Origin of the sequence: Natronobacterium haloterrestre (genome assembly GCF_900112205.1) — an archaeon.
GTDB lineage: Archaea > Halobacteriota > Halobacteria > Halobacteriales > Natrialbaceae > Natronobacterium > Natronobacterium haloterrestre.
Genome location: NZ_FOKW01000012.1, coordinates 1 through 57,056, shown reverse-complemented (window position 1 = coordinate 57,056; position 57,056 = coordinate 1). Strand labels below are relative to the sequence as shown.

Below are 57,056 nucleotides of genomic sequence, written 5' to 3'. Positions count from 1 at the left end.
GCCGTCCTCGGCGTGGCGGAGCAGCCGTCGGCCGACCTCCCTGGAGACGCCGACGGCGGGGATCGGCCCGGGGCGGTTGTCGTAGCCGATCTCGCCGGTCGCAGGCAGACAGCCCTCGACGTGGTTGCGGAAGACGAACCCGACAGCGCCGGCGTCGACCGCGCTGGCGTACTTCTCCATCCGATGGAGTCGCCGTTCGTGATCGTCGGGTGTCTCGCTCGAGGCCATCGCGACGTTCCCCTCGAGGTCGGCGTCCGCGAAGTCCTCGAGGCGGCCGTAGCCGACGTCGACCAGTTCAGCCTCGACGGTGCCGCTCGGGGTGCCGGGGAGGCCGATCACCTGATAGTCGGCGTCGTACGTCTCCGCGTGGGAGCGGGCGGTCTCGAGGGCAGCGTTCCCGCGCCACCAGCCGTCGATCTCGAACTCCTCGAGGGCGACGTTTCGCAGGCCGACCGCCTCGAAGGCCGCTTTCACGCGTTCCGCGCCCCGTCGTTCGCCTTCCTGGCCGGCCATCCGGTTCCCGATGTCGACCAGATCCTCGAGTACGTCCCAGTGGAAGGAACTCGTGTGTGCGTCGCCGACGACGCTGTCGGGTAGGTTCGTCATGGAGTGTGGGGGATCGGGAATCCCAAAGAAGGTACGGGATGCGGAAGTCGGGATCGCTCGATGTCACGACCGCGGTCGCCGACTCGAGGCCGCCAGGCGGAGATGTGCCGCTCAACTTACTTGGTCGGTCGGCTCCTCGAGACGGTCACCGCGACATGAACGAAAGTGCTGCCGGACTCAAACGCTGGACCCAGCGGTTCGTGGTCGCCAGCACGGCCGCGTTCGCGGCCACCCTGCTCTCGATCCCCGCCGGGGCCGACGGGCGAACGGTCGTCCTGCTCGGGCTGTTCGGCTTCGTCTGTCCGATGATCTTCGGGATGGGCTATCTCCTCCTGCCGCCTTACGCCGGACGGACGCTGTCCGAGCCACGGCTCGCCGGGGTCCACTTCGTCCTCGCGTACCTCGGTGTCGCCTTCCTCGTCGGCGGGTGGCTGCGTGACGGGATCGGGACCCTGTTTACGGCCGGGGCGGTGCTCTGGACGCTGGGCGTAGCCACTTTCGTCGGCTCGCTGGCCGCGACCGTCTGTCCCGTCCTCCTCGAGCGGCCCGGGGACGTGTTCAAACTGGGTGACCGCCCCCAGCGATCCACCAGGGTCGCGACGGCGGCGATCCCCGTCGCGCTGGGGTATCTCCTGATCGGGACGGTCGCACTGCTCGCGAGCACGCCGCTCGTCGAGCAGTCGGTCGCCTTCCCGCGCGTGAGCCACGTCTACGCGTTCGGGTTCGGCGCGGTGCTCGTGTTCGCCCTCGGTGCGCGCCTGCTGGTCGGCTTCTATCACGTCTCGCCGCCGCGGAGCCTCGCCTGGCCGACGCTCGCGGCCGGCGCGATCGCCCCGGCGTTTCTCGCTGCCGGGCTCGGCCGCCCGCGCTGGTTCCGCGTCGGCGCGCTCCTTGCCGGGATCGCGATGGTGTGTTACCTGCTCCTGGTGGCCGTCGTCGCCGTTCGAACCGACCGCTCCCGGACCGAACTCGCCGGAATCGGGCTGGGGGCGCTCGCGGGCGCGCTTGCCGTCGCAGTCGCCCTCCCGCTGGCGTTCGGTGCCGGCATCGAGGACGCCGTGGCGGTTCACCGGACCCTCGTACTAGCTGGCTTCTTCCCGCTGACGATCGCCGGCTACGCCTACCAGTTCTTCCCCGTCCCCGACGGCCGGTTCCCCGGCGCGAGCGAGCGGACGGTGGCGCTCTCGATCGCGCTCCTGGCGTCCGGAGTCACCGTCCAGGCGGCCGGCATCGCCTGCGGGACCGCCCAGACCCAGGTTCGATCCGTCGGCGTCGCGCTCTCGTTCGTCGGTGCTGTCGTCTACGGCGGCCTGCTCGCGGGACGGTTCGCGACGTGACCCCACTCCCAATCTGATTTGGAACTGTCCTCTTTGCCGAACAGTCACGAGTCCCTATATGGTCACGAACGACTGCGACCGGTCGCCCGACGAACCCCTCCTTCGAACCGAGCGCCGCGAGTCGGAGTCGATACTCCAGACCCTCGTGCGAGCGATCGCTGCCGCCGAGGGGGTCCCCGCCGCCGAACTCGAGGCGTTATACGAAAGCGTCGACGCCGGGGCCCTCGCGGAGTTGCTCGAGCACGCCGACCGTCGCGGGACCGAGGTGCGAGTCGGGTTCACGGTCGGGGAGTACGACGTCGTCGCGTCGCTCGAGGAGACGATGACGGTTCACGTCTACGACGGGCAGTGAGGTCGTTCGGGGAGAACTGCACTTTCACCTGATTTCCCGTAAAAACTTTGAAGCCGCTCGGAACGAACCGTTCAGAGCCCGTAGTCCGACAGCGAGTGCTGGTGTTTCCAGTAGCCGACGACGGCGTCGACGTCGAAGACCAGCTTCCCGTCGGTCAACTCGAGCGTGATCTCTTCGGTGCCGATCTCGGTGTCGTGGCGGTGCAACTCGAGCGGTTCCTCGAACGTTTCGACGGTTACCATCAGTTCGCCCGCGGCCTCGAGTTCCGCTTGTAACGTGTCGGCGTTCATGACTCCGTTCGAATGATTCACCAGCGCCGGCATAAACGACGAGCGCGGTTCCCAGCGGCTGGTTATCGGCGTCGGGACGCCGTCTCGAGGTCTCGTTCGGCTCGATTACCCTCGTATAGGCACCATTGGAGTGGAAAACTGGAGCTGGCTATCCGAAACGGACTCGGCGGCGCGATTTATGGGAGTCGACCGCGACCGTCGAGATATGTACGATCGGATCCTCGTTCCGACCGACGGGAGCGATTACGCCGAGCGGGCGGCGAGTCGCGCGTTCGACCTCGCGGAGACGGCCGACGGCACGGTGTACGCCATCAGCATCGCCGAAACCGGGCCGCTGGGCTCCGTTCGCCTCCCGGGGGACGACGCGAGCGCGGCCGACGTCCTGACCGACCGCGCGGCGACGTTCGTCGAGCGACTCGAGGAACGTGGGGCCGACCGCGGAATCGACGTCGAAGGGGAAGTCAGGACGGGCGTCCCGGTTCACGAGATCCTCGAGTATGCCGACGAGGTGGATGCGGAGGTCGTCGTCATGGGGACGCGGGGACGGGGTGGCGTCGGCCGACTGATGCTCGGGAGCGTCACGGACGGCGTTACCCGTCACGGCGATCTCGACGTGCTCGTGGTCGGGAAGCGGGACTGATACGGCTTGCTGTCCCGATCTACCGGTGCAACCGCCCCCGGGTCGCGGGTGCGCCGGAACTGACGGACAGTAAACCGCACGACTCCACACGGACGACGTGCGAGCGACGGCTCGGTTCACTCGCCTCACTCCTCACCCCTCACTCGCTCGAGCGGCGTTCCGCGCCCGCATCGGTCCTCGTTGCGATCGCCTTCGACCGGCGGCCAAGCCCCCAGCCGAACAGCGCGAGTCCGACGAAAACGGCGACCGCCTGAAGGGCGTGGGCCGCCGGGACGGCTTCCGGCGTGAACCCCCAGGCGTCGAGACCGAGGCTCAACAGAAGCGCAACCAGAAAGAGCCCCAGACCGGCGTCGGCCGCGCGCATGTTCGGCAGGGTTTCCGGCGTGGAGAAGAGCCGACCGACGACGTAGAACAGACAGGTGTAGGGTACCCAGCCGAGTCCGACGTATCGCACCGCCCGAGAGCTATCCCCGGCGAGAACGAGACGCGGGATCAACCCGAGGTAGACGATCCCGGTCACGAGCAGGCACCCGACCAGCAAAACCCACTGCCGTCGTTGCCCCGCGTCCATAGCTACGACGAGACTGGCGGAACTGTTCAATCTATCGATCGGTTCGACGCCGGCGCCGACCCGATCGACCGCAGTCAGCGGGATCACCGACGTATTTGTGTTCGGTCTTCGAACACGACGTATGGATCGTCCCACGATCGACGGCCCCCTCGCCAGACACCGATGAGAGGGTACTACCTCCGGTATCTACAGGTTCTCGTCCGGTTTCTCCCCGTCGCCATCGCCTTCCTCCGTGATCGTCGCCGGTTCCTGCTGTTCGGCCCATCGCGGCAGGTGACGACGGCGGTCCACCGCGAGCGTGCCCAGCGACTGACCGATATCATGCTGGATCTCGGCCCCGCGTTCATCAAGGTGGGGCAGGTGCTCTCGACGCGCCCCGACATCGTCCCCCCGACCTACGTCGAAGCGTTCGCTACCCTGCAGGACGAGGTTCCCGAAGACGCCGGCGGCGATCCGATGACCGTCGTCGAGGCGGAACTCGGCGACGATCCAGCCGTCGACTTGGAGACGCTCGAACCCGTCGCGGGCGGGTCGCTCGCGTTCGTCTACACGGCCGAGTTCGACTCCGAGAGCGGACGGGAACGGATCGCACTGAAGGTGCGACGCCCGGGGCTCGTCTCGCTCGTCGAACGGGACCTGCGCGTCATTCGGGGATTCGTCCCGATCCTGGCGGCGTTCGCCGACGAGCGCCAGCGCTACTCGATCCGGAATCTCGCCGACGACTTCGAGGAGATCATCCTCCAGGAGCTGGACTTCGCCCGCGAGGCCTCGATCATGGCCGAGATCGGCGAGAACTTCGCGGACGAGGACCGGGTCGTCGTCCCCGAGACGTACGACGACCGCTGCTCGAAGCGGCTGGTGGCCATGGAGTACGTCGAAGGCCGTAAGATCACCGACGACGACGCACTCGAGGCGGCGGGGATGGGCCGGACGGAGCTAGCGACGTTGATCGCCCGCACCTACCTCCGGATGGGGCTGGTCGACGGCGTGTTCCACGCGGATCCTCACCCCGGAAACCTCGCCGTGACCGAGGGTGGACGGCTCGTGATCTACGATTACGGGATGAGCCAGCGGCTCACGCGCCAGGAACAGGACGAGATCACCGACCTCTACCGGACGCTCGTCCGGCGGGACGTCGACGGCCTGTTGAACACGCTCATCGCCCTCGAGGTGCTGGACCCCGACGTCGACCGGGTCGCGGTCAGACAGGTGCTCGAACTGGTGATCGAGAACCTCGAGGGCCGGGGCGACGTCACCTGGCGGCTGATCGTCACGGAACTGCTGTCGATGCTCCATGACTTTCCGTTTCGGATCCCGCCGAACGTCATGTTGCTCATGCGGGTGGGGACAGTCGGCGAGGGAGTCTGTCGGAGCCTCGACCCCGAGTTCGACTTCATCGCGGTGACGCGATCGTTTCTCGTCGACTACGGGTTCATCGAGGGCGAGTTCGAGGCGCTGCTCGAGGACGTGAAGGCGGATTTCCGGCGTTCTGCACCGGTCGTGGCGGGGCTACCGGCTCGGGCTGACGCCGTCCTTGGCCAACTCGAGCGGGGCGAACTCCTCGTCCGGACCGAGCCGGTCGAAAGGCCGACCGGCGGCGATCCGGGCGTCGGGTACGCCGTCCTCGCGGCCGCGCTGTTCGTAACGGCTGGGCTGTTGGCGTTCCAGGAAGGGGCGTACGAACTCCTGAGTCTCGCGGGGGCGCTGCTGGCGCTTGCCCAATACGTTCGCGTCCGGTGGACGTCGGCGCTGTGACGTGCTCGAGTTAGTGTATGTCGAGTCGTATTAACAAAACATACTGGGATTTAATAATGAATCACTGCTCCATAATAGATGATGTGCAGAATGATATAACCGAGAAAAGTCATTCTATCGGAATTATTTTCGCCGTCACAAGAGAGCTGTCTGTAATAGAGATACTGCACTCTCGTCGGAGTTTTAACAACACATCCCGATCAGGTGGGTTTTCTCGTCACTGTATTCGATAGATGGATCGGCTGATCGTCGACGGTCGAGGTATTAGTCAGGGTATCGTTATACTTTCATAGACGATGTGTTTTCCAGTCCATACTGATATCTAAACCCTTCGGGCGTTTCTGTCGGATCGAAAGTAGCTCGGGAGGGTTCGAACTGGAAGGATCTAGCCCCCCGTCAACTTCACGTGACGTCGACCAGTAGGTGTGTCCACCCCGATGAGTGCCACGACGGTCGAAAACGGGGTTGACTCGATCGAGCAGTCGAACGGGTATTTGAGTATGTCGAATTACACCGGTACTGCTGTAATTCGAGTGCCGGGAACTACCCGCCTCGCCTCGAGTGCGGAGACCACGGTCAGACAGCGGGAGGCCGCAATCCCACGAGCAAGGCGAAGAGAACGGTACTCTCCCTCTTACAAGGGAATGCACGCCGAGAAGTGAGCAGCGGAGTGAGTACGAACGAAAAACCAGCAGGATTCGTTTGATTCTATCAAATCCTATATCGTGCTCGAGTCGTCTTTGGCGTGTTCGTGAGAAGGTAAGATCGGCAATATCAGTGCTTTAACGCCCAGATGTCGGTTATAGAGGTGTATTTCCACTACTTGCGGGTCCATCGTGTTCCTCCCTGGGTTTGGCTATCTCAAATCAATCATATGGCGATTTTGCCAGGCCTCTCGACCGCCGAATCCGGAGTTCTCTCGTTACGACCGCTGTTCACGTTACGATCGAGAACCTCGAGTGGACCGCCCGGATACCATCGGCGATTGGGGGCCGCTGCGTATCGACGACTGCGAACGCTCTCGAGAGTCGGGAGACACATTTTCGTCGTCCTCGAGGGCTGAGAGCCGACAACTCGATGGAAGTCGTATCGGTAACGATGGTCGGAGGGGCGTATTTGACTATTTTCAATCGGTGGGCAGATGAGGGCAGTATAAGATGCTACTCTGCGTGCGTTCGAATATGAAACCGGACACGTCGGACGCGGACGAACCCCGCCAGATCAAATCCGTTCACAAAGCGATCGACATCGTTCACGCGATCAAAGACAGGCGAGGCGCCACGTTACAGGAACTCACCGACGACCTGGAACTGACGAAATCGACGATATACACGTACCTGGCGACGCTTCGCCAGGAGGGGATCGTAACACAGGAGGACGACGGTGCCTACCAGATCGGGTACTGGGTCATTCCCATCTCGAACTACGCACGTAACAACACCGACCTCTATCGGATCGGGCGGGACGAAATCGACGAACTGGCCGACCAGACCCGTCACACCGCTCACCTGGTCACCGAATCGAACGGGGACCAGATCGTACTCTACGAAGCGATGGGGGAAGACGCGGTGACCAGCGACTACCACCTCAGGATGCGAGAAACTCCGCGCCAACTCTACACGAGCGCGGCCGGCAAGTCCATACTCGCGTTTCTTCCCGAGGAGCGTCGGGACGAGTTGATCGCGCGGACGGAGTTCGACGACGATTCCAACGCGATCTCCGATCGGGGAACGCTCCGCGAGCAACTGGCGGAGATCCGCGAACGGGGGTACGCGGTCAACGACGAAGAGGAGATCCGCGGGACCAGGTCCATCGGTGCACCGGTCCGTGGTCCGGGGGAAGCCGTCGCGGGTGCCGTCAGCGTCACCGCACCGAAAACTCGCCTGCAGAACGCACAGTTTACGGACGAGGTGCCGGAGCTGGTGATGGAAGCTGCAAACATCATCGAAGTGAAAATAGAGACAGAGTAAGACGCCGGGTTGGATAAACGGCTGTATATTTCAGCGATGCATTTACATACTTGTTGTCGAAACACCTAGCTGAATTCCCATGAGTAATCAATCCCCGAAGCACACGGACGACCTCCCGAAAGTACAGGCTACCGCCGAGTGGGACCCACTACAGGCGGTTCGGATGCATCTTCCGGGTACCGAAACGTTCGTCGGGATCATGGACCCCGAACCGAACCTTTTCCTCGACGACTTCTCGCTCGTCGAGGCCCAACAGGAACATCTCAGCCTCTCCCGGGACCTCGAGGAAGCGCTGCCCGTTGACGACCCGATCCACTACCTCCACGACGACCTCGCCAACGGCGGCGGGATGAGCGCGCTGCTCTCGTCGCGTGTCGACTTCGATCTCAGCGAACTCGAGGAGGAGGTCCGGGTGAATCGGCGGGACGAATTGTGGTCGCGACTGCACGAGCTCAACCCGCATACACAGATGCAGGCCGTCCTGAGCAATGCGAAGGTCATTCGCCATCGGGCCGACGCCGAGGAGGACGTCCCCGGGTCGAACCCCGACCGCTGGGACACGACGAGCGTCCAACTGGAACAGCCGCTTACGAACATGTACTTCCAGCGGGACCAGCAGTTCGTCACCAAGAACGGGGTCGTCCTCTGTTCGATGAAAGAGGACACGCGCAAGCCCGAGGTCGACATCGCTCGCGCATCCTGGAAGGCTCTCGACGGGAACCAGTTCGACGTCGATATCGTCGCGGACATGTCCCAGGTGCACGAACACGACGTCACCGAATACGTTCCGGAACGTGACGACATCCAGTCGACCGAAGTGCTCGTCGAAGGCGGCGACTTCTATCCCGCCGGCGAGTTCTCGCTCCTCGGGGTCTCGGCGAAGGTTCCGGAAGGCACTGCGTATCCGGAACATGACATCGCGGAGGACGATACCGAATACGTCCACCGGACCAGTTACGCGGCCGGCCATCGCCTCCTGATGGACGACGCGTTCGGGACGTCGGAAGTCGGACTCGTTCGCGCACCGTTCGAAGCCGCTCAGGAGAACAAGGACGACGACAACGGCGAAGTCGAGATGGACATCATGCACCTCGACACGTGGTTCAACTTCGTCGACGAGGACCTCGCCGTGGCCCACAAGGAGCTCGTGGACAACACGACTCTCGACGTGTATCGGCGAGTCGAGGACGAAGAGAAGCCGTACGTCCTGGATCGACCGGACGTGAACTTCGGCGATTACCTGCGTGAGAAGGGCTTCGAGATCGTCGACGTCTACGACTACGTCGATCCGGACCATCCGGACGTCGACACGGCACTGAAGGCGATCACGAACTTCCTGACGCTCGGCCCCCGTAAGATCCTCCCCGTCCGCTTCTCGGAGGACGACGACTGCGTCATGCGGCAGTTCGTGACGGGGCTGCAGGAGGACTACGACGTGACGGTCGTTCCCGACGGCGAAGGTCGGAAGATCATCAATCTCCGGGCAGGATACGGTGCGATTCACTGCATGACGACGCCGCTCCGTCGCGTTCCGGAGTAACGTCTCATCGAGCAACGTCAGAGGCACGGTCGCCGGTGTCCCCCTCGGCTGCGTTCGTCGTGATCCCTGCGCCGCTACTCGGTCGCCGTTCTTTGCGACCGCGGCGCAGCCGCTCGTTTTTGTTCTGCCCTACCGGGCTTCGGACGTCCAGTAGCCTTCGACGTCACGGGAAGCCAAAACGCCCCTGTGACGGCACAGTATCTGTACTCGGGCTACTCACACGTCCTGCGAACGTTCGTCACACCGACGCCTGAGAATCAGCATAAGAGTTTTCTGCTACCTGGAGAGAGTTCCAAGTACCCATGAGCTATACAGTCGTAGCTCTGGGTGGGAACGCCCTACTCAGAGGTGGCGAAGGATCGATCGAAGATCAGCGAGAGACGATTCGGGAGACTGTCCCACACTTCGTCGATCTTCACGAGCGCGGGCACGAACTCGTCTTCACTCACGGCAACGGTCCGCAGGTCGGACAGTTGCTCCTCCAGAACGAGGAGTCGGACTCCGTCGGGGAGAAGCCGCTCGACGTCCTCGGCGCTGAATCGCAGGCACAGATCGGCTACCTTCTCCAGCAGCAACTCCGCGAGGACCTCGGGGAAACCCCCGCGACCGTCATCACGCAGACGCTCGTCGACGGGGACGATCCGGCGTTCGACGATCCCACGAAGCGGATCGGTCCGTTCTACGACGAAGCCGAGGCCGAAGCGAAGGACTTCCCGGTCAAGGAGGACACGAACGGTAACGGCGAGGTCGGCTACCGGCGCGTCGTTCCGTCCCCCCAGCCGATCGAGATCGTCGAGTCGGACCGCATCCGAACGCTCGTGGAGACCGGCAAGCCAGTCATTAGCGTCGGCGGTGGCGGCGTTCCCGTCGTGGAAGACAACGGCGGGCTGACAGGGATCGAAGCCGTCATCGACAAGGACCGCGCCGCACAGGTACTTGCCACCGATATCGGTGCGGACGACTTCCTGGTGTTGACCGACGTCGAAGCCGTCTACCGGAACTTCGGGACCGACGACCAGGAACGACTCGACGAGCTCACCGCCGACGAGGCGGCCGAACTCCTCGAGGCCGGCGAGTTCGGTGAAGGGAGTATGGCACCGAAAGTCGAGGCGTGTATCGAGTTCGTCGAGAACGGCGGCGATCGGGCGGTTATTACGGCACCGGAAACCGCCACGGAGGCACTCGAGGGGGAAACCGGGACGACGGTCGTCCCGGCGGATCGATAACTAGCAGGTGGGAATAGCCAAAGAATTAAATACACAACCACAGGAAATACAAAACGATGCAGCACCTGATAGACATCAACGACATCGAGACCGAAGAGATCGAACAATTGTTCGAACTGACCGACGAGATGAAGGAGAACCCCGACGAGTTCTCCTCCGTGATGGACAACAAGACCCTCGTGATGCTGTTCGCGAAGCCGTCGACGCGGACGCGCCTGTCCTTCGAGACGGGAATGACCCAGCTCGGCGGCCACGGCATCTTCTTCGAGATGGGGTCCTCTCAGCTCAGCCGCGGGGAGCCCATCTCGGACGTCAGCCAGGTCATGTCTCGCTACGAGGACGCTATCATGGCCCGCCTGTTCGATCACGAGGAGATGATCGAACTCGCCGAACACGCCGACGTTCCGGTCGTCAACGGACTGACTGACCTCCTCCACCCGTGTCAGGCTCTGACCGACCTGTACACCCTCCACGAAAAGGACCGTCTCGACACGATCGCGTTCGTTGGCGACGGGAACAACGTCGCCCACTCGCTGATGCAGGCGTCCGCAAAGATGGACGTCGACTGTCGCATCGCCACTCCCGAAGGTATGGAGCCCGACGAGGAGATCCAGGAACGCGTCAGCGATGCTGACGTGACGGTCACCAACGACCCGTACGAGGCAGTCGACGGCGCGACCGCCGTCTACAGCGACGTCTTCGTCAGCATGGGCGAGGAAGACGAGCGCGAGGAGAAACTCGCCGAGTTCGACGGCTTCCAGGTCGACCAGGATCTCATGGACGCTGCTCGCGACGACGCCGTCTTCATGCACTGCCTCCCGGCCCACCGTGGCGAGGAGGTTACGGCTGAGGTCGCTGACGGTCCCCAGTCGGTGATCTTCGACCAGGCCGAAAACCGCATGCACGTCCAGAAAGCCATCCTCCATACGCTGGTCAACGAATAAGTCCGGATCGTCCCCTCGAACACCGACGGAAGCGGTCGAAACAAAACGCGTCGACATCCATCCCTAACCCGCTTTTCGGCTACAGCGCGCGTCGTGTGTAGCCACGGCACGGAGCCCTTCGAACCCGGTACCCACTTTCGACTTTGGCGATTCGCTCTCACGACCGAGGACCGACTGGACCACACCGAACTCCCAGTGTGTCTCTGAGACGGTCCGTCGCTGGGACGGCACGCGCCACGACACTGCTCTCGAGGGGGCACGGACACTCTCGAGAACCGAAACGATTGGTGTCGTCGTCCATCGCCGTCCCTAGAGGGAACTCGAACTCCTGCCCGATCCTACACAATTACCGCACGTTAATATATATCTATCAGCTACTGATATCGAAAGGCGTCGTGATCGATGCTCGCCCTGTGAGAGAGTGTGTGCCAAGCAGAGCCGTTCTGATGGACCCTGAGGGATTATTATTGGGAATTACTACCTACAGGAATAGGAATCAGCGGTAGTTTTATCCTAGTCTGAGATAAAGACCGAAGTGTAGGCAACGAGACCCTGATCAGAGCGTCGTAAGTGACGGCGAACCGATCAGTAACCACCTCACCGAAACAACAGGTAATCACAATGGTAGATTTCGAACCGAAAAGTTACGAGGATTTCGATCCCGAACGGCGACCGTCGTTCGGTGAAGCACTGTTACCGATAGCCGGGATGATCACGTTCCTGGCCGTCGGTATCGTCTATCTCGGGCTCGACGCACAGATGCCCCTGCTCTGGGGGATTGCCTTTATCGGGCTCATCGCACGATATCGCTGGGGATACTCGTGGGACGAGCTCTTCGACGGTATTTCGAACAGCATCGTGATGGGACTCGGGGCGATCTTCATCCTCTTCGTGATTTACATGTTGATCGCCTCGTGGATCGACGCCGGGACGATCCCCTTCATCATGTACTGGGGGCTCGAGTTCCTCACGCCGAGCGTCTTCGTCCCGCTTGCCGCACTCCTTTCGTTCGTGGTCGCCACGGCGGTCGGGTCCTCCTGGACCACGGCTGGCTCGCTCGGTATCGCACTGGTCGGTATCGGTGCCGGCCTCGGCATCCCCGAGCCGTTGACCGCGGGTGCGATCCTCTCGGGCGTCTACATGGGTGACAAGCAGTCGCCCCTGTCGGACACCACCCTGCTCGCGTCCGGTGTCAGTAACGTCGATCTGTGGGACCACGTTCGCGGGATGTTCCCGAACACGATCATCATCGGCGTCGTATCGCTCGTGCTGTACACGATCCTCGGGCTCACCGCCGATACGAGTAGCGGGGGCGATGCGGCCGGACAGGTCGCGGAAATTCAGGGCGCACTCGCCGGCACGTACGAACTGTCCATCCTCGTTTTGGTCCCCCTGATCATCACGTTCGGGTTCGCGATAGCGGGCTATCCCGCACTGCCGGCACTCGGTGCTGGCGTGTTCTCCGGTGCCGCCGTCTCGATCGTCATCCAGGGACGCGGACTCGCCGAGGCGTGGGATATCATCCACTACGGGACCGGTCCCGAAACCGGCGTCGAACTCGTCAACGAACTCCTCGCCAGCGGTGGCCTCAACGGCTCGATCTGGGTTATCACGATCGTCTTCGGTGCCCTGTCGATCGGTGGCCTGCTGGAGATCACCGGCGTGCTGGCGGTGCTCGCTCACAACACCGCCAAAGCCGTCCGTGGCGTCGGGAGCGCCACGCTCGCAACCGCCATCGGTCCGCTCCTGATGAACGTCCTCACGGCCGACCAGTACATGTCCATCGTCGTGCCGGGCATGACGTTCCGCGACCTCCACGACGAGTACGACCTCGACGGGACGAGCCTCTCCCGGACTCTCGAGGAGACGGGTACCGTCTCGGAGGCGATGATCCCGTGGAACTCCGGCGGCGTCTTCATGTCGGCCGCGCTGGGCGTGCCCGTGCTTAGCTACCTCCCGTACTTCTTCGTGGGACTGCTGTCGCCGATCCTGGTCGTCATCATGGGCTTCACCGGGTGGAAGATGTACATGAAGGAGCCGGAAGAACCGACGGAGCAGCCGGTCGAAGCGGTCGCGTAACGCTTGCGGACCGTTTTTCGTTTCTCTCTTTCTGCTGGATACCTCTTCCTCGAGGCCTGGAACCAAGACCCGTCATATGTCAGTCCCCACCTGTCGACAGCCGATGTCCGAAACGAGTTATAATATGATATCCTATGATTTTATTCCCAACGACTCAATACGTCCGTGAATTAGGCCTCAGTGCCCGAATAGCGACAGATATCCATCGAACACTATTTACTAGATTTTGTCATTTCTGGTTTCAGTTCGCCTTTCTATAATTAGTGCGAGCTGGAACTTGAAGTACACGAGTAACGAATGCCCACCCCGTCTACTGACGACGGACCGGCGACAAACCGACACCGTAACGAAAACGATCGAAGGGGGAGCCGAACTGTTTACAGGCGGTCAAGGCGAATGCCCCGGGGCTTGACCCCGAGGCGGTTCACATCTGCTCGAGTACGTCGATTCCGAGCAGGTCGAGCCCGTTCTCGAAGACCTGCGTCGTCGCCTCGGTCAGCACGAGACGCTCGTCCCGGGCCCTCTCGGCCTCCAGAACCTGGTTCTTGTGGTAGAAGGAGTTGAACACGTGGGCAAGCTCGAGGAGGTAGTGGGCAAGCGGCGCCGCGTCGTATCGCTCCTCACAGCGCTCCAGGACGATCGGGTAGCGAGCGAGTTCGTACAGCAGTTCCACGTCCGTCTCGTTGAAGTTCGACGGATCGATCTGGTCGGCAGCCGGGACGGCGTCCGCACCGTCGAGGATGCTGTACCCTCGAGTCGCCGCGTACTGGACGTAGGGTCCCGTGTCGCCCTCGAGCGACACCGACTCGTCGATGTCGAAGGTGATGTCCCGTGCCCGCTTGGAGGCGACCATCTCGTACTTGACAGTCGCCAGCGCGATTTTGTTCGCGACCGCCTGGATCTCGTCCTCGGCGCTGCGGCCCTTCTCCTCGACGATGTCTCGGGCGCGGTCCCGCGCACGGTCGAGCACTTCGCGAGCGGTGATGATCTGTCCCTTCCGGGTCGACATGCTGCCTTCGGGCAGGCTGATCAGGCCGTAGTCGATGTGCTTGAGCTTGATGTCGTCGTACCCCATCTTCCGTGCGGCGACGAACAGTTGCTGGAAGTAGCGTTCCTGCTCGTTCGCGACGACGTAGACGGACTGATCCGCGTCGTACTCCTGGAGACGGTACTCGATAGTCGCCAGGTCCCGGGTGCCATACAGCGTCGATCCGTCGGACTTGACGATGTAGAACGGCTCGAAGTCGGCGTCCTCGAGGTCGTCGCTTTCCTCGAGCATCTCGCGGGCGCGGTCGAGCGAGCGGTCGACGTCCGCTGCGTTCGGGTCGCCCACGTTCTCGTAATCGTCCGGGTAGATCGGGATGTACACCGCTTCGCCGTCCCCGCGCATGGCGACGTCGTTCTCGAGTGCCTTCTCGATGACGACGTCGTTCCAGCCCTCGCGGGCGTAGAAGCTCTCGCCCATCCAGATGTCGAAGTCGACGTCGAGGTCGGCGTAAGTCTCCTCGAAGCGGTCGATACTCACTTCCCGGAACGTCTCCCAGAGATCGACCGCCTGTTCGTCGTCCTGCTCGAGGCGTGCGAACCATTCCTTACCGCTTTCGGCGTGGTATTCCCGCTCCTCCTCGACGGACTCTCTGAACCGATCGGTGACGGGCTCGTTCTCCTCGAGGTCCTCGAGCATCGAGTCGCGCTGTTCGAACTGCTGGTAGAGGTCGAGCAGGTGTTCGATCGGGTCCGACTCGAAGTCCGACTCGTTACCGAACTCGGTGTACTCGTGCATCAGATTCCCGAACTGCACCCCCCAGTCACCGAGGTGATTGTCACGGGTGACGTCGTGGCCCCGCGCCTCGAGAACGTTCATGACGGCGTCGCTGAGGATCGTGTTCCGCAGGTGACCCACGTGGAGCGGCTTGGCGATGTTGGGAGAGGAGACGTCCGCGAGGATCGTATCCGATTCGGCGACCGTGCGGGTGCCGTACTCGGTCCCCTCCTCGAGGATCACCGACAGCGTCTCGCTCGCGAGCGCCGACCTGTCCGCGTGGTAGTTGATGTGGCCGCCCTCGACGGAGACCGTCTCGATCCCGTCCGGGAGCCCGTTCGCGCGATGGGCGTCCGCGATCGATTCCGCGACTGCGACGGGCGGTTCACCCGCGTCTGCTGCGATCGAGAACGAGAGCGGCGAGGAGAACTCCCCTTTTTCCTCGTCAGTGACGTCTTCGACTTCGATGTCGGAGATGTCGATTTCGTAGTCGTACCCCGCGTCCGCCGTCGCATCGCGGAGCCCCGTAATCAGATCCTGTCGAAGCTGATAAAGCATTATAGGTGGTCGTTTATTCCCCAGAAATATAAGTTCCACTACGATCGTTCCAGTATTATTATTGATACTTCGGCGGGGTTCCGTCCCGCGGTTCGACGGCAAAGAAAAGGCGGGACCTGGGTGCGGACCTTACTCGGGATCGATCAGCGAGGGGATGTCCTCGCTGACGATTTGTTCACAGTACCGACACCGCATCCCGTCGTCCAGCACTTCGAACCGGGAACTTACGGGTTCGTCGTTGGCGGTGATACAGTTCGGGTTCGGACAGGAGAGGACGCCCTCGACGACCTCGGGCCGGTCGACGCGGCGCTTTTCGGCGACTTCGTAGTTCCGGACGATGTTGATCGTCGCGTTCGGCGCGATCAGCGAGAGGACGTCGACCTCGTCCTGGTTCAGTTCGCGCCCTTCGATTTTGACGATGTCCTTGCGACCGTGGCGGTCCGACGAGACGTTCATCCCGACCGTGACCTGTTCGTCGTTCGTCCCGTCGATACCCAGGATGCGAAGCACTTTGAGCGCCTGTCCGGCACGGATATGATCGATGACGGTGCCGTCCTGAATCTTGCTGACGCGAAGGTGTTGATCGCTACTCATCGGTCTCACCTCCGGCGTTCGAGAGCAGCAGATCCAACAGCGCCATTCGGACGGGGACGCCGTTGTGTGCCTGTTCGAAGTAGGCCGCGTGGTCGGTGTCGTCGATTTCGGGTGCGATCTCGTCGACGCGGGGAAGTGGGTGCATGATCGTCAGGTCGTCGCTGGCGTCCTCGAGGTGGTCGGGGCCGATCTGATACTCGCCGGCGACTTTCTGGTACTCGTTTTCGTCGGGGAACCGTTCACGCTGGATCCGGGTGACGTAGAGGACGTCCAGGTCCGGCAGGATCCCCTCGAGGGAGTCGTGTTCGCGGATCTGGGTCCCCTCCTGTTCCTGGTGCAGGTCGTAGACGACCTCGCGGGGAAGCTGGAGGCTTTCGGGGCTGATGAAGTGCTGGTGGACGTCGAAGTTCGTCAGCGCGTGGGCCAGCGAGTGGACCGTCCGCCCGTACTTCAGGTCGCCCATGATCCCGATCGTCAGGTCCTCGAGGCCGGCGTTCTCGCGGATGGTGTAGAGGTCCAGCAGCGTCTGGGTGGGATGGTGGCCAGCGCCGTCGCCGGCGTTCAACAGCGGGACGTCGACGAACTCGCTTGCCATCTGGGCCGCCCCCTGCTTGGGGTGGCGCAGCACCAGCGCGTCCGCATACCCTTCGATGACCCGAACCGTGTCCGCGAGCGTCTCCCCTTTCTTGACGCTCGAGGAGTCGACCGAGCCCATGTCGACGATGTCGCCGCCGAGGCGTTTCATGGCGGTGTCGAAGCTCATTTTCGTGCGAGTGCTCGGTTCGAAAAAGAGGAGGCCGAGGACGGAATCGGGGTAGCGGTCGGCGAATGCCCCTGGGTTGGCATCGATCTCGGCTGCCCGGTCGAGGACGGTTTCGATGTCCGCCCGCGACAGTTGCTTGCTGGTGACGAGGTGGTCGAGGTGCATCACTCTGGGTGTCCGCTCCGCATAACTTGAATCTTCCCTTCCATCGTGAACCTGCTCGGGGGTGGTTTGCTATGGATGCACAGACCTGTATCGATACAGGTTTAAATACTAAATATCCCGTCCGGATCGAACGTTCCGGAGAAGAAACAGTGTTCGGGCGATTGGCCGAGGTCGCCGGTCGTCCCGTAGCCCGGTAGAAACAGGGTTGATAAGGCAGGAACCACCAGCGGGGGTATGAAGGTCGCCGTCGCCGGCACGTTCGGGCCGATCCACGACGGGCACCGGAACCTGTTCGACCACGCGCTTCGGTTCGGGACCGACGGCGTCGTCGTTGGGCTCACCAGCGACGCTTTTGCGACCGAAACCCGGACGAAGCCCCGCGAGATCCCCTCCTTCGAGCACCGTCGGGAATCCGTTGTCGAAACGATCGCCGAACTCGACGACCGGGGTCGCAACGTCGAGATCCACGAACTCGAGAGCGAGTACGGGATCGTCGGCGACGAACCATCGATCGACGCGCTGGTCGTCTCCCCGGAAACCGCGCCGGAACTCGAGACGATCAACCGTCTGCGACGCGAGGAGGGATACGAACCGCTGACGGGTATCGTCGCTCCGTACGTGCTCGCCGAGGACGGCGAGCGCATCTCGTCGACGCGCATAGTCGAAGGCGAGATCGACGAACACGGTCGGCTGCTCGAGTGATGCAGTTTACTGTCCGTTAGTTCCGACGCAACCGCCGCCCGGGTCGCGGTTGCGCCGGTCCGTCGGGACAGCGATCCGTATGAGTCGGGCCCACGACGCGTGAACGAGGTCCCCACCCGATCGGTCACCCGTGACGCTGACTGGCGTGACTCTCGAGAGCGTATCATACTAGCCGATCGGAGGGGAGCCGTTCGGTCTGTGAGTAAGCAGGGCCGTATGAAATCTCGATGGTCCAGTAGGATATCCGCTCTCCCCCGCTCGAGAGACTGGCGGTTCCGTATCGATCGGAGTCGCCTTTCCCGGACGAACTAAACCATGAATTACTCGAGGTATCGGCATACGGTCGATTGGTCCAGTGAGGGTATCGACCGGATTACATCGCCTCTCCTACATATTAAGATGACAATAGGATAGCCGACCCGTCTACTGAACAGAACGTAGGTGGCTCGTCACATCGTATATGCGTCGTCCCCTCGAACAGTACCGTATGCACGTCCTCGTTCCGATCGACGACTCCGACCCCGCTCGCGAGGCACTCGAGTACGCCTTCAGCAACGTCCCCGACGCCGAGTTCACCGCCTTGCACGTCGTCGAACCGTCGGTCGCCGCTCATCGCGGCGACGACGCGCCCTACGGCGTGGAGTTACCCGTCGCGACCGACGACGACCGTCTCGAGGCGACCTTCGGGCCCGCGCGGTCGCTCGCGGACGAGCACGGGTGTTCGCTGACGACCGAGGTACTCGCCGGCTCCCCGGCCCGGGCTATCGTCCAGTTCGCGACGGACGCGAACGTCGACCGTATCGTCATCGGCAGCCACGGCCGTACCGGGGTCAGTCGGGTCCTGCTGGGGAGCGTCGCGGAACGGGTCGTTCGGCGCGCGCCGGTGCCGGTGACCGTCGTCAGGTAGGGGCCGCGCGGCGGAGCCACGGTCACCGACCGTCGCCCGCCGTGTGCACGATCAGTTCCCCGGTCCAGTCTCCACTGGTATCTCGCTGACCGCGCTGTTCGCCGACGAGGTACCTGACTTCGACGACGACCGGGCCCTCGGACTCGGCGATGCGTTCGTAGATCCGATCGCTGAGTTCCGGATCTGGGCCGGGATCGGGACCGCGAACCGCCACCACGACGCGATCGATCGAGCGGACCGGATAGTCGTCGTCCAGAACGACTTCGACGGATTCCTCCTCGAAGTCGGCGTGTTCGGGTTCCTCGAGCGCGTCGGCGACCGCCTCGTCGGCGGACGATTTCAACTGGGTCGCCTGGAACTCGAGCAGCGTGATTCCGGCCAGCGGCGCGGCGAGGACGAGCAACGCGACCCCGAAGACGGCCCCGTAGGTGGCCGTACGCCTGCGCGTCGGCGACACGTCGAACAGGCCCTGCGGCCGGTAGCCGGCGACCCACAGCGTGACCAGTGCGGCGAGATTGATCGACAGGACGTTGACGACGACGAGCACGAGCGCTCCCACGGCCGCGCCGTACATCCCCCAGGCAACCGTGATGCCGACGGCCGCCGCCGGCGGGATCAGCGCGGCCGCGATCATCACGCCGACGATCGCTTCGGAGAAGCCCCGCGTCAGACTCAGGATACCCGCCACGCCGGCCCCGAGCGCGACCGCGATAGAGAGCAGGTTCGGCGAGACCCGCTCCTCGAGTTCGGCGACGACGACGATGTCGACGCCACCCGGTTCGAGCCCGCCGAGTCGGGCGAGCGTCGCGAGCCCGATCGATGCCAGGATCACGATGGCGACACCGAGCGTCTGGTACCGGAACCCCGTGGATCGCAGGTCGTCGTCGCCGGTGACGATGCCGACGCTGGCAGCCAGTGCGGGACCGAGCAACGGTGCGATAACCATCGATCCGACGACGACCGCGGGCGAGTCCGCCAGCAGTCCCGCAGTCGCGACGACGGCACTGATCAGCAGCATGACGAGGTATACCGAGAGCGACGGCGTGAACTCGTCCGCCTTCGTCCGCAACACCTGTCTCGAGGTCCGGGGGCCTCTCGTTCCGCCGCGGCTGTACCGCTCTAGCAGGTCGTCGAACTCGCTCGAAACGACCGTCTGAGCGTCGATGACGACGACGCGACCCGATTCGAGGCCGGCGTCGGCCAGTCGGTCGAGTACTGGTTCGACGGCACGGGTCGGGAGCGGAAGCCGAACGACCGCCGCATCGTCGACAGCGGACGCCGTCGCCTCCTCGGTGACGACGTACTCGATTCCTTCCTCGTCGAGTACGTCGAGGATGGCACGTCGACGATCGGCGGGGACGGTGATCTCGAGGTACCGCATCGAACGGGTCGACCACGGGCGGCGGGATAGTTCTGGTGCCGGGCCAGGCCTGTACTGCAGGGATCAGGCGGTGCCATTCGATTCGACCCCGCGGCCGACGCCCGAACGGTACCGGCGCGGGCCATCGATGGGACGTCGTCGCCTCCATCTCCGACGACTGACGACTCGCGGGAACCGAGTTCCCTGCCGTCGTAACGGATCCCGTTCCTTTCGGCTAACCGATGATTACACCCATACTGCTGTAAATGTACAGCTATCAGCTGTACCTGTACAGCCCGCTGACCGGTCCGCCGTTCGATCCCGCTGGAACTGTACGAAACAATCAATCAACCGACCGTTTCGGTGCGGTTCGAACGTCCCCGTTTCCGGAACCGTCCCCTGCCGAACGCGGTCGGTCGACCGGCGGGCCGTCGGGTGCGGACTCGAGCACCCGACGCGTGTCCTCCCCGTGGAGCGGCGAATCCACCGGCGAATGGTTACGACGTCGAAACGCCGCGGGCGACGGGGGCGAGAACGTCGGTCCGACTCGTCGCGGCGACGGCACCTCAGGCGGTCAACACCGGACGATCCGCCGTCCTGACGACGCGTTCCGCCACGCTGCCGATCTTCCCCGTGCGTTCGTGACTCTGGCCCTGGAACCCGATCACGACCAGGTCGGCGTCGAGTTCCTCGGCTTTCTTCCGGACCTCCTCCCAGGGTCGCCCGTGACAGACGGTGGACTCGCACCGGATCCCCACGTTGTCCGCCCGGTCCGCGAGTTCCTCGAGCATCGCCTGGCCCTGCTCCTCGAGTCGGGTGAGGACGATCTCGGCGCTGCTCAACGCGGGTTCGCCGTACCGGTGGGTCTCGACGCAGTACAACGCGTGTACGTCGGCGTCGTACCGGTCGGCGAGCGTCAGTGCGTGTTCGACCGCGCGATTCGCCGGGTCGCTCCCGTCCGTCGGAACGAGTATCGTGTCGTACATCGGTGTAACGGGTTCCACGTCGAAAGGCGACAAATAGCTCACACCTCGATGGCTGATATGTCCGGACACGCGACGCTCTCAGGCGGTCAGCACCGGCCGGTCGACGTACCTGACGACACGCTCCGCGACGCTGCCGATCTCGCCACCGGATCCCAGCCCGCGGTTCCCGAGGACGATCAGATCGGCGTCGACCTCCTCCGCGAGGGCACCGATCTCCTCGTGGGGGCGACCCTGGCGGAGTTCCCGGTGTACGTCGACGGGCGCTCGAGCGGCGATATCGGAGAGGATCTCGTTCCCCCGGTCCTCGAGGTCGGAGACGACCTCGCCCGAGTCGTTCACCACTGAACCGCCGTACCGTCGGGTGTCGACCACGTACGTCGCGTGGAGGTCGGCGTCGAACGTCGACGCGAGGTCCATCGCGTGTTCGGCCGCACGGTCCCCAGGTTCGCTGCCGTCGGTCGCGACGAGGATCGTATCGTACATGCGGTCGGTAGCCACCACAGGTGGCGGCATATAGTTTACACTGCACACCGCGGTCCACCTGGACCCGGTCCCGGGCGAGTCGGGGCCGGGCTACTCGACGACCAGCACCGGTACCTCGGCCCGCGAGACGACCCGCGCCGTCGTGCTCCCCAGTAATCGGTCGTCGGCGTCGCCGGCGGCCCGGCCTCGCGTCCCCATGACGACGAGGTCGGCACGGACGTCCGTCGCGTACTCGAGCAGTTCGTCGGCCGGGACGCCGCGGCGAACGGCCGTCGCCGCCTCGAGGTCGCGTTCCGCGGCCGCGGCCGCGACGAACTCGGTCGCGTTCTCGCCGCCCTCAGAGAGCAGGCCGACGATGCTCCGGGGCGCGTCCTCGAGGTCGTAGATCGTCGCGTCGACGACGTAGACGGGCCGGATCTCAGCGTCGTACCGCTCTGCGAGCTCGAGGGCGCTGTCGGCGGCGCGCTCGGCGGCGTCGCTGCCGTCGGTCGGGACGACGACCCGCTCGAGTTCGGGTTCGTCCGGGGTATCGGCCGTCAACGGTACGGAAAGCACCGGCACGTCGCCGAGCGTGATCACGCGCTCGGTGGTACTCCCCATGCGAGCGCGTTCCTCGCCCACTCGCGTTCGACCGTGGGTCCCCATCGCGATCAGGTCGACGTCGTGTTCGTCGGCGTACGCGAGGATCGACCGGTGGGGAACACCCTCCCGAACCTCGCGGGCGGTCTCGAGCCCCCGCTCTTCGGCGCGGTTCGTGACCTGAATCGTCGCTTCGCGGCCGCGGGGCTCGGAGTGGGCCGACGCAGCCTCGAGTTGGTCGGCATCGAGGTCGGCGTCGATGGCGCCGATCCCTTCGTCGACGACGTACAGGGCGTGGACGGCCGCGCCGTACGTCTCGGCCAGGTCGATCGCACGGGCGATCGTCGCCTCTGCGCCGGCGCTGCCGTCGGTCGGGACGAGCACGGTGTCGACGGATATCATGGTCCTGTCCGATAGTTCGTGACGTACCACTATCAAGCCACCCCGTCGGAGGGGCCCCCGCCTCACCGAACGATGGTTATCGAGACCGGAACCCGACGGACCACCGTCTCGGAGACGCTTCCATACAGCGGCCGCCGCTCGTCGGGCCGGCCGTGGGCACCGATGACGACGTGGTCGACGTCCTCCTCGGTGGCGTACTCGACGACGAGACGCCCCGGGTCGCCGATGTCGGACTCGGTCGTCACCTCCCGATCGTACTCGTCGGCGACGGCTTCGACTTCCGAGAACAGGCGATCGGTCGCTTCCTCGACCGAGCCGTACCACTCGTCGGTGCCGATCATCGGCTCGTAGGCCGACGGCGAATCGACGAGGGAGTCGCGCCCGTAGCCGGGGTCGAAGAGGTCGACCACGTGGTAGACGACCACCTCGGCCTCGGGGTACTCTCGAAGCGCGTGGCGAAGCGCCCGGAACGATAGCGGCGAACCGTCTACCGGGACGAGCACCGTACTGACCATACGCGAGTATTCGAGCGGAACGACCATAGTGTCGGGGGGCGCACCCGACCCGTGGGAGCAGGGTAGCGGTATTTTCCCGACGGTCGTCGATATCCTCACAGGAGCTGCTGCTCGAACCAGTCGGCGGCCACGTCGGCGACTTCCTCGAGTTCCCCCTCGCCCTCGAAGAGGTGGCCCGCGCCCTCGACGACGTGTACCTCGTGTTGGCCGGCCAGCGCGTCGGTCGCCTCCCGGTTTAACCGCAGCACCTGTTCGTCCTCGCCACCGACGATCAGGAGCACCGGCGCGGTGACCTCGCCCAGTCGCTCCGAGGCGAGGTCGACCCTGCCGCCGCGGGAGACGACGGCGTCGACGTCGCCCGAGTCGGGGCGGGCCGCCGCGCGCAACGCCGCCGCGGCCCCCGTGCTCGAGCCGAAGTAGCCGTACCGGACGTCCGGGTCCGTCGCCTCGCTGTCGCGGAGCCATTCGGTGGCCGCGACCAGCCTGTCGGTCAGCAGGGGGATGTCGAACCGGTTCTCGCGGTCCCGGTCTTCGGCTTCGGTCAGCAGGTCGAACAGCAGGGTCCCCAGTCCCCGGTCCCGGAGCGCGTCGGCGACGTAGTTGTTTCGCGGGCTCTTCCGACTGCTTCCGCTCCCGTGTGCGAAGACGACGACGCCGTCCGCGTCCGCCGGGACGGCGAGGTCACCCTCGAGTTCGACGTCGTCGACCGGAATCGTGGTGTAGTTCCTCGCGGACATTTCTCGTGGTCTCTGTGTGCCGACCTCCACCCCTCGGGCTCGAGGGGCCGATCCGCCCAGGTCGGCCGTTCAGTTGATGTCGATCGTCCGACCCGTCGGCTCCGTCGTCTCCCGCTTCGGAAGCATCAGTGTCACGACGCCGTTCCGGTACGTCGCCTCGACGGCGTCCTCCTCGACCGGGTGGGGGAGGCTGACGGAGCGACTCAGCGATCGACGCTCGCGTTCGCTTCGGATGTACATGTCCTCGTCCGCTTCGTCGGACTCCTGGGTCGTCTCCCGCTCGCGCTTTGCAGTGATGTGAACCGTATCGTCCGAGAGCCGCAGCTCGATGTCCTCTTTCTCGAATCCGGGAACGTCGGCCGTCAGGAGGAACTCGTCGCCGCGGTCGGCGAGATCGATCCCCATCCGCTCGGTCGCCGTCGCCGGCGTTCCGAACTGATCGACGTTCCACGTCTCGAGGGCCTGTTCGAACTGCCGTTGCATGCGCTCGAACTGGCGCTCGAGGCTTTTGAATGGGTTGTCGTCGGTTGCCATGTGTATCCGGGGCACGCTCCCCGGTGAACGCTCCACCGGGCGGCGAGTTAAACGTTTCATCGGTCCCGTGGACATACGGGGCTGTCCGTGGTCGATCCGAAACGTGATCGGGACCGAATCCGACGGCTGTGGCGACGCTGGCCGCGCTGCTCTCGGGGCAGGCGGCCAGGCGGACGCCGATCGTCGTCCCGCGGGACCTCGAGTACGAGACCGACGAGCACGCCCGGATCGAGGCCGATGTCGACACGATCCGGAGCGGGCTCGTCCCGACGGTGAAACGGACGATCCAGGTCAAGCTCCTCGAGAAGCTCCCCATCGGGTTACCGTAGGCCGAGCACCGCCGACCGTTCGCCGGTTCCGCTACCTGACGACGATTACCGGGACCGGTGCGCGCCTGACCACCGTCTCGGCGACGCTGCCCAGCAACACACGGGTGGTCCCGCGGCGACCGTGGCTGCCGATGACGACCTCGTCGACGTCCGCCTCGTCGACGTAGTCCGTGATCTCCCGGGCCGGCTTGCCGACGACCGAGTCCGTGTCGATCGAGGCCCCGTGGTCGTCGGCGATCTCCCGGGCGTTCTCGAGCAACGTCTCGGCTTCCGCCTCCAGGTCTTTTAGGTAGTCCCGGTCGGCGAACCACGCGTCGACGCTCGTCTCGTAGGGATCGATCACGTGCAGTGCCGTGATGTCCGCGTCCGGGTACTCCGCGAGTGCATACTCGAGTGCCTGTTCCGCCGGATCGGAGTCGTCGATCGGGACGAGGACGTGCATATCCGGGGGTTCCACGTCAGCGTATAAAAATTTGGAACCGGGAGGTCGTCTCGCGGCTTCCCGTTCTTTTAGCCCCCGGTCTCGAGGTATCGGGCCGGGACGTACGGACGCACCGGAGCCGGGATCAGTCCCACCAGCCGCTCGGCGAGCGCCGCGAGCCGCTTTCGAAGGACGACGTAGACGGCCGAGGCGGCGAACAGGCCGACGACGACCGTCGCGACGGCGTCGCCGCCGGCGGTCGCCACCGGGACCGCCGCGACCCCGGCGAGCGCGAGGTCCTCGGGCGCACCGTCGTACCGGACCAGTCGCCGGGGGCGGAGCCACCGCCCGTGGAAGTGGCTGTAGACGGCCCGGTCGGAGGTCCCCTCCCAGGGGCGCAACTCGAGACCTCCCCCGAGCGCGTCGGTGACGGCGTGCAACGCCGCGGCGGCGAGCCCGACGGCGGCGCCGATAGTCCACGTCGAGGGAGACAGGGCTGCAATCGCAAGCGCCGATCCGGCGGCGATCGAGGCGTAGACGGGGTAGTGAAGCGTTTTCCGGTGGCCGGCATAGAGGTCGAGGTCCGGCGCGAGACCGCCGACGAGCCCCGCGAGGAACGCGGCGGGTGCGTGTTCGGGAGCGACCGCGAGGACGGGCACGGCCAGGAGCATCCCCCACAGCGCGTGCGTCGTGGCCATCATCGTGTCCTCTCGTAACCGACGGAATGACAAGAGCGTTCCGTCTGGGAGAAGGTAGAGAGGGATACCGCTTTGGGCGCGTCGTTCGAATGCCCGGTATGGATCGGACGGACGACCTGGGCGCGTTGCTCTCGGAGACGGGGCCGAACGCCGTCGCCGGCTGGCTCCTCACCGGCGTGTTGTTACTGACGGCGGCCCTGACCGCTCTCGAGGGTGCGTTCGACTGGACGGTCATCGCGACGGCGGTCGTCGCGATCGTCCTGTTACCCGGGCTGGTGTTTCGCGATCCGCGGGTCATGCCGCCGTGGGAACTCGTCGCGATCGTCGCCGTGCCGATCCTCTGGCAGGCCCTGCTCGGCCGGGCGTTCGCGACCGATCTGCCGACCTATCTCGCGGTCGCCGCGCTGGCGCTTTTGATCGCCGCCGAACTCCACCAGTTCACGGCCGTTCGAATGAACCGGACGTTCGCCGTCGTCTTCGTGGTCGTGACGACGCTCGCCGTCGCCGGGCTCTGGAACGTGTTCCGGTGGCTGGCCGATACGTTTCTGGGGACGGCCTTCCTCCTCGACGGCCGCTCCGCGACCGCGATCAACGCGGCTGTCATGCTCGAGTTCGTCTACGCGGGGATCGCCGGGATCGGCAGCGGCGTCCTCTTCGACCGCTACTTCCGCTCGCACAACGGCGGGCCGACCGACCGCACGTACGTGCCGCCCCGACCCCGGACCGAGGTCGAGGTGGAGGACGAACCGGCCGACGACACCGAGACGTCGACGCTCAGGGACCGACTCGGGCTCTCGAGCCGCGGCCAGCGACGAGCGAGCAGGGCCATGCAAGCCGTGCTCGCGGGCGTCCTGCTCTGGGGGCTCTACGCTCGCGACCTCACGACGATCGCCAACGCCGCGGTCGCGCTCGCGATCACGTTCGTCCCGGCGATCCTCGAGCGGGAGTACGACCTCCCGATGGACCCGGGGCTCGTGCTCTGGATCACGGCCGCTGTCTTCCTGCACGCGCTCGGCTCGGCGGGCCTGTACGACGCGGTCGGGCCGTGGGATCACCTCACCCACGCGCTGTCTGCGTCGGTCGTCGCCGCGGCAGGCTACGCCGTCTTCCGGGCCGTACACGTCCACACCACCGACGTCTACATCCCGCCGAAGCTGATGACGACGTTCATCCTGCTGTTCGTACTCGCGGCCGGGGTGAGCTGGGAAATTCTCGAGTTTGCGGTCGACCAGAGCGCGATCCGTCTGGGACTCGACGCCGTACTCGCCCAGTACGGGATCGACGACACCATCGTCGATCTCGTCTTCAACGCCGTCGGCGCGGTGATCGTCACGCTGTGGGGGACGGTGTACCTCACGGACGTCGTCGACTCCATCTCCGAACTGCTCGAGCACCGATACGGGACCGACTGACGAGTGCCCGGGTCGTCAGGCCGTCACGTCGTCGTCCGGCCACGGCGTCGTCGCGACGTCAGCCAGCCACGGTCACGTCCTCGCGGGCGTGCCGGTCCGGACCGATCGACCCGCGTACGCGACGTAGCCCGCGAAGATCAGCGCCAGTACGCCGGCGACGACGGTGCTCCACAGCAGCGTCTGGCTCCCGATCCCGAACGCGAAGGGCACGGCCGCGGTCCACAGCCCTAGGAGCGCGGCGAGGGACATGACGCCGACGCAGGTCGGGAGCGCGCTGACGAGTCGGTAGTAGTTGTAGCCCGCGAGCAGGAAAACCGCCGCCCCCACGATACGCAGCTATTGTTGTTTCGGCAACACTACTGTCGAGTACCGTCCGTCGACCGCCGCGAGTCGAACCCGAGTGGCGTTCAGAACGCAGTTACGAACTCCGGCGGTCCGCCCAAAACCACCGGAAAGGCATCTGTTCCGACGGTAGCGTCGGTCTCCATTCTGGTCCGACCGAACCGGAAGTAGTCCCCGATTACGGGTTCCCGACGGCGGCTGGCCGATGCTCGAGCGACCCAGTGAGTCGCGGTCCCTACACCGCCGCGGAGATGGGGCGGCTTCTCAGCCGGTGACCCATCCCCAAACCGTTAGCCGACTACCGAACGTACGGTGGCCCGATGGCGAGCGTCATCCTGCCGACGTTCGAGTGGACGACGTCGTGCGAACAGCTGGCCGGGCAACTCGAGCCCGCGGACGAACTGCTGGTCGTCTGCGATAGCGAGGACGACCCGGTGGCGAGCGCCGACCTCCCCGAGGAGTCTCGACTGCTGGTCGCCGGCGAGCCGGAGGGGTGTTCGGGCAAGGCAAACGCCGTCGCGCTCGCGCTCGAGCACGCCTCCCAGGACCGGATCGTGCTGACCGACGACGACGTCGAGCGCGACGAGGAGTGGCTGGCCACGATCAAGCGCCTCGGCGAGGAACACGGGACCGTGACGGCGATCCCGGTCTTCTACAGCGAGGACTACCCGTTCAAACTGCTCGAGCCGCTCTGTATCGTCGTCGCCTCGTTCGTCGTCGACTGGACGAACTGGGTGACCTGGGGCGGCGGCGTCACCTTCGATCGGCGCGAGATCGACCTCGAGGGATACATCGCCGACCTCCGTCGAACGGTCTCCGACGACGCCCTGCTGGCGGAGTACACCGACGACGTCGTCGCCTCGCGGGAGCTCGTCGATCCGGTGAGGGTCCCGGGCGGCCCTCGAGTCACCTACGAGCGGGTCACGCGATTCGTCACGATCTTCTACCGGTTCGCGCCGCGGCGAACGCTCGCGATCCTCGGAATCTTCCTCGCCGTCGTGGCGGCCGGCCTCGTCGCGCCGCTGCTGGTCGCCGTGAGCGTCACGTCCCTCGCGCGCGACCGGTACCGCGCGCTCGGCGTCGAGCGGAAGACGTGGCTCTTCGCAGTGCCGTCCTTGCTCCTCGCACCGCTTTTCGGTATCGCCGGGATCGTTCGCCCGACGTTCGTCTGGGGCGGTCGGCGCTACCGCTGGCCGGACACGTTCGACGTGACCGTCGTCGAAAACGAAACCGAGTAGGCGTTCCGCCGCCGGTTCGGAGCCGGCAGACGTGAGCCGGCGGACTGCAACCGGCGGACTGCAGCCGGCAGACGGCATCCGGCCGACGCCGAACGGCGAACTCACCCACCCTCGTCCTCGAGGCCCTTACTCCTCGAGCAGCCAGCCGAACCGCTTCTCCCAGTACTCCTCGCCCGGCGGCTTCTTCGTGCGACCGTAGGTCTTCTCGTCGCGAATCTGCCGCTCGAGGACGTCCTGCGCCTCGTTGAGCGCGTGTTTGGCTCCGAACCCTTCGCCCGAGGCGACGTACAGCCCCCGGTCGGTGTGGAGACGGACGCGCGCGAGCAGGAGTGGTCGACCCCGGCGTTTCTCGTCGTGTTCGTGCAGGTGGACCTTCGCGTCCAGGAGGTTCATCCCGCCGTCCCGATCGTCGAAGGTCTCGATCATCTCGACGATCTCGTCGTAGGTCAGGTCGTCGATCAGGTCCGTGCCGTACACCTGTACGGCCCGGTTGCCGCCGGCCTCCCAGGTGAGCGAGTCGAGCACGTCGGTCTTGGTCACGATCCCGGACGGCGACCCGTCGGGGTCGTCGGGATCGGTCACCACGAGCGACGAGGCGCCGATCTCGAACATCTCGTCGACAGCCGTATCGAGGGTCTCGGACGGCCCAACCGTCCGGACCGGCGACGCCATCACGTCCTGGACCGGGAGATCGAGCATCCGCTCGAGTTCGCCTTCCCGCGCGCCGTACCCGCCGCGGCGCGTCCGGCCCATGCTCGAGGAAATCTCCCCGCCGAAGGGGTCGACGCCGCCGGCGTCGCCGCCCTGGCTCTGGACCTCGGCGCGGACCGTCAGATCCGTCACGTCGTAGAGGCTACAGATCCCGACGGCCGACCCGTCTTCGACGACCGGCAGGTGCGTGATGCGGTTCTCACGGAAGACGTTCAGCGCCTCCCCGAGGCTCGACTCCGGATCGAGCGCGACGAGATCCGTCGAGCAGGCGTCGGCGACGGTCGCCGCGTCCAGGTAGGGGCGAACCTTCTCGAGGACGTCGTCGACGGTGACGACGCCGATCAACTCCCGGTCGTCGAAGACCGGGAGCAAGCGTGAGTCGGTGTCGATCATCAGCTGTGCCACCTTCCGGATGTCCTCGTCGGGGGCGAGCCTGGGGACGTGCCAGACCAGCGACCCGAGCTTTTCGTTCGGTTGCCGGTGCGACGTGGCGAGCTGTCGGCGCGTGACCACTCCTTCGAACTCGTCCTCTCCTCGCACCACGACACCTTTGACGTCGGTATCGGCGAAGGTGCCGACGAGCTTCGAGACGGTAGTGTCCGGGGTGAATTCGACGTACTCCTCCGAGACGATATCGGCAATATTCATGGCTGTGAGTATCGTGTCCGCGGTGCCGCGCTGTGTTCGACGATCGATGCGCGATGGTCGGCGTTCGGTGTCAGTACCCGGTAGTTCGGTCTACGGTGTGCCCTTCCGAGTGACGAGTGACGCCTCCACGTGAGCGTTCGATACCGAGTCCCAAATACCCGGGCGGTCGTTCCCGCCGGCTCGGAGTTGCCGCAACCGGAATCGGTTCACGGACGTCCGGTATCGACGCTCCGTCTCCGGCGGGTTCGGCCGATCGTGGGTCAGGGCAACAGAGCAAAGATCCGGGTCGTCGTAGCCGTCTACATGTACGAGTACGACGACGTTCTCATCGCGACCGACGGGAGCGACGTGGCCGCGGACGCCGCGGACGCGGGGATCACCCTGGCCCGAACGCTCGAGGCGTCCGTTCGCGCCCTGTCCGTCGTCGAAGAGGGGTTCAGGAGCGGCCGTCGACGTGATCGACGCGAGGCCGCCGCGGAGGAGGTCGTGACGCGCGCGAGGGAAGCGGGTCGGAAAGCCGATGCCACCGTCCGTACCGGCCGGCCAGCCGACGAGATCCGCGAATACGCCGACTCGATCGACGCGGACCTGCTCGTCGTGGGGACACACGGCCGGACCGGGCTGCGCCAGGCACTGCTCGGTAGCGTCGCCCTCGAGGTGATCCGGGACGCCGAACGGCCGGTGATGACGGTCGGCGCGGCGTCCCGGCGCTCCGGCGGTCCCGACCTCGAGAACGCGTCCGTGGACGAGGGCGACGCCGTCGAAGGGGTCTGTCTCGCCACTGACGGCTCGATCGGATCGGCCGCGGCGACCGACCGCGCGCTCTCGCTCGCCGAGGCCTGCGATGCCCGGCTGCACGCGCTGTACGCGGTCGACGCCGACGACGATACGCTCGGAGACGAACGCCGGAGCGGACCCTCGAAGCTCCGGGACGCGTTCGAGGAACACGGGAAGCGGACGACGGCGGCCGTAGCCGATCGGGCCGGCGACCGCGGCCTCGAGACCGTCGAAGCGATCGAACGCGGCCCGCCGACGGAGGTAATCCTCGAGTACGTCGACCGGACCGACGTCGACCTGCTCGTGATGGGGACCGAGAGCAAGTCGAACGTCGAGCGCCTCGTCGTCGGCAGCGTCTCCCAGCGGGTGGTGCCGAACGCGAGCGTCCCCGTGCTGACGGCCCGAACGCTCGAGGACGAGTCGGACACGTCGTAACCGCCGTCCGGGTCGTTCGAACACGGCCCTTCACTATTACCACCCCCCACTGTTATTCGCCGTCGCGGGGAAGGGGCTAGCGATGCGAGACGCGATCGATTCGATACTACTCCCGACGGACGGCAGCGAGAACGCACTCGTGGGTGCGAAACGCGGACTCGACGTCGCGGTCGCGGCCGACGCGGAGGTACACGTACACGTCCTCTCGGTCGTCGACGGCTCCGAGTTCGACGGGATCGGGACGCTCGAAGACGGGACGGACGAAGCAGGGATCCGCGAGGCCGCCGCCTCAGAGGCCGAAACCGCCGTCGAAGCCGTCGCGCAGCGAGCGCGCGAGCGCGACGCGGGGCTCTCGGTCACGACCGCGACCGAAGATGGGGTGCCGTACCGCGTCATCGCCGACTACGTCGCGGAGGCCGGGATCGACGCCGTCGCGATGGGGACGAAAGGGCAGTCAGGCGTGCGCCGCGTGCTACTGGGCAGCGTCACCGAGAACGTCCTGCGAACCGTCGACGTGCCCGTACTGGCCGTCCCGCCGACGGAGACGGAAACCGAGACGTCGCTGACGGCCGACACCGTCGACGATGTGTTGTTACCGACCGACGGCAGCGAGGGGGCGATGGCCGCGGTCGACTGGGGGGTCCAAACGGCATCGGCGTTCGACGCCACCGTCCACGCGCTGTACTCCGCGGACACGAGTCACGTTCCCGGCAACGTCGCCCCCGACGAGATCCTGGCCGGACTCGAGGAGACCGGACGGGAAGTTCTGGACGCGGTCCGGGACCGGGCGCGGGAGGCCGGCGTCAGCGTTCAGGGAACGGTCGCGAACGGGCCGCCAGCGCGCGTGATCCGTGACTACGCCGACGACGGGATCGACCTGATCGCCATCGGCACCCACGGGCGCTCGGGCCTCGAGCGTCACCTGCTCGGGAGCGTCACGGAGTCGGTCGTCCGTTCCGTCGACGTGCCGGTGTGGTGCGTGCCGCTGGCCGCGCGCGACGACGACGCCTGACGACTGACGGTCCCCGTCCGCGGCCCGATCTCGGGGGTGACTAGCGGGCACAAAGAGAGCGGGAGACGGGCAGACCCAGGCGGCAACCTGAACGCAGCGCCGTCGTTACTGGAACATTCCCGTCTGGACCTGCTGCTGTGTTCCTTGCTGTTCTTCGGCCATCTGCTGGTACTGCTTGGCGACCTGTTGCATCCGCTGCTGGATCTCGTCGGCCTGCTCGTCCAGCGCCGTCGTATCGATGTCGAAGTCGACCAGCGGCTCGAGGGCGTTCTCGATCACCGACTTCGCCGCCCCCGGATCGGGCAGGAACGGGTGGGAGCGAACGATCAGCAGCGCCGCGGGGACGTCGGCCTGGAAGCACTCCCGAACCAGCGTCCCCGTGATGCCGCCGACCAGCCCCGGCTCCTCGGGGACGGTGATGCCGGCGTCGACGAGGTCGGTCCGGATCTCGTCGTTCGTCGCGACCCCAGTGACCTCGCCGAGTCGCTCCTCGGACTGGGCGGGCGCGCCAGCGAGGAAGATCGCCCGCTCGAAGTCGTCGGCCAGTTCCTCGAGGACGCACTCGGCGAGGGGTTCGAACGCCTGTGGCGGGAGCGCGAGGTCGCTCTCGAGGGTCATCACGGCGGGGTTCTCGCCGGCGTAGACCCGGACCAGGTCCTGAACGAGGCCGTCCTCGAAGGTGACGACCGGGGGGAACGCGTCGGAAGCGACGTTCCCGTAGTGCTCGAGGCCGAGTTGGTCCGTGATCTGGTCGACGGCGATCGACGCGACGAGGCCGTGTCCGGGGAGCCCCTCGATCAGCGTGGGCGACTCCGCCGGTACCTGTGCAACCTGTTCGAACGACGCGGAGGGGGTCTGGTCGGCCATACGTGTCATGGTACCTCGAGTCACGTAATGAGTGTATGGCTCGTTCCAGGTTACTGGCATCCGCCATCTTGCGATCGTTCCGGCGAGGGTCGAGGGCGGTTCCCGACGGGAACGCAGCACACGAGAGCGTCCCCGCAGCGACGCGACGAACGGAGGTGATCGTGGTCCGACCGATGCGTCGCTTCGCCCCGTCACCGGGCCACGGTCACTCGAATCGAACGGAGCGCCGGTACTCGAAGAGAGGGCCGAAATCGGCTTTTATCCTGTCCAGTAGCACACGATTCTCACGTCTCTCGATACTGTGCGAGGGCCCCTTCCGTCGCGTGTTCGACCGGGCATAGATGAGGTACCAGAGTACCCCGAAGACGACGAACAGGGCGCTCAGCAGAATTTCGATCGGAGCCATGAACCCGATCAGGCCGAAGGAGAAGAGTGCACCCAGGACGGGGACGACGGGGTAAACGACGCGATAAACCCCGCGAGAACGAAGGCGGCAGCGGCCGCTTGACCCGCCGTTGCGGCCGCTGACGCCGGCAGGACGAAAATCCCGGCACAGACCATGACGCCGACGCCGATCGCGAACGCGGAGAGTAGCCCGAGTTCCCGCGAGAGTTCCTCGTCGTCGCGACTCATGCTCGGATCGGGTACCGTGGTATCCGATCCCGGTCCATAAAAAGCCCACTTACGGTCCCCGAGTCGGGGGACCGTTAGCGGATCCCGTCGGTACCCGCACCGCCGGCCACACCCCATCCGTCGGTCTCGCCGTAGCGTTGTCAGTGACGGGTGCTCGAGCGACAGTACGCCCGCGTTCGGAGTTCGAGCGCCGTCCGGACCCACCTCCCGCCCGCTCGCGGTGGAAAACGTTAGGGAACTCCGTGATGCGGGGTCTGTATACCGGTCACCGATGTCCAAACACGTTCTCGTCCCGGTCGACGGTTCCGAACAGGCAACGCGGGCGCTCGAACACGCCCTCGAGTCGTTTCCCGACGCGTCGATCACGGTGCTGACCGTCTTCTCGAGGGGGCCACCGGAAGCCCATCTCGAGACTGCGGGGCTGGATTACGACGAGTTACGAGCGAGACGACGCGAGATGCTCGCGAAACTGATCGCCGAGTACGAGCACGGCGGGCCGATCGAAACGGCGGTGGTCGTTGGCCAGCCGGCCCGTGAGATCGTTAGGTACGCCGACGACCACGATGTCGACCGGATCGTCATGGGCAGCCACGGTCGTGACGGAGCCTCTCGAGTGCTCCTCGGGAGCGTCGCCGAGACGGTCGCCCGTCGGGCACCGGTCCCGGTAACGATCGTCAGGTGATCCCGGGTTCCGGAGCCGAGGCCGGCGAGGATCGCGACGTCGAGCGTGTGGCTGCGGGCGACGCGACCTCAGTCCATCGTTGGAGTTCCCCGGATCAGGGTTACCGTTCGTGGCGAGCGACGCGCGACCCGTTCCGCGACGGATCCGGTTATCAGTCGCGACGGCAGCGAGCGTCCGTGGCTGCCCATGACGATCTGAGCGTACCCGTTCGCCACGGCGTAGTCGATGATCTCTTCGGCGGGCGTCCCGGATGTGGTCGCCGTCTCGATCGACGCCTCTCGTTCGTCCGCACGCGCCGTCGCCGACTCGAGGACCTCCTCGGCGCGGTCCTCGTAGTCGGCCCGAACCTCCTCGAGGTAGGTCCCCTCGACGGCCTCCGGGGACCGATCGAACGGGAGTTCGAGCACGTGAAACGCGGTGTGTGAGCCGCCGGGAAACGTCTCGAGTGCGTACTCGAGTGCGGCCTCGGCCTGTTCCGAACCGTCGACGGGAACCAGGATCGGTCCGGGGAGCTCCCGGTCTCGCAGCGCCGCCGTCGATTCGGGCACGATCGTCGTCGAGACGGGGGACCGGCGCAGGACGGCCTCGCTCACGTGGCCGAGAAACGGGCTCGTGATCGGTGATTCGCCGTGGCTCCCCAGCACGACGTGGTCGATGTCTTCGTCGGTCACGACCGTGAGGATCTCGGTGTGTGGACGGCCGGTTCGGCCCAGGGTCCGTATCTCACGACCGTGATCGCCTGCCCGGTCGATCGCGCGTTCGAGGACCGCGTCCCGTTGCGCCTCGGCACGCTCCATCGGTGATTCGGACGACCCCACCGTCGCGGTGTGATCGTGCGTGGGATCGACGACGGAGAGTGCGGTGATCGACGCGTCGGGAAACGACTCGAGGCTGTACTCCAGACCGGCGAACCCGTGGTCCGAGCCGTCGAGCGGAACGAGGACGTGCTGTGGCATGGCTATCGTCGGTGCGAGCGGTGGCTCGCCCGAACGGCTCGACCTTCCATGGCGACCCGTATAAACCCGAACCACGGTCGCTCACCGAGGGTCGGTCGCTGCTCGGGTCGAGGGCCGCCAGTGTCGACCGAGAGCGGCGACGCCCGGCCCTCACCGAACGATCGTGACCGAAACGGGGGACCGACGGGCGACCGTCTCCGCGACGCTTCCGAGCAGCACCCTCGACACCCTCGATCGGCCGGTACTTCCGATGACGACGTGATCGATGTCGTGATCGTCGATGTAGTTCCGAATGGTTCGTGCGGTGTGGCCCTCGGTGAGCGCCGTCTCGATGTTCCGATCGTGCTCGGCTGCGATCTCCTCGGCGTCCTCGAGAAACCCTTCCCCTTTCTCTCTGGCGTACTCGTAGGGCGTCGTCTTCGGATCGGACGGGATTCGCGTGACCTGTATCACGTGGAGAGCGTGGATCTCGGCGCCGGGAAACAACTCGAACGCCGATTCCAGTGCTCGCTTTGCTTCCGCCGAGCCGTCGACCGGGACCAGTACCCGAGTCATACTCCCTCCACGCGAGGGATCGGCAAGTTCGTTTGCCCACACGATCGAGAGCTGATAGGTCCGACGTTCGGCGCTCGGACTGCCGCCCTCGTTCGGCGTGCAGTATCGCACACCGGCGTGACGTGGAAGTCGTCCCGCCGGGTCGTGTCGAAACGGCATCGATTCTTTGCCCCCGATTCCACCGAGGCCAAGCGACCGGCGGCAGTGTGCCGGAACTCATACGGTTTACTGTCCGTCAGTTCCGGCGCAGCCGCGACTCGGCGGCGGACGAGGCGGTTGCGCCGCGAAATCGGTACAGCAATCCGTATCAGTACCGGTCGTAGTACCGATCCAGCACGCGCTCGAGGGCGGCGAGCAACGCGCCGAAGGTCGCAAGGGCGAGGCCGATCTGCCCCCAGTGGACGAGCGCCAGCGGGACGACGTCGAAGAGCACCCCGACGGGCGTGTACAGCAAGAAGAGTTGCAACCCGAGCGCGACCGCCACGCCGATCACGAGCCACCGATTGGAGAACGGCCCGTGTCCGTATCGCCAGCGGACCGCCTGGATGCCGGCGATCTCGAAAACCACGAGCGACGTGAACACGATCGTTCGCGCGAGTTCGACGTCCGCCCGGTGGACGTAGAACAGCGGCATGATCGTCGCCGCGATGAGGGCCCCGACGCCCAGAACCGAGACCGTGATCCGGTCGGTGATCACCCCCTCGTCGGGCGGTCTGGGCTGCCGGTCCATGACGTCGTCGGTCGCCGGATCGACGCCCATCGAGAGGGCCGGAAGGCCGTCGGTGACCACGTTGATCCAGAGGATCTGTACGGGAGTGATCACGAGCCCGAACCCGAGCAGCGAGCCGGTGAACACGAGCAACACCTCGCCGGCGTTCCAGCACAGCAGGAAGTTGACGAACTTGCGGACGTTGTCGAAGATCCGGCGACCGCCTTTTACCGCGTCCCGGATCGTCGCGAAGTTGTCGTCGAGGAGCACGGCGTCGGAGGACTGTTCGGTGACGTCGGTCCCGCGGATCCCCATTGCAACGCCGACGTCGGCGTTTTTCACCGCGGGCGCGTCGTTGACCCCGTCGCCGGTCATCGCCACCGTGTGGCCTTTCTCCTGTAACGTCTGGAGGATCCGCGTCTTGTGCGCGGGAGACGTGCGCGCGACGATGTCGACGTCCTCGACGGCCTCGCGCAACTCGTCGTCGTCCATCCCCTCGAGGTCGGGGCCCGCGAGGACGCGCGCCGAGCGGAGGCCGATCTCCTCCCCGACCGCGCGGGCCGTCGCAGCGTTGTCGCCGGTCACCATCACCACGTCGATCCCCGCCGACAGACAGGCATCGAGCGCGTCAGCGACCTCGGGACGCGGGGGGTCGAGCATCCCCTGCAGCCCGAGAAACACCAGGTCCGTTTCGAGCTCCTCGTCCGGATCCTCGACCTGCGATTCCGGGACCTCGGGCTCGAACGCGAACCCCATCACGCGGAACGCGTCGGCCGCGAGCGACTCGTACCGCCGTTCGATCTCCGCCCGGCGGTCGTCCGAGAGGGGAACGATCTCGCCGTCGACGAGTTCGCGGTTGCATCGCTCGAGGACGACCTCCGGTGCGCCCTTGGTGTAGGCGACCGCGTCGCCGTACCGCTTTTCGTCGGGCGTCCGATGGACCGTCGTCATCCGCTTTCGCGCCGAGGTGAACCCGATCTCGCCCACGCGGGGGTATGCGGACTCGAGTTCCCGACGGTCGAAACCGGCCTTCTGGGCGGCGACGAACAGCGCGATTTCGGTGGGGTCGCCGAGGTAGGCTCGTTCACCGTCATCGTCGTCGTCCTCGCCGGAGACGTCGTCAGCGCGTTCGCGTCTCCCGATCTCGACGTCGTTACAGAGCATCCCACAGCGAAGCACCTCGGCGACGCACTCGGTCTCGACCGGCTCGCCGTCTCGGAGCAGCTCGCCGTCGGCGTCGTAGCCCGTCCCCGTCACCTCGTACCCCTCGCGGTTGGTGACGATCCGCTGGACGGTCATCTCCTCCTCGGTGAGCGTCCCCGTCTTGTCCGTACAGATGACGTCGACGGAGCCGAGCGCCTCGACGACCGGGAGCCGACGAACCAGCGCGTTGCGGTCGGCCATCCGGCGAGCGCCGAGCGCGAGCGAGAGCGTGACGACAGCCGGGAGCCCCTCCGGAACGGCGGAGACGGCGATCCCCACCGCCGTGAGGAACACCTGCAACGGGTCCGTGTCGCCGACGAGGAGTTCGGCGACCGCGATCACCGCCACCGCGCCCGCGACGCCGGCGGCGATGATCTTCCCCAGTCGGTCCATCTCCGCCTGGAACGGCGTCTCGCGCTCTTCGGCTTCCTCGAGCGCGGTCGCGATCCGTCCGATCTCGGTGTCGGAGCCGGTCCCCACGACGACGGCCCTCCCCGACCCCCGTTCCACGACGGTGTCTTTGTAGAGGAGGTTCGTCCGGTCGGCAAGCGACGTCTCCGGATCGACGATCCCGGTGGTTTTCGAAACCCCGACGCTCTCGCCGGTCAGGGCGGACTCGTCGACGCGCAGGTCCGACGCCTCCACGATGCGGGCGTCCGCCGGCACGACGTCGCCGGACTCGACGAAAATCACGTCGCCGGGTACCAGCCGCGTGGCGTCGACCTCCCGCTTCTCGCCGCCACGCCGGACCAGGGCATAGGTCGTCGACAGCTCCTGGAGCGCGCGGATGCTTTGCTCGGCGCGGTAGTCCTGGACGAAGCCGAACAGCGTGATGAAGACGACGATCGCGGCGATCACCCCCGCGTCGAGCGTGTGTCCGACGCCGGCCATCACGACCGCCGCGACGATCAGCACCCAGATCAGCGCCGAGGCGTACTGCTCGAGCAGGATGCCGAGCGAGGAGACCCCCTCCTCGGCTTCGATCTCGTTCGGACCCTCGCGCTCGAGGCGGTCCCGCGCCTCCGACGGCTCGAGTCCCTGATCCGAAGTCGCCAGTGCGTCGTAAACCTCCTCGACGTGACTGGCGTGCCAGTCGCTGTCAGACTCCGGTCTCGCTCGTTCGTCGTACGCTGCTCGTGACACGTGTGCGTCGAGGGGAGTGGGTTGCGGTGTGCGTGCCGATACTGCGGGGGAAGATATCGCCGTCTGCTGTCCCGAACCATCCGGCCAGCGGTGGCCCCGCCGCGGAGCGTCGCCTCCTACCCGAACGGCCTTCCGCTCGAGACCGGGCCGGGCCGTCGAACCGCCGTCGCCGCCGAACTCGACGCTGGGTGAGTGGGGTCCGGACGATCGCGGGCCGTCCCTACGACGATGACCGTCTTAATACCCTGGCGCCCATCTGGAACCGGTTCAGCGCCGACTCCGCCCTCGGGCGGTCCCTCTCGAATGCCGTCGTCGATGGAAAATCAGCCGACGTCCGCCGGGATCGGGCGTCGACGACCCGCGATCCGGACGCACCTGCGGCAAACGTGGGGGTATTGTTAACACGGTGGACGTTGAGGCGACGGATGCATGTCAGAATCCGTTCATCGGCTGGAACCGCTGGATCGACGCCCGCTCGCCGACCAGACCTGTCTGGTAACCGGGTCCTCGCGCGGGATCGGTCGTGACATCGCACTCGAGTTCGCCAGGTGTGGGGCCGACGTGGTCGTGAACTACCGCAGTTCCGACGAGAAAGCCAGGGAGGTGACCGAGCGGATCCGGGAGAACGACGAGACGGCGATCGCGGTGGGTGCCGACGTCTCGGATCCGGACGACGTCTCCGAGATGGTCGAACGGGTCCACGAGGAGGTCGGGCAGGTCGACGTCCTGGTCAACAACGCGGGGATCACGATCGATCGGAAGTTCGAGAACATGACCTACGAGGACTGGACGACGGTCATGGAGGTCAACCTCAACGGGACGTTCAACTGCACGAAGGCGTTCTACGACGACATCAAGGACGCCGACAGGGGACGGCTCATCAACATCTCGAGCGTCGTCGGTCAGCAGGGCAACTACGGGCAGGCCAACTACGCGACCTCGAAGGGCGGACTGATCGCGTTCACCCGAACGATCGCGCTGGAACTGGCGAGACACGGGTCGACGGCCAACTGCGTCGCGCCCGGGTTCACCGAGACGGACATGCTCGAGAAAGTTCCCGAGCGGATCCGGGAGCAGATCCGGGACGACATCCCGCTGAACCGGTTCGCCGATACGACGGACATCGTCGGGATGGTGCGGTTCCTCGCGACGGATTACGCCGACTACATGACGGGTCAGGTCATCGGGATCAACGGCGGAATGGAGTGGTAGCGGAACTCACCGGGGTCGTCCCCATCCTCATTCCCCTCACCGGACTGCCGTTTTCGGCGCCGAGCACCCCGGAACGGACCGAAAGCCGTTCGGGTTTCCCTCGGCCCGCGGGAGTCGGGACGACGTATTATATCGGATGCGAACGTATCGCCGACCATGAGCGATAGCATCCTCGTCCCGTACGATGGATCGGCGCCGTCGAAAGACGCCCTCGAGTACGCCTTCGAGAAGTTCCCGGACGCGGACGTCACCGCCCTGTACGTCGTTCCGGCCCCCGAAGGCTACTGGGGCGCGTTCGACGATACCACGGAGGTAACGCCCGACGACGAGGCCCAGGACCGAGGGCAGACGATCCTCGACGAGGCCGCCCAGCGGGCCGCCGAACACGACCGCGAAATCGAGACCGAAGTCGCGACAGGGGAACCCGACCGCGAGATCGTCGAGTTCGCGGAAGACCACGGGGCCGACACGATCGTCATCGGGAGTCACGGCCGCGAGGGCGTCTCGCGGGTCCTGCTGGGCAGCGTCGCCGAGACGGTCGTCCGCCGCTCGCCGATTCCGGTCGCGGTCGTCCGGTGACGCCGGCGCGAGGCCGACCGGAACGGACGAACGCGGAACCCGGAACCCGGAACCCGAACCCGAACCCGGTCCCGGTCCCGGTCCCGTTCACGACCTCGACCTCGAGTCGCTCGACTCGCTCCCCGTCCCGACCGCCGGTAGCCCGGCCGCGGGCGAGGCACTCGAGCGAGCGAGCCGGCGGCTGCTCGGAGCGTTACCGACCGCCCTCCGGCCCTCGCCGATCCCCGTGCTCGTCGTGGCCGCGCCGTCTTCGGGTGAGAGGCCGGGCGTAGGTTTACTACCGTTCCCCGCATGGGTTCGATCACCACTCCGATACCGATGTCACGATCGACTTCGATTCTGGTCCCCCACGACGGGTCCGGGCACGCACAGTCGGCGCTGGAGTACGCTCTCGAGACCTTTCCGGACGGACGGATCGTCCTCTTTCACGCGATCGACCCGTTCGAACGGGCCGACGACGAAGACGAAGACGAAGACGAGGACGGGGACGAGGACGAGGATGGACTGACTCCGCTGACCGAAACCTGGCACGAGAACAAGCGGGAAGCGGCGTCTGAACTCTTCGCGGAGGCCCTCGAGGCCGTCGACGTCGACCCCGAGGACGCCGAAATCGAGACGGCCACCGCGGTCGGCGCTCCGCCACAGACGATCGTCGGCTACGTCGAGGACGCCGAGGTCGACCAGGTCGTGATGGGGAGCCGCGGTGGAAGCAACCGGGGGACTGCGACGGACCTGCGGCTCGGCAGTACCGCGGAGGTCGTCGTCAGGCGGGTCGAGGTTCCGGTCACCGTCGTGCGGTAAGCGGCGCGACGCAGTCGCCCGTTCCCGTTGATCTGGCTCGGGCCGGTGTACCGTCCGGCCGCCGGAAACGGCGGTCAGAGCGCCTCCACGTCTCGAACGACGGTGACGGACACGGGCGCGCGTCGGACGACGACCTCGGCGACGCTGCCCAGCAGCAGCCGCGTCGGCCCGGTACGCCCGTGACTGCCGATCACGACGTGGTCGACGTCGTTCTCCTCGGCGTAGTCGACGATCTCGCGGCTGGGTTCGCCGGTGGTGCTTTCGGTCGTCACTTCGGCGTCGTATTCGGCCGCTATCTCCCGTACCTCCTCGAAGACCGATTCCTCCTCCTCGTGGGCCCGTTCGTACCACTCTTCGGACCCCTGCGGCGGCTCGGTTCTGACGTCGACCGGCGTCGGCGTGCTGTATCCGGGTTCGGACGGGTCCAGTACGTGGAGCGCGACCACGGTGGCGTCCTCGAACTCCTCGAGGGAGTGTTCGAGGGCCTGCCTGGACAGCGGCGAGCCATCGACTGGGACGAGTATCTTCCGGGACATCGGGGACCCGTACCTCGCGGAGGGGCAAAATAGTATGCGGGGGTGGCGACAGCGCCCTCGAGTCGATCTTATCGGACGACGGTGACCGGGACGGGGGCACGCCGGACGACCTGTTCGGCGACGCTGCCCAGCAGGATCCGCGACGCGCCCTTGCGGCCGTGGCTCCCGATCACGACGGCGTCGACGTCGTGTTCCGCCGCGTACTCGACGATCTCTCGGGCCGGGCGGCCGACGACGGTCTCCCGGGTGACGTCGTCAGGGTCGTGGCCGGCCTCGGCCGCGATGTCGACGGCCTCGTCGAACAGTCGCTCGGCGGCCTCTCGCCTCGTCTCGATCAACGAATCGTACGCGTAGAGGGATTCTTCGCCGTACATCGCCGTGGTGAGATCGACGACGTGTAGCAGGTGAAGATCGGTATCGTCGACCGGGTTCGATTCGACCGCGTGGGCGACCGCCTTCCGGGCGGGATCGGAATCGTCGATCGGGACCAGTACGTCCATACCCCTCGTTCGTCGACCGCGGACAAAAAACCGGGTCGCCGGGTGTCCGTGCCCGGCCCCTCGCCGCCCAACAGTTATTCGGGATATCGTGGTATCCCTCGCCATGCCCGCCGATCGACCGAACGTCCTGCTGATCACCTGCCACGATCTGGGTCGGTACCTCGGTTGTTACGGGGCTGACGTCGAAACGCCCCGGCTCGACGAGTTCGCCGAGCGCGGTGCCCTCTTCGAGAACCACTTCGTGACGGCCCCGCAGTGTTCGCCCAGCCGCGGCAGTTTCATGACCGGCCGGCATCCCCACGTCAACGGCCTGATGGGGCTGGCCCACGGCGACTGGGAACTCGACGACGGCGAACGGATCCTCCCGCACTACCTCGACGACCTCGGCTACGAGACCCACCTGTTCGGGCTCCAGCACATTACCCAGGACACCGACCGCCTCGAGTACGAGTACGTCCACTCGGAGGGGAACCTCTACCCGGGTGTCTCGCCGGATGTCCACCAGGCCAACCGGGCGCGAAACGTCGCCTCGGTGGTTTCCGGCTTCCTCGAGAAAGCCGCGTTCGACGCGCCCTTCTTCGCCGCCGTCGGCTTCTTCGAACTCCACCGCGTCGAGGAGGAGAACGGCCGGTTCGGCTTCGACAGCGACTACTACGAGACGGACGACCCCGACGGGGTTCGACCCCTGACCTATCTCCCCGATCGGCGCGGCGTCCGGCAGGACCTGGCGGAGATGCACGGCATGGTCCGGGCCGTCGACGACGCCGTCGGCTCGATCCTCGATGCGCTGGCCGAGACCGGTCTCGAGGAGGAGACCCTGGTCGTCTTCACGACGGAACACGGGATCGCCTTTCCGCGGGCGAAGGGCAGTTGCTACGATCCGGGGATCGAGGCGGCGCTGTTGCTCCGATATCCCGGCGTGGCGGACGACGGGACGCGGTACGACGAACTGGTGAGCAACGTCGACGTGTTACCGACGCTGCTCGAACTCGTCGCGTGGGACGGCGGTGACGGCGGTAACGACGGAGATGGAGACGGAGACGGGAACGGGGACGGGGACGGGGACGCGAAAAGGGACGGCACCGTCGTGGACGACCTCGAGCCCCCCGACGGGCTGAACGGACGAAGCTTCCTGTCGCTGCTGACCGACGACGAGTACGAGCCCCGCGAACGGGTGTTCGCCGGGATGACCTGGCACGACATGTACAACCCGGTCCGAGCGATCCGGACGGAGCAGTACAAGTACATTCGGAGCTTCTGGCACCTCCCGGAAGTGTACCTCACCAAGGACGTCTTCGCGAGCGAAGCCGGCCGGGCCGTCCGGGAGAGCGACGCCGTCCCGCCACGTCCGTACGAGGAACTGTACGACCTCGAGGAGAGCCCCCAGGAGGACGAGAACGTCGTCTTCGAACCCCGGTACCAGGACGTCCGCGAGGACCTCGCTCGCCAGCTCCACGAGTGGATGACGGCGACGGACGATCCGTTACTCGACGGGCCTGTCGTCCCCGGGGATTACGGGGCGATCACGACGTGGCCCCACGAGTCGTAGCCGACGCGAGTCGTAGCCGACGCGGTCAGACCATCGCGTCGTCGCGTACGTCCGGGTTCCGGCGCACGTAGTCGACCAGCCGGTCCGCGTAGGACTCGAAGGGAGGTACCTCGATCCCGCTGCCCGCGAGCGCCCGACGGGTCGCCGGGCAGGCGTACCGCGTCGGGTGGTCGAGGTAGTCGAGGGTCGCCGGCTCGAGGTCGACGCCGAACCGGGCCTCGAGGCGTTCGGTCACCGACCGTGCGAGTGACTTCGTCGTCGGCACGCCGACGGTGCGATGGCCGGCCGCGTCGGCGAGCACGTCCACGAACCGCGACACGGGAAGCGGCGCGGGGTCACACAGCTGATAGACCTCGCCGACGGACTCTTCGCGGTCGCTGAGAGAGGCGATGGCGTCGACGACGAAGTCGCGCGGGACGACGTTGAGTTCGGCCCCGTCCGCGCCCGGCGGCGCGAACGTCACCGAGAGCCACGACGGCTGGGCGAGCAACAACCGCAGCAAGTAGTACGGACCGTCGTATTTGTCGGTCTCGCCGGTCCGGCTGTCCCCGACGACGATCGCGGGGCGGTAGATCGTCGCGGGCAGTCCGTCGGCCATCCGTTCCTGCACCGCGACCTCGGCGCGGTACTTGGTCTCCTCGTAGTGGTTGTTGAACGACTGGCCCTCCCGCAGGTGGTCCTCGGTGAAGACGCCGTCGTAGCGACCGCTGACGTAGCAGGTGCTCACGTAGTGGAGGCGAGCGCCGCGTTCCTCGACGAACTCGAGGACGTGTTCGGTTCCCCTGACGTTGACCGCCTCCGCCAGGTCGCGGTCGACCCCGAGGTCGTAGACGGCTGCGAGGTGGTAGACCTCGCCGACGTCCGCGAGCGCCGCCGTGTCGTCCAGTCCCAGGTCCGGCTCGGTGATATCGCCCTCGAGGAGCGCGATCCCGGCGTCCCGCTCGAGCCCGTCGGCGATCTCCCGGGCCCGCCGGCGTGCGGTCTCGAGGTATCGGGGCTGGACCAGGCAGGCGACCGGCCCGTCCCCGCGGGCCAACAGGCGCTCGAGCAGGGCCGACCCCAGGAACCCGGGGAAGCCGGTGAGAAACACCTCGGCGTCGGCTGCATCGGTCCCGGTCACGGTCACGGCACCCACCTCGTCAGCCGCCGCCGGACCGCCGTCAGTCCGGACATGATCCGGGCGAACCAGCCGGGATCGATCCCCGGCGGCGCGTCGAGCGGGCCGATCCGCGAGGTCGCGATCGTTCGGGCATCGACGTAGCGGCGGAGACCTTCGGGGCCGTGTCGGCGGCCGAGCCCGGAGTCGCCGAACCCGCCCATCGGGGCGTCGACGGCCGCCCAGCCGACCGTGTACGGGTCGTTGACGCAGACGGTGCCGCAGTCGATCCGGCGGGCGACCGCCCGGCCGCGATCGCGGTCCCCCGTCCAGACGCTGGCATTGAGTCCGTACGACGTGTCGTTGGCCCGCTCGACCGCCTCGTCGACGTCCGCGACGGGGACGACCGAGACGACGGGGCCGAACGTCTCCTCGCAGGCGACCCGCGAGTCGGGGTCGACGTCGGTCAGGATCGTCGGTTCATAACAGAACGGCCCGACGTCGGGCCGAGCGCGGCCGCCCGAGAGCAGCGCAGCGCCGTCGTCGACCGCGCCCTCGACGTGTTCGCGGACCCGCTCGAGGTGGTCCCCGTCGATCAGCGAGCCGACGTCGGGGCCGTACTCGAACGCGAGCCCGACCGAGAGCGACCGGGTCGCCCCGACGAAGGCGTCGAGAAACTCGTCGTAGCGGCGTTCGTCGACGTAGATCCGTTCCGGAGCGAGACAGAGCTGGCCCGCGTTCGTGAACGCACCCTTGACCGCGCCGCGGGCGGCCGTCTCGACGTCGGCGTCCTCGAGGACGAGCATCGGGTTCTTTCCGCCGAGTTCGAGGGAACAGTCGATCAGGTTTCGGCCGGCCCGCTCGGCGACCGCTCGGCCCGTCTCCGTGCCGCCGGTGAACGCGACGTAGTCGACCCCGTCGATCAGGGCGGGCCCGGCCGTCGCCCCTTCACCGGTGACGATCCCGAACACCCCTTCCGGGAGTCCCGCCTTCTCGAGGAGGTCGGCGAGGGCGAGCGCGATCAACGGCGTCCGTTCGTCGGGTTTGCAGACGACGGCGTTGCCGGCCAGCAGGGCGGGGATCGCGTCGGTCATCGCAAGCGTCAGCGGATAGTTCCACGGGGAGATCACACCGACGACGCCGACCGGGTCGTACGTGACCGTCGCGTCGGCCGCGAGCGGAACCGCTCCCGAGCGCTCCTCGTCCGCGAGGACGGCTGGCCCGTTCTCGGCGTAGTAGGAACACGTCAGCGGCACGTCCAGTACCTCCTCGAGCGCGTGGTGGCGTGCCTTGCCGGTCTCGAGTTGGACCACGTCGAGCAGTTCCTCGCGGTACTCCCCGACGAGGTCCCCGAACCGCTCGAGGACGGCTGCCCGCTCCTCGATCGGCCTGTTCGCCCACGCCGCTCGCGCGGTCCGCGCTCGCTCGACCGCGACGGCGACGTCCGCGGGGTCGCAGGCCGGCACGGAGGCGATCGCCTCGTCGGCGACCGGCGTCCGAACCTCGATCTCCGACCGGTCGTCGCCCGTCTCGATACGCGCGGTCAGCCGGTCGAGCAGATCGGTCGTGATCCCCGTCCGCTCGAGGACCGTCGACTCCGTCGTCTGTGCCATAGCGTACACGTTCACTCGCGGCTACATGAAATTTCGGTCGGCCGGGCAGGCGGCTGTGGAACCCCCGACTCACACCGACGACGGCGCACCCCTGACGAGCGTCAGCGTTCGCGGCGAGCGGCGGGCGACCCGTTCGGCCACCGAACCCACGAGCAACCGCGCCGCGAGCGAGCGGCCGTGACTCCCCATGACGATCTGATCGAACTCGTCCGTCTCGGCGTAGTCGACGATCGCTGCCGCCGGCTTCTCGTCGGCCGTCGCCGTCTCGAGGGTCGCCCCGTACTCGTCGGCCAGGTCGGTCGCCGCCCCGAGGAGTTCGCCGGCGCGGTGTTCGTGAGCCGACAGGATCTTCTCGAGGTACGTCCCCTCGGCGCCCGCTCTCGAGCGATCGACGGGCAGCGACAGCGCGTGGAATGCGGTATGATGCGCTTCCGGAAACGTCGCGAGCGCGTACTCGAGGGCCGCCGTCGACTGCTCGGAGCCGTCGACCGGGACCAACACCTTGCCGGGGAACTGGCGCTCGCGGATCGCATCGGTCGACTCCGGAACGACCGTCGTCGTGACCGGTGCGCGTCGGACCACGGCCTCGCTGACGCGTCCGAGGAACGGTTGGTCGATCGGCGACGTCCCGTGACTGCCGAGGACGACGTGATCGACGCCGCGGTCGTCATCGTCGCCGGCCGCGACCGAGAGGATCTCGGCGTGCGGTCGCCCCTCCCGTTGCTCCGTCCGGAACTCGCCGTCGTGTTCGGACTCGTCCGCGCGGTCGGCCGCGCGCTCGAGGACCCCCCTGTCCTCCCGATCATCGGGGGGTTCGGCCGGCGGTGAATCACCGATGCCCGTCCCGGGGTCGTGACGCGGGTCGTCGACGTGGAGAGCGGTGATCGATGCGTCCGGAAACGAGGCGAGCGCGTACTCGAGGGCGGCGAATCCCCGATCCGAGCCGTCGACGGGCACGAGAACGTGGTATGACATAGTGGATGCTCTCGGGGAACGTTCCGAGGTTCGTCGTCAACCGGAATAAAGGTGCGCGGCGGACGGGGAGCGGCCCCTGCCAGTTCTCGAGAGTTGGACGGTTCGGGAAGACGGGTTATCGGCCGATATATCAAATTCACAGATATAACTGGTTTTGATGAGGAAGTACCACTGAAGTGGGGTCAACAAACGGCTCGGGTTACTGCACGGTGAAACAGACCTCAACTATATATTTCACCAGAATGATCAAAATTGTCGATTTAATTACACCTGATCGAAGTAAGCGCCGTGTGGCCACCGGACCTCCGCGACGTTCCGGCCGATTTCGATCGTCGTCCCGCAGGCGGGCCGGACTGAACAGTCGGAACGTCGCTACCGCCCGACGGCACAATTGAGGGCTCCGATCGTCGGCGAGGCCAGCCCTATAACACAATTGAAAACTGAAGTAAGGTTTCTCACTGTACGACCGACGGGTTACTCTCCAGGCGAGTAGTGCCGAAACCATCCGCGAAACAGTTCCTATCTATCATCAAGAATTGTTGCCGTCGGAGGACGTTCCGAATGCGGCGATTGTAAACTCCACCAAGGATTTTTTACATCCCCGTGACCATGGGTGTGTTATGCACCTGCACAACAGGGACGTCCGCCAGGACGTCCGCGAACTCGGCGCGTTGCTCGGAGACGTTCTCGAGGAGCAAACGTCCCGGAACGCGTTCGAGACCGTCGAGTCCTGCCGGCGAAACGCCATCGCCTATCGGTCGGGCGACCTCGAGTCCCGGGAGCCGTTGATCGCGGAACTCGAGGGACTGTCCCCCCACCAGCAACGGATCGTCTCTCGAGCGTTCACGACGTACTTCGAACTGATCAACCTCGCGGAGGAACGCGAACGCGTCCGCTCGATCCGAACCGATTCCCAGGAGGAAACGCTCGAGGACAGCCTCGAGACCGCTGCCGAGGAGCTGGGAGAGGTAGACCTCGAGACCGCCCGGCAGGTGCTCGACGACGTGCTCATCGAGCCGACGTTCACCGCCCACCCGACGGAGGCACGGCGCAAGACCGTCAAATCGAAGCTCCGGACCATCTCGACGTACCTCGAGACCGTCGACGAGCGGCTGCTGACCGACAAGGAGAAACGGCAGGTCTGGCGCGACGTCGACGCCGAGGTGACGAGCCTCTGGCAGACCCCGCAGGTCCGCAACCGTCAGCCCGAACCCGAAGACGAGGCCCGGAACGTCCAGTGGTACCTCGAGAACACGCTGTTCGACGTCGTCGGCGAAGTGTACGACGAACTGGCCGACGCGATCGACGAGGAGATCGAGGGCGACCTCGAGGTGCCGAAGCTCTTCGAGTTCCGCTCGTGGGCCGGCAGCGACCGCGACGGCAATCCCTACGTCACGCCCGAGGTGACCGCGGCCACGCTCGAGCGCCAGCGTGCGGTCATCCTCGAGAAGTACCGTGATCAGCTCAAGCGTCTCTCCGGGGTACTCAGCCAGGACGGCAGCCGGATCACCGCGGGCTCGGCGTTCGAGGCCTCGCTCGAGGACGACCGCGAGCGGCTCCCCGGAACCGCCCGCGAGGCCGAGGGGCGGTACCCGGACGAACCCTACCGCCAGAAGCTCAAGCTCATGCGCGAACGGCTCGACCGGGTCGGCGACGTCCGGCCCGGCGGCTACGACGACGCCGACGAACTCCGGGAGGACCTCGAACTCATCGCCGAGAGCCTGCGGGACAACGGCGGCGAGAGCGTCGTCGATGCCCACGTCGATCCGATCCGTCGGCGCGTCGCAACCTTCGGCTTCTCGCTGGCGAGTCTCGACCTGCGTGACCACCAGGCGAAACACACCGAAGCCATCGCCGAAGCCCTCGAAACCGAGGGAATCGACTACCGTGCGCTCTCGGAGGACGAGCGCGTGGAGTTGCTGACCGACGCGGTTCTGCAGGACGAGTCGGTGATCGATCTCGGCGAACTCCAGGACGCGGACCTCTCGGAAGACTCGGCGCGGGTCCTGCGCCTGTTCGACGAACTCGGCGACTGGCAGACCGAGTACGGCATCGAGGCCATCGATACCTACGCCATCTCGATGACCGAGGAGCCAAGCCACGTCCTCGAGGTGCTGTTCCTCGCCGATCAGGCCGGCGTCGTCTCCCTGCCGGAACACTGCGGGATCGACATCGTGCCGCTGCTCGAGACCGAGTACGCCCTCTCGGGCGCGCGCCGGATCATGGGCACGCTGTTCGAGAACGAGGCCTACGCGAAGGCGCTCGAGGCCCGCGGCCGGACCCAGGAGATCATGCTGGGGTACTCGGACTCGAACAAGGAGAACGGCTTCCTCGCCGCGAACTGGTCGCTGTACAAGAACCAGCGGCGACTCGGCGAGATCTGTGACGACCACGACGTCACGATGCGGCTGTTCCACGGCCGTGGCGGCTCGATCTCGCGTGGCGGCGGCCCGATGAACGAGGCCCTGCTCGCCCTGCCGAACAGCACCGTCACGGGCCAGGTCAAGTTCACCGAACAGGGGGAGGCCATCGCGGAGAAGTACGCCAATCCCCGGATCGCCGAGCGAAACATCGAGCAGATGCTGAACGCCCAGCTCCGGGCCCGCAAGCGGGCGATCGAGCAACCCGAGGAGGAAGTCGCCGAGGAGTGGACCGAGGCGATGGAGACCATGGCCGACGCCGCCCGACAGGAGTACCGCGACCTGCTCGAGAGCGACGGCTTCGTCCAGTACTTCGAGCAGGCGACGCCGATCACGGTCATCGAGGACCTCAACCTGGGATCGCGGCCGGCGTCCCGCAGCGGCGAGCGCACGGTCGAGGACCTTCGGGCGATTCCGTGGGTGTTCTCCTGGACCCAGTCGCGGTGTATCCTGCCGGGCTGGTACGCCATCGCGGCCGGGATCGACGCCTACCTCGAGGACGGCGGCTCGACCGAGACGCTCCAGGAGATGTACGACGAGTGGGCGTTCTTCCGGACCACCCTCGATAACGCGGCGCTGTCGCTGTCCCGGACCGAACTCGAGATCGCCGAGCAGTACGCCGACCTGGCCGACGACGACCTGCGGGAGCGGTTCTTCCCCCGCGTGAGCGAGGAGTACGAGCGGGCCGCGGACCTGATCAAGACGATCGGCCGCCGGGATCGATTACACACTCGCGACTGGCTCGGCGAGAACCTCGAGCGGCGAAACCCGTACGTCGATCCGCTGAACCTGCTGCAGGTGTACCTGCTCGACCAGACCCACCGGACCGACGTCGAGGAGCGGACGCTGCGGCTGACGGTCAAGGGTATCGCGGCCGGGATGAAGAATACGGGGTAGTGATACCGGGAGTCGTCCGGGAACCGGCGTCCCGTTCACCGACTACCACGCGTTCGGCTCGAGTGTAACGACGGCGCACCGATCCGCCGTCGAACTCGAGCCCCGGATCGGTACTAGAGGTCCTTTTCAGTCGTCGTCATCCGCGAGAGTCGACCGTTCGGGGTGAGTGCCGGCGGCGATCGCCTGGTCGCGGAGGTCCTCCTCGATCTCCTCGAGCGAGCGCCCCTTCGTTTCGGGGACGAGCGTGTAGCTGAACGCGAGGGCGGCCAGGCAGAGCCCGCCGAAGAGCCAGAACGTCCACGCTTGGCCGATTGCGTCGACCAGACCGAGGAAGCTGAGCGAGACGAGCAGGTTCGCCGCCCAGTTGACGACGGTGGCCGCACCCATCGCCGTCCCGCGGATCTGGGTCGGGTAGATCTCGGAGATGAGTAGCCAGAACACCGGGCCGAGACCGATCGCGAAGAACGCGACGTACAGCATCAGGCCGACCGTCGCGATCCAGCCGACGACGCCCGACAGGCCCGGCAGGAAGAACGCCAGTCCGAGCACGCCCAGCATTACGGTCATCCCCACGAGGCCGGTGAGCAACAGCGGACGACGCCCGGTGCGGTCGATCAGGAGGACCGCGACGACGGTCATCACGACGTTGACGACGCCGATGCCGACGGTCGCCAGGATCGACGCGGTATCCGCGAACCCGGTCGACTCGAGGATCACCGGGGCGTAGTACATGACGACGTTGATCCCGGTGACCTGCTGGAAGGCCGCGAGCCCGATACCGACGACGAGCATCGGGCGTACCCACGGCTGCAACAGATCGCCGAGCGAACTGGATTCGGTTTCGATCGTCTCCCTGATTTCGCGGAGTTCCTCGGCGACACGGCTCTCGGAGCGCGTCCGCGAGAGCACGTTTCGGGCGTCTCCTTCACGGCCCCGTTCGTAGAGCCAGCGCGGGCTCTCCGGCATGAACAGCATGCCGGCGAAGAGAACGACCGCGGGGGCCATTCCGACGCCGAGCATCCAGCGCCACGCGCCGCCGCTCGAGAACGCGTAGTTGACGAGGTAGGCGACGAGGATGCCGCTCGTGATCGCCAACTGGTTCAGCGAGACCAGCGATCCCCGGATCGTCGGCGGAGCGATCTCGGAGATATACAGCGGGCCGACGACCGCCGCGAAACCGATCCCGATGCCGTTGACGAATCGGGCGAGGATCAGCACTTCGACGTTCGGCGCGATCGCCATGGCGAGCGAGCCGACGAAGAAGATTACGGCTCCCACGAGGATGAGCCGTCGCCGGCCGAGGCGGTCTGCCAGCCGTCCCCCGCACGCCGAACCGACGATCGCACCCCCCATCGCACCGCTGACGATGAGCCCTTCCACGAGGGAGGAACTCACCGGGTAGCCAAGCAGCGCGGTTAGTTCGAAACTCGATTTGATATACAACATGGCACCGGCGATGACGCCGGTGTCGAACCCGAACAGGAGCCCGTTGAGCGCCGCCAGCGCGGCGACGACGTAGACGAACGAGTTCCGTTCGGTGTTCCCGGAGCGGGTTGGGATCATTGGCATAGTCCAACGCTGAAGAATTATTTCTTACAATAGTAAACAAACCCATCGATTTATCGAGACAAACATCAATTATCACCATGTTCGTCCAGCAATAATACACATCACTTGAGAAATGTGATGGGATGGCGTAGCACCGACGACGTCCCCGGACCGGCTCCACGGGTACGCTCGAGTCCTGGCTCGACTACAACCGGTTACTCGATCGTCGGGACCGGCACCGACTCGAGGACGCCCTCCACGACCCGGGTTTTGTCGACGTCGTTGACGGTCGCGTCAGGTGTCAACACCAGCCGGTGGGCAAGAACCGGCTTCGCGACGCGTTTGATGTCGTCCGGCGTGACGTACTCGCGGCCGCGGATCGTCGCGTAAGCCCGAGCGGCCTCGAACAGCCGCTGGGTCCCCCGCGGGGAAACGCCGACCTCGACCCGGCCGTCCGTCCGCGTCTCGCGGGCCAGTGCGGCCACGTACTCGAGCAGGTCGTCGTCGACGCGGATCGTCTCCGGCACCGACCGGAGGTGGTCGACCTGATCGGGCTCGAGTACGGATTCGACCGAGGGACTCGTCGTCTCGCGGCCGGCCCGCCGGCGCAGGAGATCGATCTCGCCGTCCTCGTCGGGGTACCCCATCGCGGTTTTGACGAGGAAGCGGTCGACCTGGGCTTCGGGAAGCGGGAACGTTCCCTCCTGTTCGACCGGGTTCTGCGTCGCGATGACGAAGAACGGGTCCGGTAGCTGGCGGGTCTCGCCGTCGACCGTGACCTGCCCCTCCTCCATCGCCTCGAGCAGAGCGGCCTGCGTTTTCGGTGGTGCGCGGTTGATCTCGTCGGCGAGCACGATGTTGGCGAAGATCGGCCCCTCGTTGAACTCGAAGGTCCGCTCGCGCTCGTTGAACACGTGCGTGCCGGTGACGTCCGCGGGGAGGAGGTCGGGCGTGAACTGGATGCGGGAAAACGAGAGGCCGAGCGCGTCGGCGACGCTGCGGGCAGTCAGCGTCTTGCCGGTACCGGGTACGTCCTCGACGAGGACGTGTCCGCGCGCGACGACGCCGACGAGGATCTCTTCGAGGAACGACCGGTCACAGATGACGGCGTCGCCGACCGTCTCGAGGACGGCCTCGCACTCGCTGCTGGCCTGGGTGACGTCCATGGACACGGCGTCGGGGCCTTTCGTCAAATCGTTTACGCTCGTCCGGACCGTGCCGGAGACTTCGCGACCGGGGTTCGGGACGGGAATCGGGAACCCGTCACAGGCGGCGGGAAAAATCGAAACCGGTAAAAACGTCACGCGGGTAGATAGGGGTGAGCCGAGATAGCCTAGCCCGGCCAAGGCGGCAGATTCGAAATCTGCTGTCCTCACGGACTCGGGAGTTCAAATCTCCCTCTCGGCGCTTCTGTGGCGACCAACGACGACGAGAGACGCGTAGCGGCGCGAGTCATCCGGTCGCCACGAACGACTACGGGAGATCTGGCTCTGTTGAAACCCTCAGTAGCTGATAGGAACGGCGTGCTGAATAGAGAGTATAGATTCAGCACCAGTTTCCGCGCGAGCGAAGCGAGCGCGGTTCTCGGGCGGCGAGGCCGAAGGCCGAGCAGCCCGCCTTTTTCATCGAAGTTTTTGCGCGAGTGGTTCGCCTCCGGCGAACCCGACGCGGAAAAAGTTCGCGCCCTGTATTCAGCAAAGGCAGAACATTCTGTTCAGGTTCTGTCGGGATATGCATGCTGAATAGTCGTTTCTGGTGCTTCGCATATCGGTCTAAGCGTACACTCGTGATCGACATCAACCGGTGTCACTCTCTATTAGTATGTCCTCGAAAAGAGACATTCTACCGAGGGTGACGCTCGGCCGGGGGACACAGCGGATTACGCCCTTTTTGCGAGTGCATGCTGAACGCCACCCAAAGCATCGTCCGAGGTACTCGGCCATCCGAACGGAGGATCTGGCGGTTCCGCTTCGGACGTCTGCGCCTCGACGAATCCGACTTGGACGAAGACGTCTTGCCCCAGCTGCCCGGTCAGGAGGTCGTCGAGTTGCTGAGCGAGGTCAGGTGGTGCCTCGCGGTCACGCGGAATTCCGATTAGGACGTTGACTTCCGGTTGGTTCCCGAGTAGCAAGTCGGCAGGTTCGTAGTCGACAGTCACGCTGACGAGTTCGACATCATCGATGTCCGCTTGGTCGAACTGCCGCTGAATTTCGTCTTGCGCCTGGGCCTCGACGGACTGCGTCTGAAACGTGGTCCAGGTGACGGCACCGAGGACAATCGAGAGGACAGCAATCCCGACGACGATGATTGTGATGCGGGAGAACACTGACGCTCGAACATTCTGGAACTGTCCCGTTTCGATCGGTTTGAAGCCTGCTACATAGAAGAGAACGAGCGCTGAGAGATTGATGGCGAGTAGGTTCACGAGGACTAGCACCCCAGCCGCGATTGCCACGCCGGGGAGTCCGAACGCGATTCCTAGGCCGGAGGTGGCCGCGGGTGGAATGAGCGCTACCGCGATGGCCACACCCACGAGTGTCGAACCGGCTCCCCGCATGACACTAATCGCCCCCGCAAGACCCGAGCCGAGGGCGAGAAAGAGCGACAGAAAGTTCGGGTTCGTCCGTTCTGCGACCTGCGGGATCGTCAGAATCTCGAGATTCGGGGGAACGAGGATCGTCTGTTGGAGCAACCAACCCATAATCGCGCCGACCGCTATGGCTGCGACGAGCCCCGTCACCTGAAGAGTGACACCGCGAGAGGCCATGTGCTGGTCGTCGAGAATCGCCCCGACGCTCGCAGAGATGGCGGGGCCCATGAGTGGAGCGATCACCATCGCACCGATAATGGTGGCAGCGGAGTCGAGTAACAGTCCTGCAGTAGCGATGATCGTACTCAGGATGAGGAACGTGAAGAACGTCGAGTTCGCCGGCGCGAGATCCTCTGCTCGTGCGTACAACTCCTCACACGAGATACGGAGCCCCGGAAACCGTTCGATCAACGCGGATAGCCGTTGTGAGACGACGGTCTCCGGCGCTATAACGATCGTGTAGGCGTCTTCCTGAACTCCCGTCTCCGTCAGTCGCTCCAGCATCGGCTCGACGCCGCTCGGGGGAACGGGAAACTGAACCATCGCCTCGAAATCGCCCCGTCCAACTTCCTCGAAGACTGCGTAATCGATCCCCTCTTCATCGAGAGCTTCGAGAACCCCTTCTTGTTTCCCCTCTGGAATTAACACCTGAACGAGACGCATACGACGGATAAGGTGTGTAAGATAATAAACATCTGTTTCGATAACGGGGACGTTCAGGATGGTGAACGCGTCGAGGTGACGGTGAGAAGTGTTCTAGTCTTTGGAATTGTCGGTTTCCGGTACGCATCGTGAGTTCGCGCACCCCTATCCGAAGAGGTTCTGAAGAGTCAGGACGATGAAGAGTGCGATCACCGCTTCAGAGATGATCCACGAATTGTCGTTCATCCAGTCACGGATCTCCGGGAGCACGGTTTCTGCTCGCTCGCCCAGCACGAACACGCCGAGCAACGGAAGCGCCAGAATGAACAGCGTGAGCAGGACGAACCCAGCCGCGTCCGTAACTGGTGCACCGTTGGCCGCGAGGTAGGTTCCGACGCTAATTGAGGTGATGATGTTAGTCGGGAAAAAACCCAACAGGAGGAACCCGAGTCGAAACGAGAACTGCGGTTCCGCGCTGGTCAACTCACCCATCCACTCCGGGGGCTCGGACACTGTTCGTTTTCGGTAGGTTTCTACCGCTGCATAGAGGAGGAGAACGAGAACGACGACGTAGAGGAGTTGTCGTGCACTCGCACCCAACAGGCCGCCGCCACTCCCACCGACACTATTCCCCAAGAGGTACGCGACGACGACGACGAGGCTGATAGAGAGGGTCGAACCGAAGACGTAGGCCGTAGAGTTCGCCCGCCACCGTTCGCTCGTGGAAAGGAAGATCGACGAGATGATCTGTGGACCCGAGATCATCACGATGGCCAGAGGGAGAACTTCTACGAAGCTCATCGTTCGTACTCGCCGTGGTTCGATCCATCCAGCCGATCGAAACCTCCGTTTCGGTATACGATATACGGCATTATCATTGGTCTTTAGCTAAGCCTCAGCGGTCGGTTGGATGGTGGTAGCGAGCTGTTCTTGAAGGATCGGTCGTTGCTTGTGGATCTTCTGAGCGTCT

53 protein-coding genes and 1 tRNA gene (1 of these 54 running past the window's edge) are annotated in these 57,056 nt (G+C 65.6%); 23 read left to right on the top strand and 31 right to left on the bottom strand.

Going from position 1 to position 57,056, the window contains the following annotated elements; all coding sequences use genetic code 11:
• Positions 1-606: the beginning of a M28 family peptidase gene (locus tag BM113_RS18910; RefSeq protein WP_089789570.1), read on the bottom strand. 750 nt of this gene lie to the left of the window's left edge; 606 of the gene's 1,356 nt are visible here — the first part of the coding sequence; the start codon lies at positions 604-606; the stop codon falls past the left edge of the window.
• 155 nt (positions 607-761) lie between these two features.
• On the opposite strand from BM113_RS18910, the gene BM113_RS18905 reads away from it, so the two are divergent.
• Together BM113_RS18905 and BM113_RS18900 are read left to right on the top strand one after the other, a co-directional pair.
• On the top strand, positions 762-1,943 hold the full coding sequence (locus BM113_RS18905) for a hypothetical protein (protein WP_089789569.1): 1,182 nt from the start codon (positions 762-764) through the stop codon (positions 1,941-1,943).
• Positions 1,944-2,001: 58 nt separating this feature from the next.
• Complete coding sequence (locus tag BM113_RS18900) at positions 2,002-2,295, top strand: HalOD1 output domain-containing protein (RefSeq protein ID WP_089789568.1); 294 nt, start codon at positions 2,002-2,004, stop codon at positions 2,293-2,295.
• 71 nt (positions 2,296-2,366) lie between these two features.
• Here the strand turns inward: BM113_RS18900 and BM113_RS18895 are convergent, their stop codons facing one another.
• The gene (locus tag BM113_RS18895; RefSeq protein WP_089789567.1) at positions 2,367-2,585 is read right to left on the bottom strand and encodes a hypothetical protein; all 219 of its coding nucleotides are present in this window, start codon (positions 2,583-2,585) and stop codon (positions 2,367-2,369) included.
• Between the two features lie 205 nt (positions 2,586-2,790).
• On the opposite strand from BM113_RS18895, the gene BM113_RS18890 reads away from it, so the two are divergent.
• A complete protein-coding gene (locus BM113_RS18890) occupies positions 2,791-3,225 on the top strand; it encodes a universal stress protein (protein WP_089789617.1) in 435 nt (144 codons plus the stop codon).
• 139 nt (positions 3,226-3,364) lie between these two features.
• On the opposite strand, the gene BM113_RS18885 is transcribed toward BM113_RS18890, so the two are convergent.
• Positions 3,365-3,796: a hypothetical protein gene (locus BM113_RS18885; protein ID WP_177209225.1), complete on the bottom strand. Its 432-nt coding sequence runs from the start codon at positions 3,794-3,796 to the stop codon at positions 3,365-3,367.
• A gap of 162 nt (positions 3,797-3,958) precedes the next feature.
• On the opposite strand from BM113_RS18885, the gene BM113_RS18880 reads away from it, so the two are divergent.
• From BM113_RS18880 to arcD, 6 genes are all read left to right on the top strand, one after another.
• Positions 3,959-5,551, top strand: a complete 1,593-nt coding sequence (locus BM113_RS18880; protein WP_089789565.1) for an ABC1 kinase family protein — start codon at positions 3,959-3,961, stop codon at positions 5,549-5,551.
• Between the two features lie 1,181 nt (positions 5,552-6,732).
• Positions 6,733-7,521, top strand: coding sequence for an IclR family transcriptional regulator (locus BM113_RS18875; protein WP_089789564.1), 789 nt, complete (start codon positions 6,733-6,735; stop codon positions 7,519-7,521).
• A 79-nt stretch (positions 7,522-7,600) separates the two neighbouring features.
• The gene (arcA, locus tag BM113_RS18870; protein ID WP_089789563.1) at positions 7,601-9,061 is read left to right on the top strand and encodes an arginine deiminase; all 1,461 of its coding nucleotides are present in this window, start codon (positions 7,601-7,603) and stop codon (positions 9,059-9,061) included.
• Between the two features lie 302 nt (positions 9,062-9,363).
• The gene (gene arcC / locus BM113_RS18865) at positions 9,364-10,287 is read left to right on the top strand and encodes a carbamate kinase (RefSeq protein ID WP_089789562.1); all 924 of its coding nucleotides are present in this window, start codon (positions 9,364-9,366) and stop codon (positions 10,285-10,287) included.
• A gap of 56 nt (positions 10,288-10,343) precedes the next feature.
• Positions 10,344-11,231, top strand: coding sequence for an ornithine carbamoyltransferase (argF, locus tag BM113_RS18860; RefSeq protein WP_089789561.1), 888 nt, complete (start codon positions 10,344-10,346; stop codon positions 11,229-11,231).
• A 621-nt stretch (positions 11,232-11,852) separates the two neighbouring features.
• The gene (arcD, locus tag BM113_RS18855) at positions 11,853-13,310 is read left to right on the top strand and encodes an arginine/ornithine antiporter ArcD (protein ID WP_089789560.1); all 1,458 of its coding nucleotides are present in this window, start codon (positions 11,853-11,855) and stop codon (positions 13,308-13,310) included.
• Between the two features lie 424 nt (positions 13,311-13,734).
• On the opposite strand, the gene BM113_RS18850 is transcribed toward arcD, so the two are convergent.
• The 3 genes from BM113_RS18850 to pyrB form a co-directional block, all read right to left on the bottom strand.
• Positions 13,735-15,630: an arginine--tRNA ligase gene (locus BM113_RS18850; protein WP_089789559.1), complete on the bottom strand. Its 1,896-nt coding sequence runs from the start codon at positions 15,628-15,630 to the stop codon at positions 13,735-13,737.
• A 129-nt stretch (positions 15,631-15,759) separates the two neighbouring features.
• Positions 15,760-16,224, bottom strand: a complete 465-nt coding sequence (gene pyrI, locus BM113_RS18845; protein WP_089789558.1) for an aspartate carbamoyltransferase regulatory subunit — start codon at positions 16,222-16,224, stop codon at positions 15,760-15,762.
• Positions 16,217-17,152: an aspartate carbamoyltransferase gene (gene pyrB, locus BM113_RS18840; RefSeq protein WP_089789557.1), complete on the bottom strand. Its 936-nt coding sequence runs from the start codon at positions 17,150-17,152 to the stop codon at positions 16,217-16,219. Before pyrB ends, pyrI begins: the two co-directional genes overlap by 8 nt.
• A gap of 234 nt (positions 17,153-17,386) precedes the next feature.
• On the opposite strand from pyrB, the gene BM113_RS18835 reads away from it, so the two are divergent.
• Positions 17,387-17,854 carry a phosphopantetheine adenylyltransferase gene (locus tag BM113_RS18835; RefSeq protein WP_089789556.1) on the top strand — a complete coding sequence of 156 codons (468 nt, stop codon included), beginning with the start codon at positions 17,387-17,389 and terminating at the stop codon, positions 17,852-17,854.
• 487 nt (positions 17,855-18,341) lie between these two features.
• A complete protein-coding gene (locus BM113_RS18830; RefSeq protein WP_089789616.1) occupies positions 18,342-18,761 on the top strand; it encodes a universal stress protein in 420 nt (139 codons plus the stop codon).
• 22 nt (positions 18,762-18,783) lie between these two features.
• Here BM113_RS18830 and BM113_RS18825 read toward each other — a convergent pair whose 3' ends face one another.
• From BM113_RS18825 to BM113_RS18795, 7 genes are all read right to left on the bottom strand, one after another.
• Positions 18,784-20,142 (bottom strand): TIGR00341 family protein, encoded by a 1,359-nt coding sequence (locus BM113_RS18825; protein WP_089789555.1) that lies wholly within the window; start codon positions 20,140-20,142, stop codon positions 18,784-18,786.
• A gap of 545 nt (positions 20,143-20,687) precedes the next feature.
• Complete coding sequence (locus BM113_RS18820; protein ID WP_089789554.1) at positions 20,688-21,107, bottom strand: universal stress protein; 420 nt, start codon at positions 21,105-21,107, stop codon at positions 20,688-20,690.
• A 78-nt stretch (positions 21,108-21,185) separates the two neighbouring features.
• Positions 21,186-21,590, bottom strand: coding sequence for a universal stress protein (locus BM113_RS18815; protein ID WP_089789553.1), 405 nt, complete (start codon positions 21,588-21,590; stop codon positions 21,186-21,188).
• A 90-nt stretch (positions 21,591-21,680) separates the two neighbouring features.
• Positions 21,681-22,571, bottom strand: coding sequence for a universal stress protein (locus BM113_RS18810; RefSeq protein WP_089789552.1), 891 nt, complete (start codon positions 22,569-22,571; stop codon positions 21,681-21,683).
• A 62-nt stretch (positions 22,572-22,633) separates the two neighbouring features.
• Complete coding sequence (locus BM113_RS18805; protein WP_177209224.1) at positions 22,634-23,086, bottom strand: universal stress protein; 453 nt, start codon at positions 23,084-23,086, stop codon at positions 22,634-22,636.
• Between the two features lie 95 nt (positions 23,087-23,181).
• Positions 23,182-23,823: a dienelactone hydrolase family protein gene (locus tag BM113_RS18800; protein ID WP_089789550.1), complete on the bottom strand. Its 642-nt coding sequence runs from the start codon at positions 23,821-23,823 to the stop codon at positions 23,182-23,184.
• Positions 23,824-23,892: 69 nt separating this feature from the next.
• A complete protein-coding gene (locus tag BM113_RS18795) occupies positions 23,893-24,357 on the bottom strand; it encodes an Hsp20/alpha crystallin family protein (protein ID WP_089789549.1) in 465 nt (154 codons plus the stop codon).
• A 128-nt stretch (positions 24,358-24,485) separates the two neighbouring features.
• On the opposite strand from BM113_RS18795, the gene BM113_RS18790 reads away from it, so the two are divergent.
• Complete coding sequence (locus BM113_RS18790) at positions 24,486-24,686, top strand: hypothetical protein (RefSeq protein ID WP_245758108.1); 201 nt, start codon at positions 24,486-24,488, stop codon at positions 24,684-24,686.
• Between the two features lie 31 nt (positions 24,687-24,717).
• Here the strand turns inward: BM113_RS18790 and BM113_RS18785 are convergent, their stop codons facing one another.
• Positions 24,718-25,128: a universal stress protein gene (locus BM113_RS18785; protein WP_089789548.1), complete on the bottom strand. Its 411-nt coding sequence runs from the start codon at positions 25,126-25,128 to the stop codon at positions 24,718-24,720.
• A gap of 68 nt (positions 25,129-25,196) precedes the next feature.
• Positions 25,197-25,805 (bottom strand): hypothetical protein, encoded by a 609-nt coding sequence (locus BM113_RS18780; RefSeq protein ID WP_089789547.1) that lies wholly within the window; start codon positions 25,803-25,805, stop codon positions 25,197-25,199.
• A 98-nt stretch (positions 25,806-25,903) separates the two neighbouring features.
• Here BM113_RS18780 and BM113_RS18775 point away from each other — a divergent pair, with 98 nt between their 5' ends.
• Entirely contained in the window at positions 25,904-27,217 is a 1,314-nt protein-coding gene (locus BM113_RS18775) for a DUF2238 domain-containing protein (RefSeq protein WP_089789546.1), read from the top strand.
• 72 nt (positions 27,218-27,289) lie between these two features.
• Here the strand turns inward: BM113_RS18775 and BM113_RS18770 are convergent, their stop codons facing one another.
• A complete protein-coding gene (locus BM113_RS18770; RefSeq protein WP_245758107.1) occupies positions 27,290-27,544 on the bottom strand; it encodes a hypothetical protein in 255 nt (84 codons plus the stop codon).
• Positions 27,545-27,879: 335 nt separating this feature from the next.
• Here BM113_RS18770 and BM113_RS18765 point away from each other — a divergent pair, with 335 nt between their 5' ends.
• Positions 27,880-28,797, top strand: a complete 918-nt coding sequence (locus BM113_RS18765) for a glycosyltransferase family 2 protein (protein WP_089789545.1) — start codon at positions 27,880-27,882, stop codon at positions 28,795-28,797.
• Positions 28,798-28,923: 126 nt separating this feature from the next.
• Here BM113_RS18765 and BM113_RS18760 read toward each other — a convergent pair whose 3' ends face one another.
• Positions 28,924-30,156, bottom strand: coding sequence for a CBS domain-containing protein (locus BM113_RS18760; protein ID WP_089789544.1), 1,233 nt, complete (start codon positions 30,154-30,156; stop codon positions 28,924-28,926).
• A gap of 303 nt (positions 30,157-30,459) precedes the next feature.
• Here BM113_RS18760 and BM113_RS18755 point away from each other — a divergent pair, with 303 nt between their 5' ends.
• The gene (locus BM113_RS18755) at positions 30,460-31,368 is read left to right on the top strand and encodes a universal stress protein (RefSeq protein WP_089789543.1); all 909 of its coding nucleotides are present in this window, start codon (positions 30,460-30,462) and stop codon (positions 31,366-31,368) included.
• An 82-nt stretch (positions 31,369-31,450) separates the two neighbouring features.
• Positions 31,451-32,380 carry a universal stress protein gene (locus BM113_RS18750; RefSeq protein WP_089789542.1) on the top strand — a complete coding sequence of 310 codons (930 nt, stop codon included), beginning with the start codon at positions 31,451-31,453 and terminating at the stop codon, positions 32,378-32,380.
• A gap of 105 nt (positions 32,381-32,485) precedes the next feature.
• Here BM113_RS18750 and BM113_RS18745 read toward each other — a convergent pair whose 3' ends face one another.
• Both BM113_RS18745 and BM113_RS18735 read right to left on the bottom strand, forming a co-directional pair.
• Positions 32,486-33,247 (bottom strand): proteasome assembly chaperone family protein, encoded by a 762-nt coding sequence (locus BM113_RS18745; protein WP_089789541.1) that lies wholly within the window; start codon positions 33,245-33,247, stop codon positions 32,486-32,488.
• Positions 33,248-33,661: 414 nt separating this feature from the next.
• A complete protein-coding gene (locus BM113_RS18735) occupies positions 33,662-33,880 on the bottom strand; it encodes a hypothetical protein (protein WP_089789539.1) in 219 nt (72 codons plus the stop codon).
• Between the two features lie 271 nt (positions 33,881-34,151).
• On the opposite strand from BM113_RS18735, the gene BM113_RS18730 reads away from it, so the two are divergent.
• Entirely contained in the window at positions 34,152-34,562 is a 411-nt protein-coding gene (locus tag BM113_RS18730) for a universal stress protein (protein WP_089789538.1), read from the top strand.
• A 68-nt stretch (positions 34,563-34,630) separates the two neighbouring features.
• Here the strand turns inward: BM113_RS18730 and BM113_RS18725 are convergent, their stop codons facing one another.
• The 3 genes from BM113_RS18725 to BM113_RS18715 form a co-directional block, all read right to left on the bottom strand.
• Positions 34,631-35,518, bottom strand: a complete 888-nt coding sequence (locus BM113_RS18725; RefSeq protein WP_089789537.1) for a universal stress protein — start codon at positions 35,516-35,518, stop codon at positions 34,631-34,633.
• A 150-nt stretch (positions 35,519-35,668) separates the two neighbouring features.
• Positions 35,669-36,073 (bottom strand): universal stress protein, encoded by a 405-nt coding sequence (locus tag BM113_RS18720; protein WP_089789615.1) that lies wholly within the window; start codon positions 36,071-36,073, stop codon positions 35,669-35,671.
• Between the two features lie 307 nt (positions 36,074-36,380).
• Positions 36,381-39,128: a cation-translocating P-type ATPase gene (locus tag BM113_RS18715; protein WP_089789536.1), complete on the bottom strand. Its 2,748-nt coding sequence runs from the start codon at positions 39,126-39,128 to the stop codon at positions 36,381-36,383.
• A gap of 429 nt (positions 39,129-39,557) precedes the next feature.
• Between BM113_RS18715 and BM113_RS18710 the strand changes: the two genes are divergently transcribed.
• From BM113_RS18710 to BM113_RS18700, 3 genes are all read left to right on the top strand, one after another.
• A complete protein-coding gene (locus BM113_RS18710) occupies positions 39,558-40,340 on the top strand; it encodes a beta-ketoacyl-ACP reductase (RefSeq protein ID WP_089789535.1) in 783 nt (260 codons plus the stop codon).
• A 156-nt stretch (positions 40,341-40,496) separates the two neighbouring features.
• On the top strand, positions 40,497-40,919 hold the full coding sequence (locus BM113_RS18705; RefSeq protein WP_089789534.1) for a universal stress protein: 423 nt from the start codon (positions 40,497-40,499) through the stop codon (positions 40,917-40,919).
• Positions 40,920-41,237: 318 nt separating this feature from the next.
• Complete coding sequence (locus tag BM113_RS18700) at positions 41,238-41,720, top strand: universal stress protein (RefSeq protein ID WP_089789533.1); 483 nt, start codon at positions 41,238-41,240, stop codon at positions 41,718-41,720.
• A 74-nt stretch (positions 41,721-41,794) separates the two neighbouring features.
• On the opposite strand, the gene BM113_RS18695 is transcribed toward BM113_RS18700, so the two are convergent.
• Positions 41,795-42,256 (bottom strand): universal stress protein, encoded by a 462-nt coding sequence (locus tag BM113_RS18695; protein WP_089789532.1) that lies wholly within the window; start codon positions 42,254-42,256, stop codon positions 41,795-41,797.
• Positions 42,257-42,324: 68 nt separating this feature from the next.
• Positions 42,325-42,756 (bottom strand): universal stress protein, encoded by a 432-nt coding sequence (locus BM113_RS18690; protein ID WP_089789531.1) that lies wholly within the window; start codon positions 42,754-42,756, stop codon positions 42,325-42,327.
• 103 nt (positions 42,757-42,859) lie between these two features.
• On the opposite strand from BM113_RS18690, the gene BM113_RS18685 reads away from it, so the two are divergent.
• Positions 42,860-44,305, top strand: coding sequence for a sulfatase family protein (locus BM113_RS18685; RefSeq protein ID WP_089789530.1), 1,446 nt, complete (start codon positions 42,860-42,862; stop codon positions 44,303-44,305).
• Between the two features lie 25 nt (positions 44,306-44,330).
• Here the strand turns inward: BM113_RS18685 and BM113_RS18680 are convergent, their stop codons facing one another.
• From BM113_RS18680 to BM113_RS18670, 3 genes are all read right to left on the bottom strand, one after another.
• Positions 44,331-45,425 carry an SDR family oxidoreductase gene (locus tag BM113_RS18680; RefSeq protein ID WP_089789614.1) on the bottom strand — a complete coding sequence of 365 codons (1,095 nt, stop codon included), beginning with the start codon at positions 45,423-45,425 and terminating at the stop codon, positions 44,331-44,333.
• A gap of 2 nt (positions 45,426-45,427) precedes the next feature.
• On the bottom strand, positions 45,428-47,014 hold the full coding sequence (locus BM113_RS18675; protein ID WP_089789529.1) for a succinic semialdehyde dehydrogenase: 1,587 nt from the start codon (positions 47,012-47,014) through the stop codon (positions 45,428-45,430).
• Between the two features lie 69 nt (positions 47,015-47,083).
• Entirely contained in the window at positions 47,084-47,989 is a 906-nt protein-coding gene (locus tag BM113_RS18670) for a universal stress protein (protein WP_089789528.1), read from the bottom strand.
• 620 nt (positions 47,990-48,609) lie between these two features.
• Here BM113_RS18670 and ppc point away from each other — a divergent pair.
• Complete coding sequence (gene ppc / locus BM113_RS18665; RefSeq protein WP_089789527.1) at positions 48,610-51,306, top strand: phosphoenolpyruvate carboxylase; 2,697 nt, start codon at positions 48,610-48,612, stop codon at positions 51,304-51,306.
• A 126-nt stretch (positions 51,307-51,432) separates the two neighbouring features.
• Here ppc and BM113_RS18660 read toward each other — a convergent pair whose 3' ends face one another.
• Positions 51,433-52,875, bottom strand: a complete 1,443-nt coding sequence (locus tag BM113_RS18660) for a sugar porter family MFS transporter (RefSeq protein ID WP_089789526.1) — start codon at positions 52,873-52,875, stop codon at positions 51,433-51,435.
• Positions 52,876-53,069: 194 nt separating this feature from the next.
• The gene (locus BM113_RS18655) at positions 53,070-54,020 is read right to left on the bottom strand and encodes an AAA family ATPase (protein ID WP_089789525.1); all 951 of its coding nucleotides are present in this window, start codon (positions 54,018-54,020) and stop codon (positions 53,070-53,072) included.
• A 156-nt stretch (positions 54,021-54,176) separates the two neighbouring features.
• Between BM113_RS18655 and BM113_RS18650 the strand changes: the two genes are divergently transcribed.
• A tRNA-Ser gene (locus BM113_RS18650) sits at positions 54,177-54,261 on the top strand.
• A 472-nt stretch (positions 54,262-54,733) separates the two neighbouring features.
• Here BM113_RS18650 and BM113_RS18645 read toward each other — a convergent pair.
• The gene (locus BM113_RS18645; protein WP_089789524.1) at positions 54,734-56,107 is read right to left on the bottom strand and encodes a TIGR00341 family protein; all 1,374 of its coding nucleotides are present in this window, start codon (positions 56,105-56,107) and stop codon (positions 54,734-54,736) included.
• 144 nt (positions 56,108-56,251) lie between these two features.
• The gene (locus BM113_RS18640; protein ID WP_089789523.1) at positions 56,252-56,887 is read right to left on the bottom strand and encodes a GAP family protein; all 636 of its coding nucleotides are present in this window, start codon (positions 56,885-56,887) and stop codon (positions 56,252-56,254) included.
• Positions 56,888-57,056 lie beyond the last annotated feature (169 nt).

Bases quoted from the DNA above. Each gene is read 5' to 3' on its own strand.
- BM113_RS18675 (WP_089789529.1), bottom strand. From the start codon at position 47,014: ATGGCACAGACGACGGAGTCGACGGTCCTCGAGCGGACGGGGATCACG.
- BM113_RS18800 (WP_089789550.1), bottom strand. From the start codon at position 23,823: ATGTCCGCGAGGAACTACACCACGATTCCGGTCGACGACGTCGAACTC.
- BM113_RS18825 (WP_089789555.1), bottom strand. From the start codon at position 20,142: ATGCGGTACCTCGAGATCACCGTCCCCGCCGATCGTCGACGTGCCATC.
- BM113_RS18655 (WP_089789525.1), bottom strand. From the start codon at position 54,020: ATGGACGTCACCCAGGCCAGCAGCGAGTGCGAGGCCGTCCTCGAGACG.
- arcD (WP_089789560.1), top strand. From the start codon at position 11,853: ATGGTAGATTTCGAACCGAAAAGTTACGAGGATTTCGATCCCGAACGG.
- BM113_RS18835 (WP_089789556.1), top strand. From the start codon at position 17,387: ATGAAGGTCGCCGTCGCCGGCACGTTCGGGCCGATCCACGACGGGCAC.
- pyrB (WP_089789557.1), bottom strand. From the start codon at position 17,152: ATGCACCTCGACCACCTCGTCACCAGCAAGCAACTGTCGCGGGCGGAC.
- BM113_RS18695 (WP_089789532.1), bottom strand. From the start codon at position 42,256: ATGTCCCGGAAGATACTCGTCCCAGTCGATGGCTCGCCGCTGTCCAGG.
- arcC (WP_089789562.1), top strand. From the start codon at position 9,364: ATGAGCTATACAGTCGTAGCTCTGGGTGGGAACGCCCTACTCAGAGGT.
- argF (WP_089789561.1), top strand. From the start codon at position 10,344: ATGCAGCACCTGATAGACATCAACGACATCGAGACCGAAGAGATCGAA.
- BM113_RS18805 (WP_177209224.1), bottom strand. From the start codon at position 23,086: ATGGTCAGTACGGTGCTCGTCCCGGTAGACGGTTCGCCGCTATCGTTC.
- BM113_RS18725 (WP_089789537.1), bottom strand. From the start codon at position 35,518: ATGCCACAGCACGTCCTCGTTCCGCTCGACGGCTCGGACCACGGGTTC.
- BM113_RS18810 (WP_089789552.1), bottom strand. From the start codon at position 22,571: ATGATATCCGTCGACACCGTGCTCGTCCCGACCGACGGCAGCGCCGGC.
- BM113_RS18690 (WP_089789531.1), bottom strand. From the start codon at position 42,756: ATGGACGTACTGGTCCCGATCGACGATTCCGATCCCGCCCGGAAGGCG.
- BM113_RS18780 (WP_089789547.1), bottom strand. From the start codon at position 25,805: ATGGCCACGACGCACGCGCTGTGGGGGATGCTCCTGGCCGTGCCCGTC.
- BM113_RS18875 (WP_089789564.1), top strand. From the start codon at position 6,733: ATGAAACCGGACACGTCGGACGCGGACGAACCCCGCCAGATCAAATCC.
- BM113_RS18750 (WP_089789542.1), top strand. From the start codon at position 31,451: ATGCGAGACGCGATCGATTCGATACTACTCCCGACGGACGGCAGCGAG.
- BM113_RS18640 (WP_089789523.1), bottom strand. From the start codon at position 56,887: ATGAGCTTCGTAGAAGTTCTCCCTCTGGCCATCGTGATGATCTCGGGT.
- BM113_RS18710 (WP_089789535.1), top strand. From the start codon at position 39,558: ATGTCAGAATCCGTTCATCGGCTGGAACCGCTGGATCGACGCCCGCTC.
- pyrI (WP_089789558.1), bottom strand. From the start codon at position 16,224: ATGAGTAGCGATCAACACCTTCGCGTCAGCAAGATTCAGGACGGCACC.
- BM113_RS18755 (WP_089789543.1), top strand. From the start codon at position 30,460: ATGTACGAGTACGACGACGTTCTCATCGCGACCGACGGGAGCGACGTG.
- BM113_RS18820 (WP_089789554.1), bottom strand. From the start codon at position 21,107: ATGTACGACACGATACTCGTTCCGACGGACGGGAGCGACCCGGCGAAT.
- BM113_RS18745 (WP_089789541.1), bottom strand. From the start codon at position 33,247: ATGGCCGACCAGACCCCCTCCGCGTCGTTCGAACAGGTTGCACAGGTA.
- BM113_RS18880 (WP_089789565.1), top strand. From the start codon at position 3,959: ATGAGAGGGTACTACCTCCGGTATCTACAGGTTCTCGTCCGGTTTCTC.
- BM113_RS18785 (WP_089789548.1), bottom strand. From the start codon at position 25,128: ATGCACGTCCTCGTCCCGATCGACGACTCCGATCCGGCGGAACAGGCA.
- BM113_RS18720 (WP_089789615.1), bottom strand. From the start codon at position 36,073: ATGACTCGGGTACTGGTCCCGGTCGACGGCTCGGCGGAAGCAAAGCGA.
- BM113_RS18760 (WP_089789544.1), bottom strand. From the start codon at position 30,156: ATGAATATTGCCGATATCGTCTCGGAGGAGTACGTCGAATTCACCCCG.
- BM113_RS18815 (WP_089789553.1), bottom strand. From the start codon at position 21,590: ATGTACGATACGATCCTCGTCGCGACCGACGGCAGCGAACCTGGGGAC.
- BM113_RS18730 (WP_089789538.1), top strand. From the start codon at position 34,152: ATGTCCAAACACGTTCTCGTCCCGGTCGACGGTTCCGAACAGGCAACG.
- BM113_RS18850 (WP_089789559.1), bottom strand. From the start codon at position 15,630: ATGCTTTATCAGCTTCGACAGGATCTGATTACGGGGCTCCGCGATGCG.
- BM113_RS18900 (WP_089789568.1), top strand. From the start codon at position 2,002: ATGGTCACGAACGACTGCGACCGGTCGCCCGACGAACCCCTCCTTCGA.
- BM113_RS18735 (WP_089789539.1), bottom strand. From the start codon at position 33,880: ATGAGTCGCGACGACGAGGAACTCTCGCGGGAACTCGGGCTACTCTCC.
- BM113_RS18765 (WP_089789545.1), top strand. From the start codon at position 27,880: ATGGCGAGCGTCATCCTGCCGACGTTCGAGTGGACGACGTCGTGCGAA.
- BM113_RS18830 (WP_089789616.1), top strand. From the start codon at position 18,342: ATGCACGTCCTCGTTCCGATCGACGACTCCGACCCCGCTCGCGAGGCA.
- BM113_RS18685 (WP_089789530.1), top strand. From the start codon at position 42,860: ATGCCCGCCGATCGACCGAACGTCCTGCTGATCACCTGCCACGATCTG.
- BM113_RS18660 (WP_089789526.1), bottom strand. From the start codon at position 52,875: ATGCCAATGATCCCAACCCGCTCCGGGAACACCGAACGGAACTCGTTC.
- BM113_RS18645 (WP_089789524.1), bottom strand. From the start codon at position 56,107: ATGCGTCTCGTTCAGGTGTTAATTCCAGAGGGGAAACAAGAAGGGGTT.
- BM113_RS18775 (WP_089789546.1), top strand. From the start codon at position 25,904: ATGGATCGGACGGACGACCTGGGCGCGTTGCTCTCGGAGACGGGGCCG.
- BM113_RS18890 (WP_089789617.1), top strand. From the start codon at position 2,791: ATGTACGATCGGATCCTCGTTCCGACCGACGGGAGCGATTACGCCGAG.
- BM113_RS18700 (WP_089789533.1), top strand. From the start codon at position 41,238: ATGTCACGATCGACTTCGATTCTGGTCCCCCACGACGGGTCCGGGCAC.
- BM113_RS18885 (WP_177209225.1), bottom strand. From the start codon at position 3,796: ATGGACGCGGGGCAACGACGGCAGTGGGTTTTGCTGGTCGGGTGCCTG.
- BM113_RS18670 (WP_089789528.1), bottom strand. From the start codon at position 47,989: ATGTCATACCACGTTCTCGTGCCCGTCGACGGCTCGGATCGGGGATTC.
- BM113_RS18905 (WP_089789569.1), top strand. From the start codon at position 762: ATGAACGAAAGTGCTGCCGGACTCAAACGCTGGACCCAGCGGTTCGTG.
- BM113_RS18895 (WP_089789567.1), bottom strand. From the start codon at position 2,585: ATGAACGCCGACACGTTACAAGCGGAACTCGAGGCCGCGGGCGAACTG.
- BM113_RS18795 (WP_089789549.1), bottom strand. From the start codon at position 24,357: ATGGCAACCGACGACAACCCATTCAAAAGCCTCGAGCGCCAGTTCGAG.
- BM113_RS18705 (WP_089789534.1), top strand. From the start codon at position 40,497: ATGAGCGATAGCATCCTCGTCCCGTACGATGGATCGGCGCCGTCGAAA.
- arcA (WP_089789563.1), top strand. From the start codon at position 7,601: ATGAGTAATCAATCCCCGAAGCACACGGACGACCTCCCGAAAGTACAG.
- ppc (WP_089789527.1), top strand. From the start codon at position 48,610: ATGCACCTGCACAACAGGGACGTCCGCCAGGACGTCCGCGAACTCGGC.